The following is a 56,563-nucleotide window of genomic DNA, read 5'->3' as shown; positions in this document are numbered from 1 at the left end:
GTTCCGTGCGCACCCGGCGCGGGGCATAGCCCACGGGGAAGAGCTCAGGGGTGACCAGGACTGCCGCCCCACGGGCAGCCGCATCCCGGGCAGCAGCGGCGATAGTGCGGCAGTTGGCCTCAATGTCGAGGACCTTGGAGTTAGCCTGCAAAACTGCCAGCAGCACTGGCCCACCTTCCATATCCGGGGCCTCCGGTTGGGGCCCTCTGTCCAGAGTAGCGAGGCCCCAGCCGTGCCCCCAGGACTGTTTGCACCCTCCAGCACCCATCGGAGGGCGGATTGACTTACCCGTCCATAAAGGGATCAAATCCATCCGATGCGTTAACTTCTTGACTACAAGACTGGAGATAGGGCAATCTTCTTAGCATGTCCGCAATCCCGCGCTCAACGAGGAGCAAGCCCAAGAATCCCGGCTCCCAATCCGCCCTGCGGCAGCTGAACCAACAACGGATCATTGAAACCCTGATGGTCGGCCCCGCCACGCAGGCCGAACTTGCCCGGCAGACAGGCCTCTCCACGGCGACGGTTTCCAACATCGTCAAGATCATGCTGGATTCCGGCCTGGCATCGGCGGAACCTACCACCAGTTCCGGCCGCCGCGCACTGAACGTCCGGCTGAACAGCAACGGTGCCGTGGCCGTAGGCATCGACTTCGGGCGACGGCACCTCCGCGTGGTCCTGGCCTCGCTCAGTTACCACGTGATCGCGGAGGAATCCGTGATGCTTCCCCTTGGCCACCAGGCCGAAGAAGGGGTCCAGGCGGCAATGGCCCTGTTGGAGAAACTGCTGCGGGAAAGCGGTGTCGAACGCACCGCCGTGGTGGGTGCCGGCGTCGGAATTCCCGGTCCCATCGACCGGCGCACCGGGACGGTGGCGCAGGGGGCCATCTTGCCGGAATGGGTGGGCATCAACATCCTCCAATACCTTGAAGAAACGCTAAAAATCCCGGTTTTTGTTGACAACGACGCCAATCTGGGCGCCTGGTCAGAGGTGACCTGGGGGCACCATTCGGGGGTCAGTAACCTGCTCTTCCTCAAGATCGGATCCGGCATCGGTGCCGGACTTATCCTGAACGGCGCCCCCTACTACGGGAACGTGGGAATCACCGGCGAAATTGGCCACGCCACCATCCACGAACAGGGATTGGTGTGCCGCTGCGGCAACCGCGGATGCCTGGAGACCATCGCCTCCACCACCACCATGATCGAACTCCTCAGCCGCGGCGAAGACCGGCCGCTGACGCCCGCGGACATCGTTCGCAAGGCCCTGGCACGGGACTCCGCCACGCTCCGGGTGATCGACGATGCAGGCCTCGCCGTAGGCCGCGCCCTGGGCAACGTGGCCAACCTGATCAACCCGGAAGTGATAGTGGTGGGAGGCCCGCTGGCAGGCCTCGGCGACATTCTCCTGGACCCGATCAGGCGGGGTCTCATCAGGCACGCGGTGCCTGTCATCGGCGAGACCACAACCCTTGCCATGTCCTCCCTGGGGGACCGGGCGGAAGCGCTCGGGGCGGCCGCCCTGGTGTTCCAGCATGCCGGAATCCGCAAGACGTAGACCGTTTCGTTATGCCCGGTTTGCGTTAAAGACTTGACGACAACAGCAGTGATCCAGTTTACTTTTGGATCAGACGGCCCTGCGCTTTGCCGGCCGGACAAAGAAGTCATTGCATTGGAGGGTTAGGGTTCATGACGTCCCAGACCACGCAAACGGAACCGATCATCCTTGAGATGCGGTCCATCACCAAGGAATTCCCCGGCGTTAAAGCGTTGGACAACGTGAGCCTGCGCGTGAAGGCCGGGGAAATCCACGCCATCTGCGGCGAAAACGGCGCCGGCAAATCCACCCTGATGAAGGTCCTCTCCGGCGTCTACCCGTACGGCAGCTACGACGGCGACATCGTCTACCAGGGCCAGGTGCAGCAGTTCCGGGACATCCGGGCCAGCGAACATGCCGGCATCGTGATCATCCACCAGGAACTCGCGCTGATCCCGGAACTGTCCATCATGGAGAACATCTTCCTGGGCAACGAGCCCACCAAGCGCGGCGTCATCGACTGGGCAGAAGCGCGGCTGCGTTCCCTTGACCTGCTGGCCCGCGTGGGTCTGCGGGAGGACCCGGAAACGCCCATCAAGGAAATCGGCGTAGGCAAGCAGCAGCTGGTGGAAATCGCCAAGGCCCTGAACAAGTCCGTGAAGATCCTCATCCTGGACGAACCCACGGCCGCTTTGAACGAGTCTGATTCCCAGCACCTGCTGGACTTGATGCTTGGCCTGAAAGCCAAGGGCATCACCAGCATCATCATTTCCCACAAGCTCAACGAGATCGAGCAGATCGCCGATGAGATCACCATCATCCGTGACGGCAAGTCCATCGAAACGCTGAACGTGAAGGCCGACGGCGTGGACGAGGACCGCATCATCAAGGGCATGGTGGGCCGCGCGCTCGAATCCCGGTTCCCGGACCACACGCCCAAAATCGGCGACGTATTCTTCGAGGTCAAGGACTGGACCGTTGCACATCCCAATGTGCAGGACCGGCTGGTCTGCAAGAACTCAAGCTTCTTCGTCCGCCGCGGCGAGATCGTGGGGTTCGCGGGCCTGATGGGCGCGGGCCGCACCGAACTCGCCCGCTCCGTTTTCGGCCGTTCCTACGGCCGCTTCATCAGCGGCCACATCTACAAGGACGGAAAGGAAATCACCCTTAAGTCCGTCCGGCAGGCCATCGATGCCGGGCTGGGCTACGTCACCGAAGACCGCAAGTCGCTGGGGCTGAACCTGCTGGACGACATCAAGACCACCACCGTGTCGGCCAACCTTCGCAAGATCAGCCGTAATTTCGTAGTGGACCCGAACCAGGAATTCACCGTGGCGGAGCAGTACCGCAAGTCGCTGCGCACCAAGACTCCGTCGGTGGAGGAAGGAGTCGCGAAACTTTCCGGCGGCAACCAGCAGAAGGTGGTCCTGGCCAAGTGGATGTTCACCGACCCCGACCTCCTGATCCTGGACGAACCCACCCGCGGCATCGACGTTGGCGCCAAGTACGAGATCTACGGCATCATCCAGCAGCTGGCCAACCAGGGCAAGGGAGTCATCGTGATTTCCTCGGAACTCCCGGAACTCCTTGGCCTGTCAGACCGCATCTACACCATTTTCGAAGGCGCCATCACAGGTGTCCTGAACAAAGACGAGGCCAGCCAGGAAAGCCTGATGAAACTGATGACCTCCGCCCGTAAAGCCGCCTGATCCCCTGGATCATCCCAGAACCTTCCGGACACAAGGACTGACACCATGAACGCCCTCAAAAAGCTGTTTGGCGGAAACACCCGTCAATTCGGCATGATCTTCGCCCTGGTGGCACTGATCGTCTTCTTCCAAATCGCCACCGAAGGCCGGACCCTCACCCCCGGCAACGTCATCAACCTCTTCAACGGCAACTCCTACATCCTGATCCTGGCCATCGGCATGGTCCTGGTGATCATCGCCGGCCACATCGATCTTTCGGTGGGCTCCGTGGCTGCGTTTGTCGGCGTCACCGTAGCCCTGGCCATCCGCGACTGGGGCATCCCCTGGTACGCCGGCGTGCTGCTTGGCCTGGTACTGGGCGCGGTGATCGGCGCCTGGCAAGGCTGGTGGACCGCCTACGTGGGCATTCCGGCCTTCATCGTGACCCTGGCAGGCATGCTCCTGTTCCGCGGCTTCAACCAGTTTGTGGGCAAGTCCAACACCATTCCGGTCCCCGCCGATTTCCAGTACCTCGGCTCCGGCTACCTCCCCGAGGTGGGCCCCAACTTCGGCTACAACAACCTCACCCTGCTGCTGGGCATCGCCGCCGTCGCATTCGTGGTGTGGGGCGAGCTCCGCTCCCGGGCCCGGGCCAAGGCACTCGGCGCCGAAGTACCCGAAATGTGGGTCATGGCCCTCAAGCTGGTCCTGATCTGCGGCGCCATCCTCTACGCCACGTACCTGTTCGCCACGGGCCGTCCCGGCACTTCGTTCCCCATCCCGGGCCTGATCCTGGCCGTACTGGTACTGCTGTACGGCTTCATCTCCTCCCGCACCATCCTGGGCCGCCATGTCTATGCCGTGGGTGGCAACCGGCATGCTGCCGAGCTCTCAGGTGTCCAGTCCAAGAAGGTCAACTTCCTGGTCATGATGAACATGTCCATCCTCGCAGGACTGGCCGGCATGATCTTCGTGGGCCGCTCCACCGCTTCAGGACCGTTCGACGGCGTCGGCTGGGAACTTGACGCGATCGCCGCCGTTTTCATCGGCGGCGCCGCGGTGACGGGCGGCGTGGGCACCGTCGTCGGCTCCATCATTGGTGGCCTGGTCATGGCTGTACTGAACAACGGCCTCCAACTGCTCGGCGTCGGCGCGGACCTCACCCAGATCATCAAGGGGCTGGTGCTCCTGATCGCCGTCGCTTTCGACGTCTACAACAAGAGCCAGGGCAAGAAGTCCATCATTGGCCTGCTGATGAGGGGCGGCCGTCCCTCCGGCGGCGGCCCCAGCACCCCTCTCCAGCCCGACGAAACCACCTCCACCAAGGAAGCGATCGCCAGGGAAGCCTAGCAATTAAGCCTGAACAGCGTTACACCACTAAAAGAAAGAGAACCAACAATGCGAATGATTGGCAAAGCAGGGAAGGCAGCAGCAGTAGCTGCCATTGCAGCACTGGCGCTGACAGGCTGCGGACGGTCTGAAACCCCGACAGGCGGCGGCACCGCAGGCGCCGGCGGCTTCGAACAGAATTCCTCCATCGGTGTCGCGCTCCCGCAGAAAACCAGTGAAAACTGGGTCCTCGCCGAGAAGTTGTTCAATGACGGCCTTAACGGTGCCGGGTTCAAGGCTGACGTCCAGTTCGCCAACGGCGGCGTGTCCGAACAGCAGAACCAGATCAGCGCCATGGTCACCAAGGGCGCCAAGGTGATCATCGTGGGAGCCATCGACGGCTCGCAGCTGGGCACCCAGCTGAAGCAGGCCAAAGACGCCGGCGCCACGATCATCGCCTACGACCGCCTGTTGCTGAACACCGAGAACGTGGACTACTACGTGGCCTACGATAACTTCAAGGTTGGCGAGCTCCAGGGCCAGGCGCTGCTGGAAGGCCTCAAGGCGAAGAAGCCCTCGGGCCCGTACAACATCGAACTGTTCGCCGGCTCCCCTGACGATGCCAACGCGAAGGTCTTCTTCGACGGCGCCATGAGCGTCCTGAAGCCCAAGATCGACGACGGCACCCTCAAGGTGCTCTCCGGCCAGACCACCTTCGAGCAGGCAGTGACCCAGGGCTGGAAGGCTGAAAACGCCCAGCGCCGCGCTGACACGCTGCTTACCGGCAGCTACGGCAGCGCGTCCCTGGACGGCGTCCTCTCCCCGAATGACACCTTGGCCCGCGCAGTCCTGACTGCCGTCAAGGGCGCCGGCAAGCCGCTTCCGGTGGTGACCGGACAGGACTCCGAGGTTGAATCCGTCAAGTCCATCATGGCCGGCGAGCAGTACTCCACGATCAACAAGGACACCCGCAAGCTCGTTGAACACGCCATCACCATGGTGAAGGACCTCCAGGCAGGCAAGACGCCTGAGATCAACGACAAGGACTCCTACAAGAACGGCGTCAAGACCGTTCCCGCATACCTGCTGGAACCGGTCATCGTCACGGCCGCCAACGTGAAGAGCGCCTACGTCGGCGATCCGGTCCTGGAACCGATCACCAAGTAAGCAACCTTTTTGCGGGAAAGCCCGGCCTCCACACATTGGAGGCCGGGCTTTCCTGTGCCACAAGGGATACGGCTTTGTGGCACGCTCATAACAGCCGCTGACGGAGGAGCCAGTGCGCAGCCGGAGTGCCGTGCCCGCCACCCGCGAACCCCTTATCACTTTCCGCAGGTCATAGCGGATCCCTCCAGCACTGCAATGAGAGGATGGGCACCATGAGTGCGCCCATCGCGAAGCCGTGGTTGTTCAGCCAGCCAGACCAGGATCCCCGTTCCGCCACCGGAGCCCCCCTCAGCTGGGGAATCATCGCCACCGGCGGCATTGCCCGCTCCGTGTCCCAGGACCTGGCCTTGCTCGCAGATGCCGAACTGTATGCCGTCAGCTCGAGGGCCCAGGACACGGCCGACGCCTTTGCGGTTGCATATGACTTCGCGAAGGCCTACGGCGAGGACGGCGGTGTGCCCGGATACCAGCGGCTGCTCGCAGATGAGGAGGTGGACGTTGTCTACGTGGCGACGCCCCACGCGCAGCACTACGAAATGGTGCTTGCGGCGCTTAACGCCGGTAAGCACGTCCTGTGCGAAAAAGCCTTCACCATCAACGCCCGCGAGGCAGCCGAACTCATCGACCTCGCCCGAAGCCGCAAGCTTTTCCTCATGGAGGCTGTCTGGAGCCGCTTCCTGCCGAGCATGCAGCGGGCCTTTGAGATCGCAGCGTCCGGAGAGCTCGGCGAAGTCCACTGGGTAACCGCGGACCTTGGCTTTCCGGCCCCCTACTCCCCCACATCCAGGCTGTGGGCCAGGCAGGACGGAGGCGGAGCGCTGTTGGACATTACGGTTTATCCGCTGCTCTGGGCCCTGGGCACCCTCGGTTTTCCGCAGACGGTGAGCGCCACCGGCTTCATTAACGACGACGGCGTGGATGCCCAGAACGCCCTGACGCTGGGCTACAACCACGGAGCGCAGGTGCAGCTTACGTCCTCACTGTTGGCCCACGGTCCCCGGACCGCCACAGTTGCGGGCAGCCTCGGCTTCCTCCAGAGCGTGGGCTCCATCAATAATCCCGGGGAACTGACGGTGTCCACAGGTTGGGACGAGCGCCGGACCGAAGCTTTTGATGTGGTGGGCCGAGGGTACGCATACGAACTGCGTGAAGTAACCCGCTGCATCCAGCAGGGCCTGACCGAGAGCCCGGTCATGCCACTGGAGGACACGTTGAACACCATGCGGCTCTTTGACGGGGTCCGCGCGCAGCTCGGCGTCAGCTATCCAAATGACCGGCACTGACCAGCGCACACCGGGAACCCTTTGATCGCCGCGTCAACTCTGTGACCGGGCCGCGACCGTCTGTGATTCCTTCGACCTGAGGTTTTCGATTTTGTCGAGTTGTTTTAGCAGCCCCTAGACTTCCTGCAACATTCGGTCTTAGGCTATAGCCACTCGAATGCAATCAGTACTGGGGGTGGTACGCATGGCTGGTGATCGCTCGCCGTTGCGTGCCCTTCGGCCGGTGTTCCTTGCCGGTGCTGCCGCCCTCACGTGGCTGACGTTTTCGGCATCCACGGCTTCGGCCGATACCCTTTCGGACGCAACTACGCTGTTGGGGGGCGTCACCGGTTCAGTTTCGTCGGTGACGGAAAAGCTGCCTGTTGCTCCCGCACCCGCCACGCCCAAACCTGAGCCGGTTTCCTCACCGGGGCTGCTGACGCCCCTCGTGGGAGACGCCTCGGGCCTTGCAGACCAGCTGGTTTACTCGGTACCCGTTGTAAACCATGTGGTGCCGGCCGAGGCGGTATCGGTCATCTCCGTTCCTATTGCTCAGGCAGCCGACGCCGCGGCGGCGGAATTGACGGAGGCAGTAATTTCACCTGTCGCCGAGGCGCTGCCGGTGCTTGATCCTGTGCTGCAGCCTGTTTTGGACTTGGTAACAGGCTCGGCACCGCTGGCCGTTGAGCTTCCCGACGTGCCCCTCGTGAGCGGCGACGGGGAAAGTCCCGCCAGCGCCGGAACTGTCCCGGCAGGCGTCGAAGCTGCCTCCACGGCGCCTACGTCGGCCATTCCGTTTGTTGAGGCTGCTTCTGCTACTGGTGCAACGTCTGTTGGTGGGGTTGCCCTTGCTTCTTCAGCGTCGTGGACGTCTGTTGACCGCCCCGGTTCTGCCCAGGATCAGCCGACGGCGGACCCCTCGCCCGCCCCTTCCCAGGCTCCGGCCGTACCCGCTTCGGGCACGGGAAGCGGCGCGGCCTCCGCGGGAACGTACGGTGCGGCGGCCTGGTTAAGCGCCTTCAATTTTGACACTTCAGCGCCCGGCGCCATCCGCGCCGCGGATATTTCTGATCACGCTCCTGCACCGGTGTCCTTCGACCCCGGTTCCCGTCCTGACTAGTTGAGACCCGTCTGCCCTCTCGAGGCAGAACACGGACAACGCGGGTTGCTGTCCAAGCAGCCCGACACCTCAACTTCTTTCAGGAGACATCATCATGAGTGCGAACCTTCGCAGGGGGCTGCTTGGCACCCTCTTCGCCGGCGGGCTATTAGCCCTCGGCTGCACCGCGGCGAACGCCGCGGACACCACCAGCGGATCGGATCTCTCCGCATCCGCCCTTATCTCGGCGGCGGCCGCTGATTCGGCGTCGTTGGACCTGCTGGGTGGCCCAACGCCGTCCGATTCAACGGCCGTCGCCGCGGTCGTGGACGCGGCAGTCAACCTTGGAACGGTCACCGGAACCGACAACGGCACCACAACCGATCTCACTGCGGCAGCCGCCGTCGACCTTGGCACCGGCACCAACGGCACCGGCACAACCACCACCGATGTGGTTGTCGCCGCGGACGCAAGCCTGGGACTCGGAAACACCGCAACGGCCGGCTCAACCACCGCGGACGTGGCCCTCGCCGCAGACGCGGCCCTCGGCCTCGGAACAGTCACCGAAACCGGCAACGGCACCGCAGACCTCACCGCGGCAGCCGCCGTTAACCTCGGCACCGGCACAACCACTGCCGACGCGGCCCTCGCCGCGGACGCAAGCCTGGGACTCGGAAACACCGCAACGACCGGCTCAACCACCGCGGACGTGGCCCTCGCCGCCGACGCAGCCCTCGGCCTCGGAACAGTCACCGAAACCGGCAACGGCACCGCGGACCTAACCGCGGCAGCCGCCGTTAACCTCGGCACCGGTAGCACCGGCACGGATACGGCCGCAACCGATCTGGCCGTCGCTGCGGATGCCGTCGTCGTCCTCGGCACCGGCACAACCACTGCCGACGCGGCCCTCGCCGCAGAAGCAAGCCTGGGACTCGGAAACACCGCACCCGCCGACTCAACCACCGCGGACGTGGCCCTCGCCGCCGACGCAGTCCTGGGCCTTGGAACAGTCACCGAAACCGGCGATGGCACCGCGGACCTCACCGCGGCAGCCGCCGTCAGCCTCGGCACCACCGGCAGGGATACGGCCGCAGCCGATCTGGCCGTCGCTGCGGATGCCCTCGTCGACCTCGGCACCGGCACCAACGGCACCACCGGCGGGCTCGCCGCCGCCATTGACGCAGCCGTAGACCTCGGCCTTGGCGGCAACAGCACTGAAGGCGCCAGCGGTGGCCTCGACACCGTAGTGGATGCCGTCGTCGGCCTTGGCACCGGCACCAACGGCACCACCGGCGGAGCTGATGCCGTCATCGGCCTCGGCATCGACCTTGGACTGGGCGGTGGCAGCACCCCCGGAACTGACAACCCGGGCACCGTAGATCCCGGGACCGACGGCAACACCGGAGGCGCCGGCACCATAGACCCCGGCACCAGCACCCCCTCCACGGACACGGGCACGGGCACGGGCACGGGTACGGGTACGGACAACGGAACCGGTGCCGGCACCTCCAACACCGATGGTTTCCCGGCAGCCCCTGCTGCCGGCTCCACGGCAGTTGGCGGCGCCATCGCCGTCGACACCGCAGCGGGCAGCACCGGTCTCCGCAGCGTCCCGGCCCAGGGCAGCGCCGCCGCCCTGGCCAAGACGGGCGTGGACACCTCACTGGTCCCCCTCGCCCTGCTACTCCTCGTGGCAGGACTCCTGATGTTCCGTAAGCGGAAAGTGTCCTGACCTGAACGCTCTGACGGTGCCTGCGCCACGCGCCTGAAGCGGCAGCAGCGAGCAGGCTGAGGGAAAGGAGGTGCGACAGGAAAGAACGCAAGACCTTACACAACATGTCTTCAGCACACATGTCCTTGTGACCGATGGTCCGGCAGCGAAAGGCTCGTCTTTCGCTGCCGGGCCGTCGGTGTGCCCTGCCGTGAAGCACGGCATAATCCCCGGCTGAACCAGCGCGCCCGTATAATTTGACGTACGAGAGTGCCGCAGCGCACCGGGAGGAACGGGACATGGTGGCGGAATCGCCTAGCTCCATCAAGAATGAAGTGGTTGGCGGACGTTATCGGTTGGGTGAGGTTATTGGCCGCGGCGGTATGTCATCGGTTTACTGTGCCCGGGACGAAAATCTGGGCCGGGACGTAGCACTCAAGCTCTTCGCACCGCAGGCCCCCGACGCCGACGAACTGAAACGCCAGGAAGCAGAAATCCGGCTTCTTGCCACACTGAACCACCCGGGGCTGGTGACACTTTTCGACGCCGGGATCGATACTCGGATACCGGACGAACCGCGCCCGTTCCTGACCATGGAACTCGTGGAAGGCCAGGACCTCAGAAGCCGGATCCGGCACAGCACGGTTCCCCTTGATGAGTTGGCCGTCATCGGCGCGGGCATCGCCGACGCGCTGGCCTACGTCCACGGACTCGGCATCATCCACCGGGACATTAAGCCCGGCAACATCCTGCTGGTTCAGATACGTCCCGGCGAACCCCTGCGGCCAAAGCTGACCGACTTCGGCATCGCACGGATTGTTGATTCAACCCGGCTGACCGCCACGGGAACCATGGTGGGCACCGCTGCCTACCTCAGTCCCGAGCAGGCACTGGGCCAGCCCCTTGCGCCGTCGACGGACATCTATTCGCTGGGCCTGGTGCTGCTCGAATGCGTCAAGGGAACCGTGGAGTATCCTGGCAGCGCGGTGGAATCGGCCGTGGCGCGGCTTCACCGTGCACCGGAAATTCCCGAGGACCTGCCATCAGAATGGGCTGACCTCATCCGGTCCATGACCGCCATAGAACCGCTTGAACGGCCGCATGCCGCGGACATCGAAACTGCCCTGCGGCAGGCCTTGGTTTCGCCCGCGTCAACGCCCGGGGAAGTTGCGCCCGAAACCACGCGGGTACTGCCTGCCATGCCATTCCGCCCTCCCTCCATTACCGCCGAGGAATCGGTGGAGGAGATTCGGGAGGCCGCAGAGCCCGGTGCTGCCGGGGACCGGGAACCGGCCGGGACGACGGACGCCCTGAACCGGGACCGCGCGAGAGGCATAAAGCCCAGGACCAAGCGGTTCTGGCTGGCAGCCATCCTTGGCCTTGTGGTGATTGTGGCCGCTATAGCGGCAGTGATCTTGACCTTGTCCACTCAGTCCACGCCCGACGTCGTGCCCTATCCCACGGTGACCGGGGTCCTCGGCGAGCATCTGGAGCAACTCCAGAAGAGCGTGGAGCCGTGACGTTTCCTTCCGACCGCGGACGCCAGTCTGTGCTGGGATTTTCCGCGGTCCTGCTGGCTGCCGGACTGCTGAGCGGCTGCGGCACAGCGGATACGGGGCTTCAGCGTTCAGCCGCACGGCAGCTGCAGGCCCGGGTGCTTGAAGTGACGCAGGCTTCGTCGCAGGACAACCCGGCCGCGGCACTGAAGGCACTCGAAGGGCTCGAGGCTGAGCTGGAAGCGGCACAGGCCGGGGGCCGGATTTCGGAAGAACGGCGCCGGAGCATCACCACGATCGCCGCGGCCGTCCGGGCAGACCTTAATGATGCCGTTGCGGCGGCTGCAGCAGACAAGGCAGCGGCAGAGGAGCAGGCCGCCAAGGAACCACAGGCCGCCGAGACCCCAGCGCCCGCCGTCGAAACTCCTGCACCGGCTCCTGTACCCGAAACCAGCACCGGCAAGAAGGACAACGAGGGCAAGGGAAAGGGAAACGGCTGACGCGGAGGGTACCCTTGGCGCTGCCCGAGGACAACGGCTTAAGCCGCTCCGTGGGCGGCAGCGGCACCCGGCAGCGCCGCGGCCTTACCGGTGATCTGGTTCAGGACCGCGGCGAGCGCGGCCCAGGTACTGTTGCCGCGACGGGTACGGGCGTAGGCGCGCATGCGGACATCAGGTGAACTCAGCGGAACAAGGGCGACGCCGGCCCGCGGTTCCCGGTCGGCAGGCAGCAGCCCCACGCCCATCCCGGCCAGGATGAGGTCCTCAACCAGCTCGAGGCTGTCGGCCTGATGCCTCACCCGCGGCTCAAAGTCCCCCATCGATGCGAGCAGCCGGAGGACTTCCTCGTCCGCCCTGTTCCGTGAGTTGCCGATCCAGTCGCGGTCCCGGAACGCCGCAAGGACCTCCGGAGCGGTGCCGGCAACGGGTGCCGCTGCCCTGGGGACGCCGAGGCTCCAGGGTGTGCTCCACAAGTGGATGGAATCGAAGGCGGCGCCGGTGCTGTCCGGGGCAAGGTTGTAGTCGTACGTCAAAGCCAGATCCACTGAATCGGCAGCAAGCAGTGCCAGGGCTTCGGCAGGCTCGTGCTCCCGGACTTCGAGTTTGACGCCAGGGTGGGTGACGGCGAGCTCCCCGACGATGGGCATCAGGATCTTACGGACAGCCGTGACGAAGCCGGCAACCCGGACTGTTCCGGCTGGCTCGGCACCCGGGTCGAGCTCGGCAGTGGCCGCCTCCACCGCCGCCAGGATGGTCACCGCGTGATCGGCGAGCCGCCGCCCGGCAGGGGTGAGGCGCACGCGCCGGCCGGCGGGTTCGAGCAGCGCGGTGCCGGTTTCCCGCGCCAGCGCCGCGATCTGCTGGGAGACGGTCGACGTCGTCGTGCCCAGTGAGTCTGCCACGTTCCGCATGGAGCCCTGCCGGGCCAGTTCAAGCAGGACTTCCAAGCGACGCGTCTCCATACAGTTATTGTCCATATTTTACGGACAATATGTGAAGAATTATCACGTGGACGTAGACGTTTTACGTACGGTCTACTGGCTCCATGCCATTTTCACAACAACACTTCAACGGTGTGCGCTCCGGAACAGCAATGGCCGGCGCCGCCATGTGCTGCGTCCAGCTGGGCCTGGCCGCTTCAGTCGGCCTGTCCGACCGCCTCGGCTCCGACGGCGTGGCGTGGCTGCGCCTCATCTGGGCCGCTCTGATCCTGGTGGCCTTCACCCGACCGTGGCGCTCCCGGTTCAGCCGGCGGGGCCTGGTCACGTGCATCCTGCTCGGCCTGGTGACGGCGGGCATGACGCTGATGTACATGGCCGCCGCCGTCCGGATTCCGCTCGGCACCGCCACCGCCCTGGAGTTCCTGGGTCCCCTCTCCGTCGCAGTCATCCGCGGACGCAATGCGGGACGTTGGTGGGCGCTTGTTGCCGCTGCCGGCGTGGCCGCCCTGACCGAACCGTGGCACGGCGGGACAGACCCCGCCGGTGTCCTCTTTGCCTTGGGCGCCGCCGCATGCTGGGCCGGCTATATCCTCCTGACCCAGCGGGCCGGTGATGAAGTCAACGGACTCCAGGCACTGGCAGTTTCCATGCCGGTGGCCGCAGTGGCAACCACGCTGCTTGTCGGGCCGGCTCCACTCGCGCATCTTGACTGGCAGCTGCTCCTGGTGGGAGCAGGCCTGGCCCTGCTGATGCCGGTGATCCCCTTCAGCCTCGAACTGCTCGCCCTGCGCCGCCTGAAGGCCTCCGCATTCGGAACACTGATGAGCCTGGAGCCGGCCATCGCCGTGGTGATTGGATTTCTGGTCCTGGGCCAGCTGCCCGGGGTGGCCGCCTTCCTGGGCATCGGGCTGGTCGTCGCGGCAGGCATCGGGGTGACGCTTCAGGCCGGCAGGGAAAGGCCGGCGGACATTGGAGTGATGGACGACGGCGGGCCGGTAGCGGCGAAGGGGGCGGCGTCCCGCTCCTGACCAAGCGACGCAAAAGGGGCGGCGTCCCGGAAGTTGAACATTTCAACTCCGGGGCGCCGCCCCTTTCGTAGTGCTGGTTCCAGGTGGGCTAGCTCAGCGTGGCGAGAACCTTGTTGAGCGTGGCGGACGGACGCATCACGGCCGAAACCTTGGCCTCGTCCGGGTGGTAGTAGCCGCCGATGTCCACCGGCGAGCCCTGGACCTCGGCCAGTTCGCCAACAATCGTTTCCTCCTTCGAGGAAAGCTCTCCGGCGATGGAGCTGAAGGAGGCGGCCAGGTCGGCGTCGTCCGTCTGCTTGGCCAGTTCCTCGGCCCAGTAGCGGGCCAGGAAGTAGTGGCTGCCGCGGTTGTCCAGCTCACCCGCACGGCGGCTCGGGGACTTGTTCTCCAGCAGGAAGGTTCCGGTGGCGCGGTCCAGGGTGTCGGCCAGTACCTGGGCGCGCTTGTTGTCCGTGGTGGTGGCCAGGTGCTCGAAGCTGACGGCCAGGGCCAGGAACTCACCCAGGCTGTCCCACCGGAGGTGGTTTTCCTTAAGCAGCTGCTGGACGTGCTTCGGTGCGGAGCCGCCCGCGCCGGTTTCGAAGAGCCCGCCGCCGTTCATCAGCGGAACAACGGAGAGCATCTTGGCGCTGGTGCCCAGCTCCAGGATGGGGAACAGGTCCGTGAGGTAGTCGCGCAGGACGTTGCCGGACACCGAGATGGTGTCCTCGCCCTTGCGGATGCGCTCCAGGGTGAAGGCGATGGCCTTGACCGGGGACATGATCTGGATGTCCAGGCCCTCGGTGTCGTGCTCCTTCAGGTACTCGTTGACCTTGGCGATGAGGTTGGCGTCGTGGGCACGCTCTTCGTCCAGCCAGAACACGGCGGGGGTCTGGGAGGCGCGGGCGCGGGTGACGGCCAGCTTGACCCAGTCGCGGATGGGCAGGTCCTTCGTCTGGCAGGCGCGCCAGATGTCGCCTTCGGAAACCTGGTGCTCAATCAGGACGTTCCCGGAACCGTCAACGATCTGGACCGTGCCGGCTTCCTGGATTTCGAAGGTCTTGTCGTGGCTGCCGTATTCCTCGGCGGCCTGTGCCATGAGGCCCACGTTCGGGACGGTGCCCATGGTGGTGGGGTCATAGGCGCCGTTGGCGCGGCAGTCATCGATGACCACCTGGTAGATGCCGGCGTAGGAGCTGTCCGGCAGCACGGCCAGGGTGTCAGCTTCCTTGCCGTCCGGGCCCCACATGTGGCCGGAGCTGCGGATCATGGCGGGCATGGAGGCGTCCACGATGACGTCGCTGGGGACGTTCAGGGTGGTGATTCCCTTGTCCGAGTCCACCATGGCCAGGGCGGGGCCCTCTTCGAGGCCCTTCTTGATAAGGTTCTGCACGCCTTCGCGGACGTCCTCGGGCAGGTCCTCGAGGCTGCTCAGGATGGCGGCCAGGCCGTTGTTGGGGCTGATGCCGGCGGCGGAGAGCTGCTTGCCGTAGGTCTCGAAGAGTTCGGAGAAGTAGGCCTTGACCACGTGGCCGAAGATGATGGGGTCCGAGACCTTCATCATGGTGGCCTTGAGGTGGGCGGAGAACAGCACGCCCTCTTCCTTGGCGCGGGCAACCTGCGCCTTCAGGAACTCGTCCAGGGCGGCGGCGCGCATCACGGTGCCGTCGATGACCTCTCCGGCCAGGACCGGGAATGCCTTCTTCAGGACCTTCACGGAGCCGTCTTCCCGCACGAGCTGGATGGCGATGGTGCCCTCGGACCCGATGACAACCGACTTCTCGTTGGAACGGAAGTCGTCCTGGCCCATGGTGGCCACGTTGGTCTTGGAATCCGGGGTCCAGGCGCCCATGGAGTGCGGGTTCTGGCGGGCGTAGTTCTTGACGGACAGCGGTGCGCGGCGGTCCGAGTTACCTTCGCGCAGGACCGGGTTCACGGCGGAGCCCTTGATCTTGTCGTAGCGCGAGCGGATGGCCGTTTCCTCGTCCGAGGACGGGTTGTCCGGGTAGTCCGGAAGGGCGTAGCCCTGCCCCTGCAGTTCGGCGATGGCTGCCTTCAGCTGCGGGATGGAGGCGCTGATGTTGGGCAGCTTGATGATGTTGGCTTCCGGCGTCTTCGCCAGCTCGCCGAGTTCAGCAAGGGCGTCACCGATCTGCTGCTCGGGGGTCAGGTAGTCACCGAAGACGGCGATGATGCGGCCGGCGAGCGAAATGTCGCGGGTCTCCACCTCCACACCTGCTGTCGAGGCGAACGCCTCGATGATGGGCAGGAACGAATAGGTAGCCAGCATCGGCGCTTCGTCGGTGTGGGTGTAGATAATCTTGGACATGCGCGGGCGTCTCCCTGTGGGTCGGCTTGGTTGTGAAAAATTCGGTCTATTTCACCATGTACAACTTACCCGAGCGCGCGAATTTCAACCCTACCGGAGCCCCTGCGTTACCCTCACGGTGAGCAGGATTACAGCGATGGAGAACCTACGACGCCGGGACGCACCAAGGGACCGGCCGCCGTCGCGCATTTCATGCCGCACCTGTCCGCCGCTGCGGGCGGCGGCCATACGTGATACGTCACTACTATTTACAAACTTGTCATGTAGCGATAAATTCGCAGGGTCACTCTGGGGCCTTCGGGGCCTTTCCACGTTCAGACAGGACAACAATGACACGCACCAGGTCCCTTGCTTCCGGCCTCCTGAGCCTCTCTGCTGCCGCCGTTCTGGCACTTACCTCTGCTGGCGGGGCCACCGCTGCACCGACCGCAACCGAGGATAACAAGAATCCCTCCGTGACCAGTGCGATCCTTGATACCAGCGGCGTGGCAGATTACTGGACGGCTGACCGGATGCGCAGCGCGGTCCCCGGAGATGTCCTGGCCGGCAAGGCCCTGGAACGGGGCAACCGGTCAAGCACCGACGTTGTGGAGAAGGGCAAGGACACCACGGTCAAGGCCACCAAGGGCAAACCCACCATCGCCCAGAGTGAGGCGCCGGTAAAACACATCGGCAAGGTCTTCTTCAGCATGGGCGGCTCCAACTACGTCTGCTCGGGCAATGCCGTTTCGTCGGGGAACAACAGCACCGTGGCCACCGCCGGCCACTGCGTGAATGAGGGGCCGGGCGCGAACGCCACCAACTTCATCTTTGTTCCTGCGTATGAGAACGGCGCGGCACCCTACGGCAAATGGACTGCCAAGGCCCTCTACTCCCCCACTGCGTGGAGCCGGGACGGGAACATGGCCTACGACACGGGCTTCGCCGTCATGAGCCCCTTGAACGGCAAGACCCTTACTGCCGTGGTGGGCGGGTCCGGCGTTGCCTTCAACCAGGCGTACGGCCTCACTTATAAGTCCTTCGGCTACCCGGCGGCAGCCCCCTTCAACGGCGAGACCCTCAAGAGCTGCACCGGCACGGCAACACGAGATACCATCAACCCCCAGTTTGGAACCCAGGGAATCCGCTGCGACATGACCGGCGGTTCCTCCGGCGGGCCCTGGTTCATCGGCACTAGCTCCGATGGCATACAGAACTCCATCAACAGCTACGGCTACAACCGCTCCGCCGTCATGTACGGCCCGTACTGGGGCTCCGTCATCCAGGCCACCTATAACAGTGCAGCGAAATCCTAAGGACATTCCCGGCCGCGATTCCGTCAGCCACGTCGAGCTGAACCAGACTCACGAGGAGGTCCTCGAGTACTGGACAGAGGAACGGATGGCGGAAGCCAATCCCCGGGAGCTGCGGCTTCCGGGAGAGGGTCCGCGTCTCAAGCAGGGGGACGCGGACACCGGTAAACCGGAGTCCGGGCCTTCTGACTGACAAAGCAAGAAGCTAACGACGGCGCCCGTCCCCTTCGCGGGGCGGGCGCCGTCGTCGTTAACTCATCGACTGCTCCGTAGGTGTCGTATTCACCCGGCAAAACGACACCTACGGAGCACTCGATTGGGGATCAGTGGAAGAAGTGCCGGGCGCCGGTGAAGTACATGGTGATCCCTGCGGCGTTGGCCGCCGCGATGACTTCCTCGTCCCGGACGGAACCGCCGGGCTGGACCACGGCGCGGACGCCGGCGTCGATCAGGATCTGCAGGCCATCAGCGAACGGGAAGAACGCGTCGGAAGCTGCAACGGCGCCGCGGGCACGCTGGGGTGCGCCGGCACCGCCGGTGTTGGAGGCACCCCCGGGTGCGTCGCTCCCACCGGCACTGCCGGACTGCACCTCCACGCCCAGCGTGTTGGCCCGCTCCACGGCCAGGCGGCAGGAGTCCAGGCGGTTGACCTGGCCCATGCCGATACCGACGGCGGCGCCGTTCGAGGCGAGCAGGATGGCGTTGGACTTGGCGGCGCGGCAGGCCGTCCAGGCGAACGCAAGGTCCGCAAGGGTTTTCTCATCGGCGGCGTCACCGGCGGCGAGGGTCCAGTTGGCCGGGTTGTCGCCCTCGGCGTCCACCTTGTCGCTGACCTGGACCAGCATGCCGCCGGAGACCTGGCGGAACTCCGTGGGGTAGCGGCCGTAGCCTTCCGGCAGGGTAAGCAGCCGGATGTTCTTCTTCTTGGACAAAATTTCCACAGCTTCGGGTTCGAAGCCCGGAGCGATGACGACCTCGGTGAAGATGTCCTTGACGGTGTTGGCCATTCCAGCGGTGATGGTGCGGTTGGCCGCGATCACGCCGCCGAACGCGGAAACCGGATCACAGGCGTGGGCCTTGGCATGGGCGTCGGCGATGGGGTCGGCGGCATCTGCGGAACCGACGGCCACGCCGCACGGGTTGGCGTGCTTGATGATGGCTACGGCCGGTTCGCTGAAGTCGTAGGCGGCGCGGAGGGCGGCGTCGGCGTCAACGAAGTTGTTGTAGCTCATGGCCTTGCCGTGCAGCTGGTCGGCCTGGGCGATGCCCACGGGCGCGGCCTTGTCCACGTACAGGGCAGCCTGCTGGTGCGGGTTCTCGCCGTAGCGCAGCACCTCGGAGCGCTCCAGCGAAAGGCCGGCGTAGGCGGGCCAGTCGATGACGCCGTCGCCGTCCTCGTCCAGGAACTGGCTCGCCGTCCAGGTGGCCACGGCGTTGTCGTAGGACGCGGTGTGGGCGAACGCCTTGGCGGCCAGCCGCCGTCGTGTCTTCAGGTCAAAGCCGCCTTCAGCGGCCGCTGTGACCACCTGGCCGTAGAAGGACGGGTCCACCACAATGGCGACGGCGGCATGGTTCTTCGCAGCAGAGCGCACCATGGCGGGGCCGCCGATGTCGATCTGTTCGACGACGTCGTCCTGGGCCGCGCCGGACTTCACGGTCTCCACGAACGGGTAGAGGTTCACCACCACCAGGTCGAAGGGCTCGATCTCCATCCGGGTGAGCGTGTCCATGTGGGCTGCCACGCGGCGGTCAGCCAGGATGCCGCCGTGGACGCGCGGATGCAGCGTCTTGACCCGGCCGTCCAGCATCTCCGGGGAGCCGGTGACCTCCTCGACCTCCTGGACGGGAATGCCCGCCGCGGCGATCTTCTTGGCAGTGGACCCGGTGGATACAAGCTTGACTCCCGCTGCGTGCAGGCCCTGGGCGAGCTCCTCCAGACCGGTCTTGTCGTAAACCGAGATCAGCGCCCGGCGGATGGGAACACGGTCGATGGATACGCGCTCATGCTGCGTGAAGCTCACAAATGTCTCCGTCTTATCTCGCGGAACAACGCCGCGGTTGGTGGGGATAGGGCCCAGTTTATCCCGAAGCGGAGGTTGCCCCGCGAGTCGGGCTGAGTGTGAACGCCGGTGCGCCCGGCTAGAGTTTTCCCAGGAGGCTGCGATGAATACTTACACCACTGTGCCGAGCGGCGAACAGGTGGTCCAGGAACTGCCCTGGCGATGGAAAGTCCAGGGCAGGATCTTTCTGATCGGCGGCCTCGGCTTCATGTTCGATGCGTGGGACGTGACGCTGAACGGCATCCTGATCCCGTTGCTCTCAACGCACTGGGCCCTCACCCCGGGTGAAGTGGCATGGGTGGGCACATCGAACCTGATTGGCATGGCCCTGGGCGCGTTCGTGTGGGGCACCATCGCTGACACGATCGGGCGCAAGAAAGCCTTCACGGCCACGCTGCTGATCTTTTCGCTCTTTACCGTGCTTGGCGCGTTCTCCCCCGACTTCATCTGGTTCTGCGTGTTCCGGTTCATGGCCGGTTTCGGCCTGGGCGGCTGCATCCCCGTGGACTATGCCCTGGTGGGTGAGTTCACTCCCCGCAAGCAACGCGGGCGCGTCCTGACGGCCATGGACGGCTGGTGGCCGGTGGGCGCAGCCTTGGCGGGCTTCGTCTCCGCCGCGCTGGTAGCCGCTTTCGGCGACTGGCGGCTGACCATGCTGGTGATGGTCCTGCCTGCCCTCTTGGTGTTCTGGGTCCGGCGCAGCGTGCCGGAGTCCCCGCTGTTCCTGATCCGAAAGGGCAGACGGGAAGAAGCAGCCAACGTCATCGACGGCCTGGTGGCCGCGACCGGAGCGGAGGCCCGCGCCTACAGCCTGCCCGATGCCCAGGAGGTGCCACGGTTGTCGGCCGGCAGCGCCTGGCACCAGCTGCGCCTCGTGTGGCAGTACAACTGGAAGATCACGGCCGCGGCCTGGTCCCTGTTCTTCAGCATCCTGCTGGTGTACTACCTGTCCCTGACGTGGATGCCGCGGATCCTCATCGGCGCCGGCTTTGCCGAGTACAAGGCGTTTGTCACCACGGCGTCCATGGCGGCGGTGGGGCTTTTGGGCGTGATCGTGGCGGCCCTGCTGGTGGAGCGGGTTGGCCGCAAGTGGATCCTGGCAATCACCGGTCCGCTGTCCGCACTGACCCTGGTGATCGTGGCGATCGTGGTGGACATCCCCACGGCGGCCGTGTTCTGGCTGCTGGTGTTCGGGTTCGTGGTTCAGGTGGCCATTCCGGTGCTCTACGCCTACGTTTCCGAGCTCTACCCCACGGAACTGCGCGGCACCGGCTTCGGCTGGGCATCCACATTTTCACGGCTGGGCGCCGGGTTCGGGCCGTTGATCTTCGCCAACTACTTCTGGCCCGAACTGGGCCTGGCCACGAGCTTCGCTTTGGCCGGCGGGCTGGTGCTGCTGGCCGTGCTCTGGATGGCGTTCTTCTCCCCCGAGACCAAACAGCGCCGCCTCGAATAACGCCCCCGCCTCGCCCAACTAGGTAGCGCCAAGTGTCGTTTTGAGCCCTCGTAACGACACTTGGCGCTACCTAGTTTTCATTCTTGGGGTACCAGCCCCGGCTCAGGAGTGCTGAACGGATTTTGGCCACCGCCGGCCGGGCATCCCTCTCCATGTGCCGCTTCGAAATCCTCACCAGAATCCAGCCTGCCCGGACGAAGTCCTCCTCGCGGGTGATGTCCCTGATGATTTGGCCGGCCTCGGAGTGCCCGTCGCCGTCGTATTCCACCGCCACCTTCTGTTCCGGATAACCCAGGTCAGGTTGGCGAACGACGCCGGCTCCCAGTTCCGTGGGCAGGTTCAGCAGAGGCTCGGGCAGGCCTGCGTCCTCGAGCGCCAGCCGCAGCCTGGTCTCAGGGGCCGAGTCAGATCCCACCCGTGCACGCTCAAGGGCAACCCGCGCCTTCCTTATGCCCGGTGTTCCCTTGTGCCGGTCAAGCATGTCCTCGAGGGCCTCCCGGGTTGCATAGGGCTCGGACCTGCCCTCGAAGCCGGTCCGCGGAATGCGAAGCAAGTGGTCTGCAACCACGGTCAGCTCCTCGATGCTCATCTTGCGGGCGCAATCCAACCATGTCCTCACCCGGGAAGTGACCAGCAGTCCGGCAAGATTTTCGATCTCGTCCGCAAAGAACTGCCCGCGGTGTCCCTTCACACCGGGCCGACGCATGATGGCAACGGTGTCAGGTCGCGAGATGTGCAGCAGTGGCTCATCACTGCCCGGGAGGAAGCCTGGAAATTCCCAAAGGAGAAAGGCCGAGGCGTGGGAAGCGGCGGCAAACTCAGTGACCAAAGTATAGGGACGGATGCGGGGGGCGAGGCGTGATGCATCGTGCCCGTCCGGCACCCGGACTCCCCGGCTTGGCCAGAGCAAACCAGGGTGGCGTAGGCGTCGGCGGCTGATTCCGGCGTCGACCGCTTCTTGGAAAGTAAAAGGGAGGGACGCCAACTGGTCGGGTAATTGACTCGGTACCTTCATCCGCCCATCGTGGCAGGCGGGGCGGGATGCCGCAGAGGTTATCCACAGGCCCGCCTGCCCATGCCCAACTAGGTAGCGCTAAGTGTCGTTATGAGCCCTCATAACGACACTTAGCGCTACCTAGTTGGGTGGGGAGGAGGGGTCAGGGGCGGCCGCGGCCAAGGCGGCCAGGGTAGACACCAGGAGCCGGCGTTCCACCACCTTGATGCGTTCGTGCAGGGTCTCCTCCGTGTCCGATTCCTCGATGGCCACGGCTTCCTGCGCAATGATGGGGCCGGTGTCCACGCCGGCGTCGGCCCAGTGCACCGTGCAGCCGGTGACCTTCACGCCGTAGGCCAGCGCGTCCCGCACGCCATGGGCACCCGGGAAGGCGGGGAGCAACGCGGGGTGCGTGTTGAGGTACCTGCCGTTAAAAGCCTCGATGAACTCCGGGCTGACGATCCGCATGAACCCCGAGGAGACCACCACGTCCGGCTCAAACCCTGCCACGGCCTCCGTCAACGCCGCGTTCCAGTGCGCCCGGTCCGGGTACGCCTTGAAGTCCACCACAAACGTGGGAATGCCGGCGGCGGCGGACCGTTCCACCCCGTACGTGCCCGGGCGGTCGGCCCCCACGGCAGCGATTTCCACGTCCAGATCCCCTGCCTTGACTGCGTCGATGACGGCCTGGAGGTTGGACCCGGTACCGGAGACGAGGACTACGATGCGCATGGCTCTAGCTTATGGGCAGGCTCGCGTAGGCTGGAAAACATGAACACCACACCGGGACCGGCTGGGCAGCAGCGGGCCAAACCGCCGCTCAGCGAGGCGGCCAAAGCCTCGCTCGCCAAGACCCACACCCTGTTCCGGATGTTCGTCGTCTCGGTGCTGGGCTCCTTCTTCGTCTACCAGCTGGACGTCACTTACCTGTGGCTGACGGGCGTCCTGACGGCCGCCAGCATCACGTTGGGAATCGTCCTGCTGGTGCGGGCGGCGCGCTTGAAGGAATCCAAACTGGTCCTGGTGGGCACCATCTCCGGCCTGGTGGTGTCCGCAATCATGGTGCTGCTGATCCTTGTCACGGCGGTGTTCTTCGACGAAGTCCGCGAATACCAGGCGTGTGTTGGCCGTGCGCTCACGGACAAGGCCCAGTCCGCATGCCGGATCCAGCTGCAGGATTCGCTGCCCCGGCAGCTTCCCTAGCCGGGCCACAAGCGGCGGCAGCCTAGGAAACCAGCTCCTCTTCCCGTTCCTTTGCGGCGCGCTCACGTTCCAGCCACGGTCCGGCGGCGTAACCGATGACGACGCCGGCCCCCACCTCCGCGGCCAGCCAGACTCCCGTCCAGAACGGGTCCGGCCCGATGTCCGTCAGGCGTCCAATTCCGGCTGACCCGCGGGCCAGCCAGGCCAGCCCAAAAGCCAGCAGCCCGGCGGCCACCCCGGTCAGCACCCCGAGCACCAGGGTGGAAAGGCTGGCCGTGAACCAGCGCGCGCGGATCTTGATGGCCAGCCACTCGTCAAAATGGTTTTCACCCTCCCGCAGGAACCACCAGCCGGCCAGGACCCCGGCCAGCACCGGGACGATCAGGGCAACGAAGGCGTAGTCCAGGGGCCCGGAGGGAATGGCGGCCAGCACCGGGATGGAAGGCAGCGGTCCGACGGCAGTCCCCAGCGGGCCCACCTGGGAACCGGCGCCCACAGCAAAGCCTGCCCCGGATGTCCAGGCCAGGGCAAAGACCGCGAGGTTGGGCAGGAACCCAAGCTGCGCGATGGTCAGGGCGGCACCGCCGACTGCACCGGCGTCGAGCGCTTCATAGACGGCGACCACCAGGTTCCAGTGAATAAACAGGTCAACGGCCAGCAGCACCGCCGCCAGGGCAAGCGCCGAAACAGCTGCGACGAACCCTGCCTTCGCGGCGGAACCGAGGTAGGAGCCGGCCCACCGCGAATGCTGGCTGGTGCGGGAGATCCAGTCCACTGCGTCGACGCCGATCAGCCGGCTCCAGGAACCGGCCTCGCGCCGCGCGCCGACCACCATGCCGAGCGCATAGGGAACAAGGGGTATGAACATGGCATGCCAGGGATTGATGGCGACGTCGGGCGTGCGGCAGACGAAGCCGGTGGCTGTGCCGAAGGCGGCGTAGACAACCCATGAACCGAGCAGGGCCTGCCAAAGCTGGTCCGTGTAGGAGGCGCGGGCCAGGCGCCGGCCGGCCCGCCAGGCAAGCAGGAACGGCAGCAGGGTCAGGCCCAACGGGATGAGCGAAAGGACCCCGGAGTTCCCGTTGGCCGCGGCGTTCGGACCCGCGGCAGTGAGTCCCAGCGGCACACCGTGGACCAGCAGCCAGGACTGCCCGGCCAGTCGGGCCAGGACATCGAAGGCACTGTCATGGAAACCGGCGGTTGCCCAGACGGCGATGATCGGGGCGATCACAACCAGTGCCGAAATGACGGCTGCCTGTGCCGTTTCAAGGGCACCCTGCAGCCACAAGGGCATGGGAAGGCCACGGTCTCCGGTCTGGTCAGCACGCAGTTTCATCGTGCCCCATGGTGTCACGGCCAGCCCGCCCGGGCCGGGAACGACAGGCTCAACCGCCTGATCATGAGGAAACTTCAGGTGCGCCCGCACCGGCGCTTTTCAGAGGCGTCCGCCGTAAGATTTAACTGTCCACAACGAGTGGATTGGAGGAGAAAATGACTACCGCATCCCCACATGCACACGGCGTTCACTTTGGCCGGGCAGACGTCCAAAACGCGGGCATGGGAGTGGGAATTGTTTTGATGCTGGTGGGTATCCTGGGGTTCATCCCCGGCGTCACCACCCAATACAGCGAACTGTTGTTCCTCGGACCGGCGTCACACGCCATGTTCCTTGGACTGTTCCAAGTATCCATGCTGCTTAACATCGTGCAGCTGGCCATCGGCGCTACCGGCTGGGCAATGTCCCGCACCGAACATGGGGCACGGAACTTCCTCCTGGGAGCGGGCGCACTGTACATGGTCCTTGCCGTCTACGGCCTGATTGTCGGAGTGGATTCAGCGGCGAACTTCCTCTCGCTGAACATGCTGGACAACTGGACCCACCTGGCACTGGGCGCAGTGATGATTGTTGCCGGCTGGCTGTTCTCGAGGAACCGGGCCAGCAGGACATAACCCGGAATCCGTAAGCCGGGAAACAGGAGCCGCGAATGAAAGAAGAACCTAAGTTCTGACGATATTCGTCCTACTGGCTGGTGCAGTCGCCGCCCTGAGCGGGGGCTGCACCAGCGTTTCAACCAGGTCGGCATGCAGAAACGACGCCGGGAGTCCCCAAGGGGGACTCCCGGCGTCGTTCGCTGTGCTGTTGCCTCGGCGCCGGTCCGTTCAGCGGCGCTTCAGCCTCCGCACTGCCTCGCTAGCGGCGCCCGTCCCGGTCGACGCCGTCAGCGTCGATGTGCTCCTTGCGGACCTCCTCATTGACCGTCACGTCGTCGTGGACAACGTCCTTGTCGAGGCGGACCCGCTCGACGGGAACGGCTTCCTTCTGCACCACGGGGCGTTCCTCATGCAGGACCACCTCATGCTCTTCCTCGCTGATGTCCGGTCCGCTGAGGGCCGAACCCCTGTTGTCATCTGTGATGGGCTCGCGTTCAAGCCGGACTTCTTCACGCTGCACGGGAACGGTCTTGGTGACGTTTTCCGTGGTGACGTATTTCCGCAGCCGTGCCCGGCCCGTGGTTTCCCGCTCGGTCCCGACGTGGAGCCGCTCCTCGGAGCGCGTCATGGCGTCATCCGTGGTGGGGCCTGAGGTGTCGTGGCCCACGGTGCCCCGGTCAGCGCGGCGGTCCGAATCGATACCTGCCGTGGGAGTGCCTGCGTTCAGGTCGGCGTCGCCCTGCAGGTCCACATCGTCTTGGGACTCGGAGTAGGTCCGGGCGCCGCGCTCATAGTATGTGTAGAGCCGGTCCTCTTCCTCGGGGGTGAGGTGGCCGTCCACGTCCACCCGCGGGGCGTCCTTGACGTGCTCCTTGCTGTAGGGCACCACCAGGTCGTCGCCCTGGCTGTGCGCACCCTCGACGGGCACGAAGGACTGGGAGGTGCCAAAAAGGCCGGTCTTGGCGGTGACCCAGGTGGGCTCGCCGGTGTCGTCGTCCGCATAAAGCTGGCCGATGGAGCCGATCTTCTCGCCATCGGAGCCGATAACGTTGCCGCCCTTGGTGAGCAGGTTCTCAATGTTTTCCCGGTTGAGCATGACGTCTCCTTGGATGTGTCGTTGCGCTGGGCTTAGCTAACCAATGGATGCACCGGCACGGCGTTCCCGTGGCGCGGCCTCCGCCCCGACTGCTTGAGGCTTCGCGTTAGCTGCACCCATACCGTAAGCATGCTTAGCATCAAAAGGGAAGCCTACTTAGTAATTTTTTCGAAACACGGCGGTTCCTGTTCACCCAGCCTTTTCCTGCGGGTAACGCTTTCTCCCCCGCCATTTCAAGCCCCCAGCCCATCGTGGAGGGGTGAGGATCGCAATTGTTGCTGAATCATTCCTGCCGCTGATGAACGGGGTCACCCATTCCATCCTGAGGGTGCTGGACCATCTCCAGGACCGGGGCGACGACGTCCTGGTCATCGCACCCTCCGCGCAGGACGCCCAAGCGCCGGACCACGTCAAGGGCGCAGAGATCCACCGGCTGCCGGCAGTTCCGCTGGCCGGCTACACAAACGTCCGGGTGGCGATGGGCGGTGTGTACCGGGTCAAGCGAATCCTTGCCGATTACGCACCGGACGTCGTCCACCTGGCTTCGCCGTTCATCCTGGGCTGGCGTGCAGTCCAGGCCGCCCACCAGCTGGGCATCCCCACCGTGGCGATCTACCAGACCGAGGTTCCCAGCTACGCAGGAAGGTACGGGGTCCCGTTCCTGGAAAACTGGGCGTGGAACCGGGTGGAGAACATCCATTTGCTCGCCTCCCGCACCCTGGTGCCGTCAACGTTCGCGCTGAACCAGTTGCGCGGCCGCGGCATTCCACGGGTGCGGATGTGGCGGCGCGGGGTGGACACCGCCAGGTTTTCACCGGAAAAGCGCGACGACGGGTGGCGGGCCGGGGTGGCTCCCGGCGGCAGGCGGATCATCGGCTACGTGGGCAGGCTCGCGATGGAGAAGCAGGTGGAGGACCTCGCTGCCCTGGCCGGCGTCCCCAACACCAGGCTGGTCATCGTGGGCGACGGACCGCAGCGTGCGGCGCTGGAGGAGGCCTTACCGGACGCGGTCTTCACCGGGTTCCTGGGCGGCGAAGAATTGGCACGCGCCGTGGCGTCCTTCGACCTCTTCGTCCACCCGGGTGAGTTCGAGACCTTCTGCCAGACCATCCAGGAGGCGATGGCATCGGGCGTGCCGGTGGTGGCCACCGGCCGCGGGGGCCCGCTGGACCTGGTGGAGAACTCGCGGACGGGCTGGCTCTACGAGCCCGGCGACCTGTCCGCCATGCGGAGCCAAGTTCTCGACCTGATGGGCGACGACGCCAAGCGCCGCGCGTTCGCCGCCGCGGCGCATGCCTCCGTGCAGGACAGGACCTGGCCTGCCCTCTGCGCCGAACTGGTGCGCCACTACGAAGACGCCATTGCCGGAGTCCCGGTTTCCCTGGGCTCTGGCAGCACCGAAGGAGCAGCATTGTGAAAATTTCCGTGATTGGCTGCGGTTACCTGGGCGCCGTGCATGCCGCCACCCTCGCTTCCATGGGCCACACCGTGGTGGGGATCGACGTCGATCCCGGCAAAGTGGAGCAGCTGGCGCGCGGTGCCGCCCCCTTCCACGAACCGGGCCTGGACGAACTGCTGCGGGACGGCCGGCAAACCGGCAGGCTCACCTTTTCCACCAGCGCCGCCGCTGCGAAGGACGCGCAAGTGCACTTCCTGTGCGTGGGCACCCCGCAGGACAAAACGTCCGACGCCGCCGACCTCACCTTCCTGGTCTCCGCCACCGAAGCCCTGCTGCCGCACCTGGCGGCGGGCGCCGTCGTCGTCGGCAAATCCACCGTCCCCGTGGGCACGGTGCAGATGCTCCGCGGGGTGCTGGCCCCCCGGCCGGACGTGCTGCTCGCCTGGAACCCGGAATTCCTCCGGCAGGGAACCGCGGTGAAGGACTCGCTGGTGCCGGACCGGCTGGTCTACGGGGTCGACGGCGGGCGCGCAGCCGCCTTCCACAGCGGCACCGGCGCGCCGCTCGGGGAGACAGCGGCCCTGGACACCGTCTACGAACCGCTCCTCCGGGCAGGCATTCCCCGCCTGGTCTGCAACTTTGCCACTGCAGAGCTCATCAAGTCGGCCGCCAACGCCTACCTGGCCACCAAAATCAGCTTCATCAATGCCGTGTCCGAACTGTGCGACGCCTCGGGCGCGGACGTGGCGGAACTCAGCGAAGCGATGGGGATGGACCCTCGCATCGGCGGACGGTACCTGCATGCCGGACTCGGGTTTGGGGGCGGCTGCCTGCCCAAAGACATCCGCAGCTTCCGGGCGCAGGCCGCGGACCTGGGTGTCACGGCCGTGGACGACTGGATGCGCCTCGTTGATTCGGTCAACCTGGGCCAGCGCGAACGGACGGTCGGCCTGGCCGACGAACTCTGCGGCGGCAGCGTTGCCGGCCGCTCCATCACCGTGCTGGGCGCTTCCTTCAAACCGGACACCGACGACATCCGGGACTCCCCCGCCCTGGACGTGGCCGACCGGCTGGCCGCGGCCGGGGCGCACGTCACGGTCACGGATCCTAAGGCGGTGAACCACGCCTGGCGGCGCTACCCGCGCCTGCGGTTCGAGGCCGCCGCCGGGCGGGCGCTCGAAGGCGCCGAGCTGGTCCTGCTGCTCACGGAGTGGGATGAATACCGGCGGCTGTCCCCTGAGGCTGCGGGTGCGGCCGTACGACGGCGGGTGGTGCTGGACGCGCGCAACGTGCTGGACGCGGCGGAATGGCAGGCCTACGGCTGGGTGGTGCGCGGCCTGGGCACCAGGGGCGCCGACGTGCCGGCTGTGGAGAGGGCCCTGCCCCGGGTTTAGTCCAGCAGGCCCAGCTCGGCGAAGGCGAGGGCCACGCCGTTGCCGGCCGGGCCGGCCGTAAACCGGTCGGCAACGGCCAGCACGGCAGGGTGCCCGCCTTCCACGGCGATCCCCACCCCGGCGTATTCAAGCATTTCAATGTCGTTGGCGCTGTCGCCGATAGCCACGATGTCCGCCCGGTCAAGGCCCAGATGCTCCTCCACCACCTGGATGCCCACCGCCTTGTGGGTCCCGGCCATGAAGATCTCCCCGGCACGGTCCCCCAGGGCGGAGAGGGAGCTGGGGATGAGCCCCACCTGCGGACCGAGCAGGTCCACCAGCTGCTTCAGGGGCACGTCAGAATCGAAACAGGAGATCTTGGCGTAGGAGACGGCGCGGAGGTCGTCGCTGTACTGCATGGGTCCCAGGATGTCCTCAAGGGGATCCACATCGGTCCCGAGGACGCCGTCATGCTGCGGGCGGTCGGCAAAAATGGGCCCAAGCACCTCCCTCAGCCGCCGGTCCACGCCCGTGCGGCCGTGAAGGGATTCCGGAGCTTCGAGGATGTAGGCCACGTCATGGGCATCCAGGGCGTCAACGATGCGGCCGGCCAGGTCCTGGTCGAAGCGCGTGTCCTTGAGGACCTGGCCGTCCAGCTCCACCCTGGCGCCGGCGCCGGTGATGGTCCCGTCAAAACCAGCTTCAAGGATGTGGGCGGGGACCATGGCCAGCGGCCGGCCGGTGCACACAAAGACGAGGTGTCCCAGCCGGCGTGCGGTGCGGACTGCCTCCACATGGGCGTCCGGAGCGAGCCCATGGTCTGCGTAAGTGCCGTCGATATCGAGGAACACGGCACGCGGCCGGACGGTCTGCTGGCTGCACATGCGGGAGCTCCTTGGTAGATGGCGGGGTCACCCAATCCTATCGATACGGGAAAACTGACAGTCATCCCGTGACAATCAAACCCTTGCAGAGCAGTAAGCACACTGATTGAATTATGGAACCGGAAATGGGGGCCCGGCACAACTTACCGATTAAGGAGTGGCAACATGGGTATTCTCGGATTTCTCATTTTGGGCCTGATCGCCGGCGCCATCGCAAAGGCCATCTTGCCTGGCCGCCAAGGCGGAGGCTGGGTGGTCACCCTGGTCCTCGGCGTTGTCGGCGCCCTTTTGGGCGGCTGGATCGGCTCGCTGATTTTCGGCGGCGGACTGGCTGAATTCTTCGACCTCCGCACTTGGCTGCTGGCAATTCTTGGTTCAGTCATCGTGCTCCTGGTTTACGGTGCGGTTGCCAACCGCAGCGGCCGCCGGGTGTAGCAACCCCACATATTCCTCAACAAGAAAATAGCGCCGCCCCTCCGAGGGAGCGGCGCTATTTGCGTTCCCGGGGAACCCGGCAACCGGGCCGCACACAGGGCGCCGGCCGGCCTGTAACCGATTCCTGCTGTTCCGCCACCAATTCAGCATTCGCGCTTTATGATGTGCGAGGGGGGTGGCGCAATGACTGATGACTGGAGCCACAGAAAAAATCCGGCAGGACTGATGTTCGGCACGGTCCTGGACGCCAGCCCGGACGCTCTCCTGGCCATTGCGGCCGACGGGAGCATCACTATGGCCAACGCCGCCGCCGGGAGGATGTTCGGGTACGCCAGCGGGGACTTGGCCGGGCGGGACCACCGGACGCTCCTGGCCGAGGGCTTCCGCGGCGAGGTGGCGCAGCTTCTCGCCAGGCTCCTTGCCGGGCCCCGGGAGCACCTCCCGCCGCGCGAAATCTACGGCGTGCGCAGGGATGGAACGGAGTTCCCCGCTGAAGCAGCGGGTTCCCTGGTGCCGGGATCCGACGACGTCGTTCCCGCCGTGCCGCTACTGCTGCTGTCCGTCCGGGGTACTTCCCACCGCCAGGACGCGGATGCGGACCTGCGGGAGGCGATGTCCCTGCTGACCGCCACGCTGGAGTCAACCGCGGACGGCATCCTGGTGATGAGCTCCGCCGGCCACGTGGCCGGTTTCAACGACCAGTTCCTCTCCATGTGGGGTATCCCGCCGGAGCTTATGGCGGGCGACAGCGAGGAACCGGTGATGGAGCTGGTCATGGCCCAGATCGCGGATCCGGTTGCCTTCACTGCCCGGCTCGCAGAGCTGGCGGACAGCCCCTCGGCGGAGAGCCATGATGTGGTGGACCTGACGGACGGCCGGACCTTCGAACGGTATTCGCGGCCCCAGCGGGTGGGCAATGACGTGGTCGGCCGGGTGTGGAGCTTCCGGGATGTGACGCCGCGGCGGAAGGCCCAGGAGCAGGCTCATCAGGCCATGGTGGATCTGGCGGCCCAGGCCGAGAAACTGCGCACGATGGCGTTCCAGGACCCCCTCACGGGACTGGCCAACAGGGCGGTGTTCAATGATGCACTGGCCGGTTCCGTGGAGGAGCCCCGGCTGAAGACAGTGGACGTCCTGCTCCTGGACCTGGACGACTTCAAGGAAGTCAATGACATCCTGGGGCATCAGGCCGGCGACGAGATGCTCATCGAGGTGTCCCGCAGGCTCCGCGGCTGCGCCCCGACTGCCGACGTCGTAGCCCGGCTGGGCGGTGACGAATTCGTGGTCCTCCTGACAGCCTGCCCGGACGCCGATGCCATTGCCGAATGCATTGTCCGGTGCCTGAACGTCCCGGTCACCATCCAGGGCACGGTCCTGCGGCCCAGTCTCAGCCTGGGGCTCGCCTCAATGGCCCGGGACAATGTGGGCGCCTCCGAGCTCCTGCGCCAGGCCGACATCGCCATGTACGCGGCGAAAGCCGCAGGCAAGAACCGATTCCTGCGCTTCCACCCGGACATGATGACGGCCCTGGTGCAAAGGACCTACATGGAGGGCGGGCTGCAGCTCGCCGTAGCCCGGAGCGAGATCTCGGTGGATTTCCAGCCCATCGTTTCCCACCGCATGGACCAGGTGGTCACGTTTGAGGCGCTGGCGAGGTGGGACTGCGACGGCACCCGCGTCCCGCCGTCGGTCTTCATCCCGCTGGCGGAACGCACGGGACTGATTAACGAGATCGGTGCCGAAGTGATGGCACGGGGCATGGCGGAGCTGGCACCCTGGCTGAGCCGGGACCCGTCCCGGTCGCTCGCCGTGAACGTCTCCGGCGTCCAGCTCCAGGACCCGGATTTCGCGCAGACGGTCCTGGGGCTCGCGGAGGCCAAGGGCGTTGCCGCCTACCAGCTCGTCCTGGAGGTCACCGAGAGCGTGTTCTTCGACGCTGACTGCACCCTGATCAAACAGCTCAGCACCCTGCGGGACGCGGGCGCAAGGGTTGCCCTGGACGACTTCGGCACCGGCTATTCCTCGCTGGGCAGGCTTCAGGACCTGCCGGTGGACACTGTGAAGATCGACAGGACGTTCGTGTCCATGGTGCATACCGGCAATGAGCGGCTTCCCATCCTCAGCTCAATGATCAACATGGCCCACAGCCTTGGCCTGACTGTCACCGCGGAAGGTGTGGAAACGGCAGCGCAGGCGGACTACCTCACGGCACTGGAATGCGACACGCTCCAGGGGTACCTGTTCTCGCTGCCGCAGCCCGGCCCGCGGCTGGAGCAGGCACTGCAGCACGCGGAGGAAGCCCTCAATGCCCTCAAGGGGCGGTAGCGCCGCCCCGGACAGGAGCGCCTTCCGCCCTGAGGGGATAGCATGGGAGGGCGTCTCCCACCCAGGTCTCGGGCGGGCTCCGGTCAGGGTTTTTTCAGGGGTAAAGGCCTTCGGAGTACGGGCGCACACAGGGGGAGGTTCCGCGTGTCTCAGACTGGTCTCCCGCAGCGGCGGTCCGCCGGCGGCAGCAGCATGGCGCCGCTAAAATGGCCGGCGCTGTGCACGGCCGCAGCCTTGGCTGCGCTCGGGCTGTTCCTTGCCGTGAACAGCGGATCTCCGGCCGCCCTCGTGACCGGTGACTTCCTGATCCTCGCAGCTTCCCTGCTTGCCGGAGCAAGCTGCACCCGCGCCGCGCTGCGCGGGGGCGTCAATGCCAGGGCCTGGACCTTCATGGCTGTCGCGGCCTTTTTGTGGGCCGCCGGGATGGCCCTCTACGCCTTCTACGGCCTCGCGAACAACCACGTATATCCGTTCCCCTCCCTGGCGGATGCCCTGTTCATCGGTTACTCGGTGCCCGCAGTCGCGGCCCTTTTTGCCTTCAGGAGGCGCAGCGGCAACCACGCGGTGGCGCTGTACCGGGCGGTCATGGACGCTGCGGTCATTGCCGGTTCCGTCCTGGTGGTCAGCTGGTACATGGTGCTGGGGCAGGCCTTCGAGGCCGAGGGCGATCCGCTGGCGCGGCTCACCGGGATGGCCTACCCCGTGGCGGACCTGGTGATTACGTCCCTGGTGCTGGTCCTTGCCATGCGGCGCCAGCCGGGCGAGCGGCGGCCGTGGCTGTTCCTGGGGAGCGGCCTGCTGGTACTGGCCGTGACGGACAGCATCTACGTGCGGATGACGTTCGACGGCGTTACCGGCACCACCGGGTCGCCCCTCGCCCTGGGATGGATCATCGCCTTCCTCCTGGTTGCCCTTGCCCCGCTGGCACCGTACGAGGAAAGCGCGGGGACGGACCGGACTGGCTACACCCTCGCCCTGGAGTTGCTGCCGTACGTCCCGCTCCTCATGGCGGTGGTGCTGTTCGCGGAGCCCCACATTGACGAACTCGAGCCGTTCCTGCTGGTGGTGGGCGCTGCCGTGCTGGTGTTTGTCCTGGTCCGGCAGGTGCTGATCATTTTTGAGAACATCACCCTCACCACGCGGCTGGAGGACGAGGTGGCCGTCCGCACAAAGGAGCTCGAAGCGGCCCGGGAGGCAGCGATGGAGTCCAGCCGCCTGAAGTCGGAGTTCCTGGCCACCATGAGCCATGAAATCCGTACCCCCATGAACGGCGTGGTGGGCCTGACAGCCCTGTTGCTGGAGACCCGGCTGGACCAGACCCAGAAGCAGTACGCGGAAGGCGTCAAGAGCGCGGGTGAGGCATTGCTGGCCCTGATCAACGACATCCTCGATTTCTCCAAGCTGGAGGCCGGCAAGGTTGACCTGGAGTCGCGTCCCTTTGATCCGCGCACGTTGGTGGAGGAGGTGGCCGGGCTCCTGGCGGAACCGGCACAGGCCAAGAGCCTGGAGCTGATCGCCTACTGCGAGCCGGACGTCCCGGTACGGCTGGTGGGTGACTCCGGCCGGATCCGGCAGGTCCTCCTTAATCTTGCCTCCAACGCGGTGAAATTCACGGCGTCGGGCGAGGTGTCCATCAGAGTCACAACGGAGAACCCCGGAGCGGCACCCGGAAGCACCGCCATGGCGTGCTTCGAAGTGCGTGACACCGGCATCGGGATCCACCCTTCCCAGCACCGCAGGCTTTTCCAGTCGTTCTCCCAGGCCGATGCCTCCACCACCCGGAGATACGGCGGTACCGGGCTGGGCCTTGCCATCTGCCGCCGCCTGGCCGATGCGATGGATGGCGAGATTGCCGTGGAGAGCGCTCCGGGGAAGGGCAGCACCTTCCGGTTCCGGCTGCCCTTGCCAGTGGCGCCGCCGTCCACGGACCCGGTTCCGGCGGCCGGCTTCCTGAGCGGCCTTCGGGTTTTGGTGGTGGATGACAACGCCACCAACAGGCTGGTCCTCGAATCCCAGTTGCGCGGCTGGCTGCTGCAACCGGAAGTATTCCCCGATGCGGCCTCAGCCTTGGCGCGTGCCCGCGAGGCGCACACCGCCGGGAACCCGTTCCATCTGGCGGTCCTGGACTTGTGCATGCCGGGCATGGACGGGCTGGCGCTGGCGCGGCGCCTGAAGGCCGAATCCGGACTGGCGGACATCGAGTTGATTGTGCTCACGTCCACCATGCAGGTCAACGCGGCCGAGATCACGGATGCCGGGGTGCGCGAATGGCTCATGAAGCCGGTCCGGAGCTCCGAGTTCTACAACCGGCTGGTCCGGCTGATGTCCACGCACGAGCCTTCCGTTCCGGCCGCCGGTTCAGCACAGCCGGCGCCGGTGGCGGACGGGCCGTCGAAGGGACGCATCCTGGTGGTGGAGGACAACGAGGTGAACCAGCTCGTCGCCCGCGCAACGGTCAGCGGGCTCGGCTATGCCGTGGACGTGGTGTCCAACGGCGCCGAGGCCCTCAGCGCCACGGCGGATTCCAGGTACTCAGCCGTGCTGATGGACTGCCACATGCCGGTGATGGACGGTTTCGAGGCAACGCGGCAGATCCGCGGCAGGGCAGGCACCCATACCCGCCTGCCGATCATTGCCATGACGGCGGGGGCGCTGGACGGCGACCGGGAACGCTGCCTGGCAGCCGGCATGGACGACTACCTCGCCAAGCCCGTTGATGCCGCCGCGCTGGAAGCCACGCTGGCACGCTGGGTTCCGGAACCCGAGCCCCGGCCGGTCCCCAAACCTGCCCCGCACCCGCTTGCCGTCACCGGGGTCCGGGCTCCTGCCGCCCCCGAAGCCACTCCGGTCCTGGACCAGGACAGGCTTGCCATCCTGCGGGACCTGGGGCCCGGCGACGGCCTGGGCCTGCTGCCCGAGGCGGCGGCCGCGTTCAGGCGGGCGGTCCCCGGACGCCTCGCGGCTCTGAACGCAGCAGTAACCGACGGCGACGGGCCCGCACTTGCCAGTGCGGCTCACGCGCTGAAGGGGGCGGCTGCCAATATCGGGGCGGCACAAGTAGCAGGGACCTGTGCAGAACTCGAACGGATAGGTCGCAGCGGAAGGGACGGAGACGGCCCGGTACTGATCCGCCGTCTCGAGGCGGAACTGCGGCTGCTGGACGCAGGACTGGACGCGGCGTTGAAGGCGGCAACGTGAAGGTGCTGGTGGCTGACGACGATCCGGGATCGCTGATGGTGGCAAGGGCCGCCGTCGAGCGTTCCGGGCATGACTGCCTGGCAGCCGCCGACGGCGACCAGGCCTGGGCCCTGTACCTGGAGCACCAACCCGATGTGGTGGTAACGGACAGGGTGATGCCTGGAATGGACGGGTTGGCCTTGTGCCGGGCCATCCGGGAGCGCGAGGAGGACCTTTACACCTACGTCGTCCTGCTAACGTCGCAGGGGTCCCGCGAGGACATCCTGGCCGGGCTCAAGGCCGGGGCAGACGATTACGTCACCAAGCCGTTGGACCCTTTTGTGCTGCAGGCCCGGCTGCTGGTGGCGCTGCGCGTCACCACCCTCCATGCGGACCTGGCGCATTACCGCAGGGTCCTTGCCCGGCAGGCGCGCACAGATCCGCTGACAGGCCTGCACAACCGGCTGAAGCTCTCGGAGGATCTGGAACAGCTCCACCAGTGGAGCGTTCGGTACGGGGAAAGGTACAGCCTGGCCATGTGCGATGTGGACAACTTCAAGACCTATAACGACCTGTACGGCCACCCTGCAGGAGACCAGGCCCTGCGGGCGGTGGCGGACGCGCTGCTCGGCTCCGTTCGCAAGAGCGACGGCGTGTACCGCTTCGGCGGGGAGGAGTTCCTGCTGGTCCTGCCCAAGCAGTCGGTATCCGGCGCGAAGGCACTCACGGAGCGGGCACTGGATGCTGTTCGGAACCTGGCGATCGACCACGCCGGCGATCCGTCCGGCCAACTGCGGCTCAGTGCGGGGATCTCCGCGTTCACGGCAGAGCACCGGGTGGATGCGGTTACCCTCCTGGGCGAGGCCGATGCGGCCCTGTATGCGGCCAAAGCCCGGGGGCGTAACCGCGTGGAACTGGCCCGGCAGTCCGGCTAGGCAGCTTTCTTGGAGCCAGGCTTCTGCTGGACCGGCGTCTGCTGTATTGGGCGCTGCTGTCCCGGCTGGTCCTGAACCGGCTGGTCCTGAACCGGCACGGGCTGGGCGGCAGATCCTTCTTCGGCTGGAACATCCGGCTCCGATGCCGGCGCAGCTTCAATGGCGCCCGATGCTTCAGCTGCGCCCGATGCTTCAGTTGTGCGGTTGCGCCGCCAGCGCCGGACCAGGTCGACGGCGGCCGCTGCGCCGGCGAGAGGGGTGAGCACAGCAGCCATGTAGACAAACAGCATCCAGGTGAGCGTTGTCAGCGGCGGCTGGTTGTTGTTCAGGAGGGACAGCCCGCCCAAGAGTCCCACGGCCCAGAAGAGCAGGACGGCAGTAAGGACTGCACCGGCCGGGAAATACTGGTTGGTCACGATTTTTTTCAGGGTTTCCATGCACTTCCTCCTGCCTGGCCGGGGGCGCGGCAACGGCCGCTCACCACAAGTATGGGGCCCGGAATCGGCGAAACCGCGCAAGACGCCGCGGCGAGTGACGAACGTAACTGGAGCGGCCGGCGTCGTGCATTCCAGCAGGGATCTTCCGCGTGGCGGGAGGGCGCACTAGCGTGGTGCCTGTCCACTCGAAAGCCACTCTGGAGGTCCCCATGCGCAAAGTCACTGCCGGCTTGTTCCACTCAGTGGACGGGGTGGTCTCCGATCCGTACAAGTTCCAGTTCGACAGCTTCGACGACGAGCTGGGAGCCGGCCTGACCACCATGATGGAAACAGTGGACACGGTGGTGCTGGGCCGGGTCAGCTACCAGGAGTGGGCCGCCTACTGGCCAAACGCGTCCGTGGACGAGGACTTCGCCGCGTTCATCAACCCGGTGGAGAAGTTCGTGGCGTCCCGGACGCTGGCGGCGCCGCTGGAATGGCAGAACTCGCAGCTGATGGACGCGCCGCTGGAGGAGTTCGTGGCGGGGTTGAAGGAGCGCGACGGCGGCGAGATAGCCGTGTGCGGCAGCATTTCGGTGACCCGTCAGCTGCTGTTCGCCGGGCTGCTGGACTCGCTGACCCTCATGACCCACCCGGTGATCGCGGGAACCGGCCGGCGCCTGTTCCAGGACGGCGACCCCGCCACCCGGCTGGTACTGCAGGACGCGTCCCGGACCAGCAAGGGCAACGTGATCAGCACCTACGGGCGGCTCGGGGCGTAGGCCCTACTATCCGCACCGGGACTGTGAAAGGGTTTGAATATGGATGAAGAAGCCAACAATCCTGATGACGAGGTAGTCCCCGGTACCGGCGTCAACGACCACGCCTGGGAACGGGAGCACCGGCATCCCACCCCTGAACAGGCCCGGTCCATCGGCTACCGGCGCAGGGATGCCGAAGCGAAACTTGAGCAGCACCAGCAGGAGGCCCGGGAGAAGGCGGCACACGCGGAGGAAGAGGGCACCGAGGACACGAAGGACTGACCCGACTGGTTACGACACCGGCGCCAGGACCATGAGTCAGGACCACGGGGCCGGGTCCACGACGCTCTCCGGGGTTGACGGATACCGGTCTGCTGGGTGGCCAGCGCCCGGTGGGACTCCGGTGTGGTGTGCGCCCTGCAGCACCTCGTTGACCGCCTGCCTTAGCGTGAGGTTTCTTCCGCCTTCCCATGCCAGGCCGAAACGGATCGGGCCGGCTTCTTCGCGCGCCCTGGTGACGACCGATGCGATGTGTTGCTGTTCAGCAGAGTAGAGCGGAAGTCCACGGTCAGTGCGATAGGTGTCAGTCGCCGCGAGCAGGCGGATAGCCCGCTCAACGCGGTGCCGGCTGACGTAGACGTCGGCAAGTTGTTCAAGGAAAGCTGCAACGTGGCCCTGCGCATCGAGTTCTAGTGCCGCGGTGACTGCCTCGACGAGCAAGCGCTCCGCGGCGCCATAGTCGCCGGCCTGCTGTGTGCTTTCGGCCAGGTTGGTCAGGGCTATCCCCAGGAACCATCGATCGCCCATCGGGCGCGTAAGCTCGACGCTCGCGTGGCGCAACTCCAAGGCCCGGGCATGGTCGCCAGCGTAGAAGGCCAGTATGCCCAGGACAATCAAAGCGCCAACCCTTGTGCGCGGGGTGGCAAGTGGCATCGACAATACGCCTGCAGCGAGTCGCCCGGCGTTGTCGGCATCGTCACGCTGCAGCGCCTGCACCGCCAGGCACATCGTGGCCCACGCAACGCCTTGGTCGTTGCCGGCGTCATGGAAGGCCTGAAGCGCTCGGTGATGGAGCCCGGATGCCTGGTCGTCACGGCCGAGCATCCAGCACAGCGTGGCGGTTCCACTGAGGGCGGGGGCCTGCAGCGCCGCTGGAGCGTTAGTCGCGCCGTCGAGCAGCTTCAGTGCGATGTCGCACTGTTCCGCCACGTCGCCGGTCAGCTCCCAGTAATGCCAGAGTTGCCCCACCAGGCCCAGCGCCATGTCCTTGGAGCCGTAGGGTCCCGCTGCCCATAGCAGTGCGGCGTGCAAATCCGGCCCATCAGCCTGCAGCGTCCGGAAAGCGTCCACCTGGTCCCGGCCCCACAACCGCGGGCATACGGCCTCGGCCAAGGCAACGTAGTGCTCGGCGTGCCGGCGCCGCACTTCAGGCTCTGCGGGAAGCAGCGCCAGCCGGTCGCGGGCAAACTCGCGGATGGACTGCAGCAGGGACACACGCCGCCGTCCTGACTGGTCCGTGTAGCGCCGCAGCAGGCTTTGGTCCGCGAGCGCGGACAGCAGTTCCTGCGTGGATGGCGCATCGGAGGGGACGGGGCCGCGCACAGCGTCGATCGCGGCCAGGGTTGGATCGCTGGCGAAAACACCAAGTTGGCACAAAAGCACGCGTTCCGCATCCGCCAGTAGTTGATAACTCCACTCCATTGTGGCTGTGAGGGTCCGCTGCCGGTCCGGAAGATCCTGGAAACTGGCCGGCAACGCAGCCAGGCTGACCTCCAGGTCGGCGAGGAGATCGTGTTCGCTGAGCTGCCGCAGCTGGGCCGCCGCCAGTTCGATGGCCAAGGGCAGGCCGTCCAGCCGGTGGCACAGGCGTGTTAACACAAGTGCGTTTCCGGGATCCACGGTGAAATGCGGGCGGACGGCCCTGCCCCGGCTCAGGAGCAGCTTTATTGCAGGCACCTCCCGCAGCTGCGCCGGCGGCAGGGGCGGGTCGAGGGGCGGCAGTTCAAGCGGCTCAAGCTCAAACTCGTACTCGGGACGCAACCCCAGCCGCCTCCGGCTGGTGGTAAGGATCCGGAGTTCGGGAGCTGCGGTGAGCAGGTCCAGCACCACCGGCCATGCGCCTTCCAGATGCTCGAAGTTGTCCAGGACCAGGAGCAGGGTTCGGGCTTGGAGAAACCGGGATGCGATTTTCAACGGGTCTTCGCCGGCTGGAGCCTCCAGTCCGAGTGCCGCCGTGATGGCACCCGGAACCTGCTCAGCCTGGGTGAGCGGGGACAGGTTGACCCAGCCCGCGCCGTCAGCCATGTGCTCGCCCAGGCGGCTGGCAGCCGCCATGGCGAGGCGGGTCTTCCCTGCCCCGCCCGCCCCCGTGACGGTGACAAGCCGGCACCCCTCGGAGCGGTAGAGCGAGCAAACCTCCCCCAGTTCAGCATCCCGGCCCACCATGGGGGTGAGTGCGGCAGGCAGGTTGTCGAGGCGCTGCCTGGTGCGGCGGTTTTCGTTGGCGGTGGGCGGCGCAAGGGAGGCATCCTGCCGCAGCACCTGGGATTCGAGCTCCTGCAGGCGCACGCCGGGATCAATGCCCAGCTCCGCCGCAAAGGTTTTCCGCGCCGTCCGGCATGCGGCCAGGGCGTCTGCCTGCCGGTCGGAGCGGTACAAGGCGAGCACCAGCGACGCCCACAGGCGTTCCCGGAACGGATGCTGCGATACCAGCCGCTGGAGCTCCCCCACCACGTTGGCATGGCGGCCCAGGGCCAGTTCCACGTCGAAGAGGTCCTGGCACGCGTCCAGCCGGGCCTCCTCCACCTCTTCCAGGTCCGGGACCAGCAGCTCAATGTCGGCCAGGTCAGGAAACGCAGGGCACTCGAACAGGTCCAGGGCCTGGCGCAGGCGGACCGCGCCGCCGGCAAGTTGTCCCGCTCCCACCTCATGCTCGCCGGCGGCAAGGTGCGCGCGGAACTGCAGCAGGTCGAGTTCGTCGTCGGCAACAGCCAGGAGGTAGCCGCCGGGCCTGCTGGCCAGGCGGCGCGAGGCAACCCCCTTGGGGCGGTTAGGCTCCAGCAAGTTCCTCAGGTTCGCCACGTAGACCTGGAGTTGCGGTCCGGGATGCGCCGGCGGATGGCCTTCCCACACAGCTTCAGCCAAAAAGTCAGCTGCTACTACCGAGTTTGCGCGCAGTGCCAGGCATTCGAGGACAATCCGCAGGTTGCGGCTGCTGACGGGAACCTGGACGCCGTCGGCAATCACCTGCAACGGACCCAGGGCCCTGATCCACAAAGCGCTCATCGGCAAGCCCCCTACTGACCGGCCACGGAAGCGGGACACTCCCGATCCTGTGGACTCCTCGACCAGCGGCCCCTAGCGCCCGCCATGCCACATGATGAGCCCCCTGGGGAACTGCATCAACCCCATCATGCTCCCGGGCACGCGGAGGGTCCATAGCTTGCGCCGTGATTAAGGCTCCCTTAAGCGCCCGGAGTCAGCCTGTACTTGCACGATCCGGTACACCTGAAAGGAAAATACAATGAAAACCAGCAGCATCACTCGAGGCCTCGCCCCAGCCGCATTGGCCGCAGCTGCCCTTGTTGCACCGGCCCAGCCGGCGTTGGCAGCCGAACCCGACATCCTCCCGGCGGGTGTGGGCTGTGCGGACTTCAACCTCGGAATATCATCGACGGGAGGCAAGCTTCAAACGCGGGAGTTTGTTGACCGGAACGGCAATGTCGTCCGGATTATCACCGCAGGCAAGGGCGTCCTGCTCACCTACACCAACTACGGAAGTGACCCGGACAATCCAGAGGCGGGCGAGTCCATCACCTTCAGAACAGATGGATCCGTGTCACATACTGTGGTCAACCCCGACGGTTCCCGAACCGTCACAGCCACTGGGCATAACGGCATCGTCATGTTCCCCACGGACATCCCAGCCGGCCCCTCCACCACCCAATACCTCGGAAGGGTCGTTTACACCATCAGCACCGAGGGTGTTTGGACCCTGGTCAGTTCATCCGGGACTGCCACTGACGTCTGCGCGGCACTGGCCGGCTGACTGCTAGGCCAGGTTCAGCTCCAGCATCCGGCCAATGATCCGGGCGCCTTCCGGGAAGGCGCCCGGATTCGTGCCGGAGTAGTTGAGCCGGACGAAAGGACCCGCAGGCTCAGCCGGGAACCACTCGTCGCCAGGGGCAATGATGACCCCTGCGGCTTCGCAGTCCCGGGTCAGGCGCGCCAGGTCCGTCCCGTCCGGAAGCCGCAACCACAGGTGAAGCCCGCCTCTCGGCATCTGCTCAAGGTGCGCCTGGGGGATGTGCTCCCGCACGCTGGTGACCAGCAGGTCCCTGCGGGATTCAAGCTGGTGGCGCAGGCTGCGCAGGTGCGTCTGCCACCCTGGCTGCGTGACGACGTCGAGCGCTGCGGCCTGCAGCAGTCCGCTGACGTACATCGATTCGGCGGCACGGTCCGCAAGGATGCGCTCCCGCGCCGGCCCGCGGGCAATAAGGGCCGCCACCCGGATGGAAGTGGACACGCTCTTGGTCAGCGAGCGCAGGTAGACGACGTGCCCGGAATCGTCGCGGGAAGCCACAGGCGCGGGGCTGGAGGTGATGCCGAAGTCGTGTGCCCAGTCGTCCTCCACCAGGAACGCGCCCTTCGCGCGGACCACGTCCAGGACCTCGTCGCGCCGTTCCGGAGTCCACTGCGCGCCGGTGGGGTTTGCATAGTTGGGCTGTGCGTAGAAAACCCGGGCGCCAGACTCGTCAAAGGCGCGGGCAAGCTCCCCGGCGTCCGGCCCTTCCGGGCCGCTGGGCACCGGGACGACGCGGACGCCCGCCTGCGCGGCCGCGAGGATGGCGCCCCAGTAGGACGGCGACTCCATCAGCAACGGCTGCCCCCTGCCCACCAGCGCGCTGAAGACGGAGCTCAGCCCGCTCTGGCTCCCGGGGAGTACGACGACGTCGCTTGGGTTCGGCGGCGAAATTCCGGCCGGCGTCGACGCGCCGAGCTCGTGGGCGAACCACGACTGCAGCTCCGGCAGGCCGGCCGCGGGCGGCCTGGACAATGCCGCGTCACCGCGGGAGGCACGCGTAAGGGCTGCCCGCACCAGCCGCTCGGGGAGGAGCTCGCGGGCAGGATAGCCGGAGTGGAAGGCGATGGCCCCGAGCGGCACGTCCCGCATGGTGGAGGAGGCCGGCGGCAGCGCCACCAGCGGCGAGCGGAGCGCCGCCGTCTGCCAGCCGTAGTCGGACGGGCGCGCCATCCGGGCAGCCCGCACGAACGTCCCCACACCGGGGCGGCTCTCAATGAGGCCCTGCGCCGCGAGGGTCTGCAGGGCCTTCTGAACGGTGACCGGGCTGGCCTGGTACTCGGCCACCAGGGAACGGGTGGACGGCAGTTTCGCTCCCGGCGCGGCTGCGGACAGCCAGGATTTCAGGTGCGCCGCTATCCGCGAACTGCTATCGTTGTTCATGAAAGACAATAGTAGCGCTACTCATTCTTCCGGCACAGCGATACTGAGCCCGCAGCCATCCGGACTGCTGCTCGGCCTGGTTGGCGTGGCAGCCTTTTCGTTCACCGTACCGTTCACGAAGGTTGCCGTTGCCGGCCTGTCCCCGCTGTTCATAGGCTCCGGCCGGGCCGTGGTGGCGGGAGTCCTGGCGGCGTCCGCCCTGGCACTTAGCCGGCAACTGCTCCCCCGCGGGACGCAGTGGGTGCGCCTGGCGGTGGTTGCGGCCGGCGTCGTGATCGGCTTCCCGCTACTGACCTCCTTTGCCCTGACCAGCACCCCGGCAGGCCACGGCGCCGTGGTCATCGCCCTCCTCCCTGCGGCAACGGCCACGGCCGCCGTTATCCGCGGGCGGGAACGCCCGCCGCTTGCTTTCTGGCTGGTCAGCGGCCTCGGCGCCTTCGCGGTCATCGCCTTCGCGTCCCTGCAGTCCGCCGGCCTGGGTGTCCTGCACTGGACGGACCTGTTGCTCCTCGGCTCGGTGGTGGCTGCGGCTGTGGGCTACGCAGAGGGCGGCCTGCTGGCCCGCGAACTGGGATCCTGGCAGACCATTTCCTGGGCGCTGGTCCTCGCTTTGCCGCTGATGCTGGCCCTGGCCGCCGTCTCCGCCATCCAGCAGCCGCCGTCCGCAACCCCGGCGCAGTGGGCCGCCTTCGCGTACCTCGCCGTGGTGAGCATGTTCCTGGGCTTCTTCGCCTGGTACCGGGGCCTGGCCATCGGCCCCATCGCCCGCGTCAGCCAGATCCAGCTCATCCAGCCCGTGCTCACCATCTGCTGGGCGGCGCTCCTGCTGGGCGAAGCCCTGACATGGTCCACGGTCCTCGGCGGGCTGGCGGTCATCCTGTGCGCCGGGGCCGCCGTCCGGGTGCGGCTCAGGCCCGCGGCGGCCCACTTTGACGCCCTCCCCGGCCCCGTCCTCCAGCCAGCAAAGGATTAGCCATGTACGTTCCAGCCCACTTTGCCGCGGTCCCCGACACCGTCCAGGACCTCCTCACCCGCCCGGGAGCAGCGAACCTCATCACCATGACCCCGCACGGCCTCATCGCCACGCTCCTGCCCTTCGTTTACGATCCCGATGCCGGCGAGCAAGGCGCGCTGCAGGGGCACGTTGCGCGGAACAACACGCAGTGGTCCCAACCCGCCGTCGGGGACGCGCTGGCCATCATCCAGGGTGCGGACGCCTACGTTTCCCCGTCCTGGTACGCGTCCAAGGCCGAGCACGGACGCGTTGTGCCCACCTGGAACTACACCACGGCGCACGTGTACGGACGGCTGGTGATCCACGACGACCCTGCATGGCTGGACCGGCAGGTCCGGCGCCTCACCGGTGTGCACGAGGCCGGCTTTGACCACCCGTGGAGCGTGGATGACGCGCCTGGCCGGTACATCGCCGGGCAACTGCGGGCCATCGTGGGCGTCGAACTGGTCATCACCCGGATCGAGGCCAAGGCCAAGCTGAGCCAGAACCGGCCCGAAGCGGACGTGGACGGCGTAGTGGCGGGGCTTACTGCCCGAGGCCAGTCAGAGGCCGCGGCGGATGTAGAGCGCGCCCGCTGACGCAAATGCGTGACTTTTGGGCGCTGCAAGGAGCCAAGGCCCCGAAAGCACGCGGGCTCCGCCTACGGGAAACCCAAAAGTCACGCATTTCCGGCCCAGCCGGGCAGCCGTGGGCCTCTCAGGCAGCCACGAGCGCTTCGCTGGCATCCCACAGGCCGCGCGCCAGCTCGGCGTCGTAGGCCTGGGGGTTGGCCTTGGCCAGGGCGCGCTTGTAGTAGTACGCACCGGAGATCCAGTCCTTGCCTGCGGTGCCGTTGACCAGCCAGAGCAGGGTGTCTGCGCCCTGGTCCGGCGTGAGCATGAAGCGGTTCAGCAGCGTCTTGTAGGCGTGCCGGAACGGGCTGCTGGACTCGGCCGCGAAGTTGGTGCGGACCACGCCCGGGTGGAATGCCGCCGTCGTGATTCCCTGCTCGCCGAAGCGGCGGTGCAGCTCGGAGGTGAAGAGGATGTTGGCGAGCTTGCCGGTGCCGTAGGCGCGGTTGGTGGAGTAGCCGTGCTCGGCCGTGAGGTCGAACAGGTCCAGCTTGCCGAAGTTGTTGGCGCCGCTGGAGGTGTTGATGACTTTGGCGTTGCTGGCAACCAGGGTGTCCATCAGCAGCGTGGTGAGCAGGAACGGCGCCAGGTGGTTGACCTGGAACGTGGATTCGTTGCCGTCCACGGTGAGGGTGCGCTTGCCCATGATGCCGCCGGCGTTGTTGGCCAGGACATCGATGCGCGGGTAGTCGGACTTCAGCTGGGCGGCGAGGGTGCGGACCTGAGCGAGCTCCGCGAAGTCGCTGACAAAGTAGTCGGCGTCCAGTTCCTTGGCCATGGCGCGGGTCTTCTCCGCGGAACGGCCGACGACGACCACCTGCTCCCCTGCCTTGGCCAGCGTCCGGGCGGCTGCTGCGCCGATGCCGTCGCTGGCGCCGGTGATCACGATGGTGCGAGGAGTCAAGGGGTGTCCTTTGGTTGGGGAAGTCGCGGCGCCCTGGCTGGGCGTATTGCCTACCGGCACAACGACGGCGGCACAGCAGGTGTTCCCCGGCGCGGACAAGAGGGCATATCCTGCACAGACCAGCCAGCTGAACCCGGGGGGAAAGCCATGGAGATGCCCAAAGCGTCAGACGCGGACAAGGAGCGTTTCCGGTCCCTGGTGCCGGACGGCCCCGGCGTGGTGGTGAAGCCGATGTTCGGCAACCTCGGTGCGTTCGTCAACGGCAACATGTTCGCCGGCCTGTTTGGCTCCACCGTCGGGATCAAGCTCTCGCCGGAGGACAGGCAGCAGCTCGAAGGCGGGGAGCGGACCGTCCCCTTCGGCCCGGCGGAGCGGCCCATGGGCGGCTACACGGGATTGCCGGAAGTCTGGAACGAGGAAGGCGACGGCGACGACGCCCGTGCCAGGGCGTGGATCCACAAGGCCTTCGAGTACGTGGCGGGGCTGCCGCCGAAGGAGCCGAAGGCCGCGAAGTCCCGGGCGGCAGGTACGTAGCTAGTGGGCGGGTTCGAGGGGCCCGCACCAGGCAAGACAGTTTTTGTCACGCAGTTAACCAGTCATTCATGCCGCCCTCAGCATCCGTCCAACCGGCCTCCCTACGGTCGGACCCATGGACAACATCTCACGCAGATCCCTCATTTCCGCCGGCCTCGGGGCCGGCCTCGTCGCCGCCCTGCCGGGTGCCGCAGTCGCCGTTTCAACAGCAGACGACGCCGGCCTCCGCACCGATCCGTTCATGCTGGGCATTGCCTCCGGCGAGCCGTGGCCGGACGGCTTCGTGATCTGGACCCGCCTGGCATTGGCCCCCCTGGCCGAGGACGGCCTGGGCGGCATGCCCTCCCGCCAGGTCCCGGTGGCCTGGGAGGTGGCCGAGGACGAGGGCATGCGCACTGTAGTAGCCCGCGGCGTCGAACAGGCCGGAATCGAAACCGCCCACTCGGTGCACGTGGAACTGAAGGGCCTCAAGCCGGGCCGTGAATACTTCTACCGGTTCCGCAGCGGCCGCCACATCAGCGCAACCGGCCGAACCCTGACCGCCCCGGCGCTGCACGAGACGCCTGCCGCCCTGGCCATGGCGTTTGCCAGCTGCTCCCAGTACGAGCACGGCTACTTCACCGCCTACACGCGCCTCGCCGAGGACCACCCGGACCTGGTGCTGCACCTGGGCGACTACCTGTACGAGTACAAGAAGGGCAGCTACGTGATCGGCGGCGGCAATCCGCGCGACCACCAGGGCCCCGAGACTGTGAGCCTCGCCGGCTACCGCCAGCGGCACGCCCAGTACAAGTCCGACGCCGACCTGCAGGCAGCGCACGCGATCGCGCCGTGGCTTGTGGTGTGGGATGACCACGAGGTGGACAACAACTGGGCGGACGAGGTCCCCGAGAACCGCGACCCCAACCAGATGAACGACACCACGGAGCGTTTCCGGCAGCGGCGGGCCGCCGCGTTCCAGGCGTATTACGAGAACATGCCGCTGCGGGCCTCGTCCGTGCCGGCCGGGTTCGACATGAAGATCTACCGCACCATCCAGTGGGGCCAGCTCGCCAATTTCCACATGATGGACACCCGGCAGTACCGCGACGACCAGCTCGCCGGCGACGGCTGGAAGAAGAACGTGGCCGAGCGCCTGGCCGAGAACCGCACCATCACCGGTGCCGAGCAGGAGACATGGCTGCTGGACGGCTTCCGGAACTCCACCCAGCGCTGGGACATCCTGGGCCAGCAGGTCTTCTTCGCCGAGCGTGACCGCGCCCAGGCGCCGGAGATCGACGACGTCTCGATGGACGGCTGGGACGGGTACGCCGCATCCCGCCGCCGCATCACCCAAGGCTGGGTGGACGCCAACGTGCGCAACGCCGTCGTACTCACCGGCGACGTGCACCGCAACTGGGCCAACGACCTCAAGGTGGACTACAAGGACCCGGCTTCGCCCGTGGTGGGCTCGGAACTGGTGTGCACATCCATCACCTCCACCGGCAATGGCACCGGCTCCACCACGGAACCCACCATGGCGTGGAACCCGCACCTGAAGTTCTTCAACGACAACCGCGGCTACGTGAACACCAGGATCACCAAGGACGCCATGACGGCGGACTTCCGGACGCTGGACTATGTCACGACGCCGGGCGCCCCCGTTTCGACGAAGGCCTCGTTCGCGATCCAGGACGGCGTGCCCGGGCTGCAGGCGCACGGTTAGGCTCGAAAACCGGTTCCAGCGGAAGGTCCGGCCGGCACACCGGCCGGACCTTCCGGTGCCGGGTGTTCCGCTGCCGGAGGCTACGGGGCGACGACTTTCACGAGTTCTGACCGGCTTCCAGACTGCAGGTCCTCGGTGAGGACCAGCGCAGCGACCTCCGGGCAGTAGTACTTGTGCTCCCGGGCATTCTTTTCAAGGGGCGACCAGTCGTAAACCTTGACGCAGCCGGTGTAGGTCCGGGCCTTCGTGGAGACGGTCTCGCCGGTGGCCGCCGTGTCCCGCATATCTTCGGCATAGCCCGCGTAGAATTCCTGCCGGTAGGAATCCCCCACGCGCTGCTCGGCTTTCATCCAGATCCCCGCTTGTGCCCCATCTTTCCCGTGGAGAAAGCTGCCGGAGTGGTTGATCAGAATCCCGTTCCAGAAGTTGTTCACGTCCTCGCCGAAATACCACACGTCGCCGTTTTTGTGCTGCGCCAGATAATCCCGGGTTTCCTCCACGAGCTGCCCGTTCTTGAATTCCTTGTCCAGGTAAATGACGGTCTCAACGCCCTCGATAGTCTTGGTCTCCTGCAGGATTTCGATTTCGATCGTCTCGGTGACCTTCCCCTGCTCAACGGTTTCATAGGTCAACTTCTTGCCCACCGGAAGGGCAAAGTATTTGTTCGTGATCTTGGTGCTGAAATCTGCGGGGTTGACCTGGGGGGTGTACTCGGCGGCCCTGCTCTTCCTGGTGCTTTCAGTGACGAAAAGTGCCACTCCTGCCGCTACGAGCAGCACGACGAGGACGGCCAGGAAAATCTTGGTTGGTTGATTCATGACCTTTCCCACTCCTTCTGAGTAGAAATTCCTATTGGGGTCAGAGCACCTTTGCTTGCCCATGGCCATAGGAGAAAGTTAGTGCAGTCCGTCGCCAACCTGAACCCCTTCGGCTACCCCTTACCAAGCAGGGTGAATCATCGAAAGCTGGGTATCTCCGGCACGCACTTAAAAAGCAAGTAGCGCCAAGTGTCGTTTTGGGGTTTCAAAACGACACCTGGCGCTACTTAGTTGGGGAGGGGCGCCATAGTTCGGCAGGCTAACCCGCCAGGCCTGCCACCAGGAAGATCACGGCGGCGATGGCGAAGCCCATTACGCCGATGAGGGTTTCCATGACGGTCCAGGTCTTCAGGGTGGTCTTGACGTCCATGCCGAAGAAGCGGCCCACCAGCCAGAACCCGGAGTCGTTGACGTGGGAGACCACCACGGAACCGGCGGCCACGGCAATCACCAGGGCGGCAACCTGCATCCCGTTCAGCCCCGCCAGGGCAACAGCGGGGGCGATCAGGCCGGCGGTGGTGGTCAGCGCCACGGTGGCCGAACCCTGGGCGATGCGCAGGATGGCGGAGATCAGGAAGCCTGCGAGGATGAGCGGGATGCCCAGGTCGCCCAGGACGTCGGCCAGTGCCTGGCCAATGCCGGAGGTGCGCAGGACGCCGCCGAACATGCCGCCGGCGCCGGTGATCAGGATGACGGAGCAGACCGGGCCCAGGGATGATTCGAGCAGCTTCTCGAGCGCGCCCGCGTCCTTGCCCCGCCTGGCGCCGAGCACGAACATGGCCACCAGCACGGCGATCAGCAGTGCCACCGGAGTTTCGCCGAGGGTGCGCAGGACCTGGTACCACTGCTCCTTCTTGACGCCTTCGGCGAGTACACCGGAGGTAGCCAGGGTGTTCAGCCCGGTGTTCATGAAGATCAGGAGCAGCGGCAGGAGCAGCAGGCCCACGATGGTGCGGAAGCGCGGCGGGTGCGACTCGGCTTCGGCGGTGGCGTGGCCCAGGATTTCCGGCACGGGCAGGACCAGCTTCTTGCCGGTGTAGAGGCCGTACAGGTAGGCGGTGACGTACCAGGTGGGGATGGCGACGATAAGGCCGGCGATGGTCACCAGGCCGATGTTGGCGTCGAAGAATGCGGCGGCGGACACCGGGCCCGGGTGCGGCGGCAGGAAGATGTGCATCACGGAAAATGCGCCGGCGGCGGGCAGGCCGTAGCGGAGCACTCCCCCGCCCAGGCGGTGGGCCACCGCGAAGACCACGGGCAGCATGACAACCAGGCCGGCGTCGAAGAAGATGGGGAAGCCGAAGATCAGCGAGGCCAGGCCCAGGGCGAACGGGGCGCGCTTTTCGCCGAAGACGCCGATGAGGTAGTCGGCCAGCACCTTGGCGCCGCCGCTGGTTTCGACGATGCGGCCGAGCATCGCGCCCAGGCCCACCAGGAGTGCCACCGTGCCGAGCGTGGTGCCGAAGCCGTTGATCAGCACCGGGACCACCTGGCTGGCGGGGATGCCGGTGGCGAAGGCAGTGGCGAGGCTGATCAGGATCAGCGCGACCAGGGCGTGCATGCGCAGCCTGATGATCAGGAACAGCAGGACGAGGATCGCTGCGGCGGCGATGAGCAGCAGCGGCCCTGCGCCCAGTGTTTGGGTCCATCCTTCGATGGTCATGGTTCTCCTTTGAAGCAGGATTTGTTGGGGGTCAGGGGTGGTCAGGACGCGCTGGGCGCCTGGCCGGAGGAAAGGTGAAGGGCCTGCACGACGGCGGCGACCAGCTGCCCGGGTGACTGCGCGATGTCCAGGCGGAGGCTGCCGGCGTCGAGCTCTTCCTGGCTGAGCGCCTCGAGGGTGGCCAGCTGGCTCGGCAGCAGGGCGGGCGGCATGAAGTGGCCCTCCCGGCCCTGCATGCGCCGGCTGATCAGGTCCGCGCCGCCGTCGAGGTGGAGGAAGATGACGCGTCCCTCCGCTTCGGACAGGAGCTGACGGTAGCTTTTCTTCAGGGCGGAGCAGGTGATGACCGTGCTGCAGCCGGCCTGGGCCTGGGCGCTCATCCAGGCCTGGATTTCCCGGAGCCACGGCCAGCGGTCCTCGTCCTGCAGCGGGATGCCCTGGGTCATCTTGGCGATGTTCGCGGCCGGGTGGAACTCGTCCGCTTCAGCGCAGGCCCACCCCAGCTGTCCGGACAGGGCCGCCGCCAGGGTGGTTTTGCCGGACCCGGCGACGCCCATCACCACAAGATGCGTGGGGGGATTCTGCATGTTCATACCTCCGGAGAAGACGTCTTTGGCTTTCGAAGAAGCTCGCTGCGTGCCCGTCGTTACGTGGGCTACGCCATAAGGTATCACCTTTGAGGCTAATAAATACTATCTTTGCGTGTCACAGGTCATACCTTACTGTTTTTGTTCGCTATTCTGGAGGTGCGCTCCGGCGCGGAGAGAGGCGGAAAATATGTCGACGGCGACAGGTGCGGGCGCGGATGATGCGCACGACGGCGGGGCCTCCCCCGCAATGCACGAGCGCGTTTTGGAGGCGGTCGGCGTCGCCATCGCCTCCGCAAAGCTGGCCCCGGGCAGCAGGCTCACCCTGGAAGGCCTGCAGCAGGAGTACGGAATTTCCCGCACCGTTGCGCGGGACACCATGAAGGTGTTGGAGTCGATGAACCTGGTCTATTCGCGGCGGCGGGTTGGCATCGTGGTGCAGGAGCGCCGGTGCTGGAACGTCTTCGACCCCAAGCTGGTGCGCTGGCGGCTTGCCTCGGACCGGCGCGACGTCCAGTACAGCAGCCTCACGGAGCTGCGCATCGCCGTCGAGCCCATTGCCGCCGCAGGCGCCGCCCGCCGTGCCAGCGCCGCGGAACGGGCACAGCTTGTTGCCCTTGCGGCGGAGCTGCGGCGGCTGGGTGAGGCCGGCGACCTCCAGGGGTTCCTGGCGGCCGATATCGAGTTCCACCAGCTGCTGCTGCGAAGCTGCGGAAACGAGATGTTCCAGGCACTCGAGGGCATGGTGGCGGAAGTGCTCACCAGCCGGACACAGCAGGGGCTGATGCCGTTCAAGCCCCGGAACGAGGCGCTGCAGGCGCATGAGGACGTGGCTGCAGCCGTGGCGGCCGGGGACACGGCGGTGGCGGAATCAGCAATGCACCACATCCTGGACGAGGTCCGGAACGCGATGGGGCTGCACTAGCGCCCCGGCGCCTCATCAAAGCCCTTCCCGGACACCGCGATCCTGAGTAGCCTTCAAAGTAGGGCTTACGCAAGGGGCCTTCAGCGCCATCCAGGAGATCTGCGAGGTGGAACGATGACCACTACCGGACGTTCAGGTGAAGGACTCGCCGCTACCGCTGCGCCGGCCGTGGTACCCCGGCGCAAGGGCAGCATCGTGGTCAACTGGCTCACCACCACGGACCACAAGACCATCGGGTACATGTACCTGATCACGTCCTTTGCGTTCTTCTGCATGGGCGGCGTGATGGCGCTGCTCATCCGGGCGGAACTGTTCGAGCCGGGCATGCAGGTGCTGCAGACGAAGGAGCAGTACAACCAGCTGTTCACCATGCACGGCATCATCATGCTGCTGATGTTTGCCACCCCGCTCTTCGCGGGCTTCGCGAACGTGATCATGCCGCTGCAGATCGGCGCGCCGGACGTCGCGTTCCCGCGGCTGAACGCGCTGGCATTCTGGTTCTTCCTCTTCGGTTCCACCATTGCGGTGTCCGGCTTCATCACCCCGCAGGGTGCGGCATCGTTTGGCTGGTTCGCTTACGCGCCGCTGTCCGATACCACCTTCAGTCCCGGCATCGGCGGGGACCTGTGGGTGTTCGGCCTGGCGCTGTCCGGTTTCGGCACCATCCTGGGTGCGGTCAACTTCATCACCACCATCATCTGCATGCGCGCCCCCGGCCTGACCATGTGGCGGATGCCGATCTTCACCTGGAACACCCTGGTGACGGCCATCCTGGTCATCATGGCCTTCCCGCCGCTGGCAGCAGCACTGTTCGCCCTCGGCGCGGACCGCCGCTTCGGAGCCCACATCTACGATCCGGAAAACGGCGGCGCCGTCCTCTGGCAGCACCTGTTCTGGTTCTTCGGCCACCCCGAGGTGTACATCATCGCGCTGCCGTTCTTCGGCATCGTTTCGGAGATCTTCCCGGTCTTCAGCCGCAAACCGATCTTCGGCTACAAGGGCCTGGTCTACGCCACCATCTCCATCGCCGCGCTGTCCATGACGGTGTGGGCACACCACATGTACGTCACCGGATCCGTGCTGCTGCCGTTCTTCGCGTTCATGACCATGCTGATCGCAGTCCCCACCGGCGTGAAGTTCTTCAACTGGATCGGCACCATGTGGGGCGGTTCGCTGACGTTCGAGACCCCGATGCTCTGGAGCATCGGCTTCCTGATCACCTTCCTGTTCGGCGGCCTGACCGGCATCATCCTGGCGTCCCCGCCGCTGGACTTCCACGTCTCGGACTCCTACTTCGTGGTGGCGCACTTCCACTACGTGGTGTTCGGCACCGTGGTGTTCGCGATGTTCGCCGGCTTCTACTTCTGGTGGCCCAAATTCACCGGCACCATGCTCAATGAACGCCTGGGCAAGATCCACTTCTGGATGCTGCTCGTTGGCTTCCACGGGACGTTCCTCATCCAGCACTGGCTGGGCGTCATGGGAATGCCCCGCCGGTATGCGGACTACCTGGTGGAGGACAACTTCACCTTGATGAACCAGTTCTCCACCTTCAGTTCCTTCCTGCTGGGCGCCTCCCTGATCCCGTTCTTCTGGAACGTCTACATCACCTGGCGGGCGGGCAAGAAGGTCACCGTGGACGATCCCTGGGGCTTCGGCGCCTCGCTGGAATGGGCCACGTCCTGCCCGCCGCCGCGGCACAACTTCACGTCCCTGCCCCGGATCCGTTCCGAGCGGCCGGCCCTGGACCTGCACCACCCCGAGATCCGGGTCCGCGAACATGAACCGGTCCACAGCGCGGCGGCGGCAGCCCTGGGCGCGGCGGACATCGGTGAAAAGGACGTTCGGGAGCCGAACCCGGACAAGTAGCGGGCGGGCCGGTCCGCTGCTAGATGCAGCTGGGCTGGTAGGCCGGATCCGCCGGCCCTGACGCCCTGCCCAGGGCATGGGCGACGATCTGGTGCACCACGGGGTCGTTCGGCGTCTGGTCGTGCTCAAACACATCCGCCGGGCACTTGTCCTGGATGGTGATGTTGGTGACCTGCCGCGCAGGGCCGGAGAGGAACTGGCTGTTGTAGGGAATCACCACTTCGTCGTAGACGGTGGAGATCACGGTGTAGGACGGTCCGGCCACGGTGTCACCGATGGAGTTCAGTTCCTGCATGAACGGCGAACCTGCCTGCTGGTCGGCGCAGGCAGCGCAGCCGAGAGCCGTGTAGTTCGGGTCGGCCACGACGTCCGGCGGAGGAAGGATCACGCCTTCCGTGCCGTGGTTCGAGGGGGCGATTCCGACGAGCTGGTTGACGTTCTTGGCGCCGCCGAGGAAGCCCATGTAGTAGCGGGGCATCATGCCGCCCTGGCTGTGGCCCACGAGGTCCACCTTCTTTGCGCCGGTGGCTGCGCGGACAGCGTCGACAAACGGGGCGAGTTCTTTCGCCGAATCGGCTACCGGCGCGGTGGCGTAGACGCCGTTCGTCTCCCCGTAGTTGAGCGCAAAGACGCAGTACCCGGCGCTCTTGAGGTACGGCGAGAGGGTGGACCAGTTCTTTGCCATGCTTTCAAAGGTCCCGGGGACCAGGATGACAGGGTAGGGGTGCTCGGCGGACGGCTTGCAGGACCAGTCGTTGGCGCCGGGCGGGGATATTTCGACGACGTCCGCGTGGGCGGGTGCCGCGGCGAGGGAACCGGCGAGGACGGCGGTCGCGGCCAGGGACAGTGCCTTTTTGAGCAGTGACATAGAAACCTCTTCGTTTGCGTGTCAGCGGATGGGCCGGGCAGGAACCGGAGCCCGTGCTGCGGGCCAGGTTCCTTCCGGGGCTCTTCAAATGCTAGGCAGGACCGGGCGGCGGCGGCGGATTCTGCACAAACGTGCGGCCAGGACCGCCCGCCGTTTGCGCCGGGTGCGGCGGCGGATTTGAAGGGCACTCCACATCGTTGTTACTGGTCAGTAGCCAGATTGTGGCCCCGGACCGGCGGCGCATCACCGTTCACTGCCGCTGCACATCCGTGCACGGATAGCCGTGGCTGTCAGCTCGCAGGACCGCCCGGAGAATGCCGGTCAGCGTCCCTGACCGCCATGAAGAACTTCACGCCGCCGTCGGTCAGCATTTGCCGGTGGAAAAGGTGGTCGCCGCCATCGAACACGCGCAGGCACATGAGGCTCCACAGCACACGCCGGTAGATGTCGGTGACCCACTCCCCGGGGATGCCGTGGCCGGACGGGGTAACGAATCCGGCGTCATCCAGGGCCAGGCTGATCACATCCCTTTCAAGGAGCCGCGGCGGCGCAATGCCACTGAGGTACCAGTGTGTGTAGAGGCGCATGGCCAGCCGTACGGCGTCGTGCTTCGGATTGGCGATCACGTCCACCATGTAGTCCCACAAGTCGCCCGGCCGTTCGAGCGCCCTCCGGCCGCGGGGTGTGAGCACCAGCCTGCCTTTGAGCTTCCGTACCAGCTTCCACGCCAGGACATGCTCCCGGAGTTCACGGACCGGCAAGACATTCGCTTCACGGTTTCCCTTGCCCAGGACGGCTCCGTCCCAGCCGATTTCCTCCACGGCGCGCGCCACCAGGAAGGGTTTCAGGTACCCGTCCTTCGTCAGTTCCAGGCCATCACCCTCGGCATTCTCCAGGAACCAGCGCACGGGCTTCAGCACCGCATCGCGCTCGCCGTCAGTGAGCGGCTGCGGCCACCACTGGAGGCTGAGGACCCGCAGCCGGCGGTTGGCAGCGTCCACGTCGAAGCGGGTGGCGTCGAACCTCTGGCCAAACTCCCCGGTGGTCTCGAAGACCCATCTCCCGGCATCGCCATGCTCCGGATGGTGCCGGTCCGCGAGGATGCGGACCAGGTTGGCATATCCCTCCGGCCCGCCGGAATCCTCCACGGGACCACGGTTGGCGCCCCCCAGGCACTGGAGCTCGCCGTAAGCCAGTTCGGCCGGCCCGAGCAACTCCACCTGGTGAGTCCAGCCGTCGCCGAAGTCGTACTCGTACTCGCAGGCCGTGCCCGGCTTCCGGGGATCCAACAGGTCCGAAAGGACGACGGCGGAGGCCGCCTCTGCGCCCGAGTCCTCCGTTGCGCCGCGGGGCCCTGCAACCACGCGCTGGTTCCCTCGGGGATCTACGCACCTGACGGCGTAAACGTGGCGGTCCTCCCAGCCGAAGGCCGCCTGCACGGCAAGATGGAATTCTTCGACTGTCAGGGCGGCGGGAACCCGCAGTCGGCGCCAGATCACTGGCTCGGTGTCCTCAATGCTGATGCGGAGTTCAAAGGCGGGGACGCGTGCGGCGGACTGCATAGGGTCATCTTTCCAGAGCCGCAGGAGGTCCTGCATCGCTGATCTGGCAGCACAGCCGGGTTAAGCAAAAGCAGGGCCGGTCAGCGACCGGCCCTGCTTTTTCAAAATTCGAAACCCGAAGGCCCCAGATTCCCTAATGGATTAGAGTGCCTGGATGTTGGTGGCCTGGGGACCCTTGGGGCCCTGCTCGGTGTCGAAGGAAACCTTCTGGTTCTCTTCGAGGGAGCGGAAGCCG

49 protein-coding genes (2 of these 49 only partly in view) are annotated in these 56,563 nt (G+C 66.1%); 30 read left to right on the top strand and 19 right to left on the bottom strand.

Annotated elements, in window-relative coordinates:
- On the bottom strand, positions 1-166 hold the beginning of the coding sequence (locus tag ACQ3DC_RS07210) for a carbon-nitrogen hydrolase family protein (RefSeq protein ID WP_430751924.1). The gene continues 629 nt to the left of window position 1, outside the view; only the first 166 of its 795 coding nucleotides appear in the window; its start codon is at positions 164-166; its stop codon lies beyond the left edge, outside the window.
- 200 nt (positions 167-366) lie between these two features.
- On the opposite strand from ACQ3DC_RS07210, the gene ACQ3DC_RS07205 reads away from it, so the two are divergent.
- From ACQ3DC_RS07205 to ACQ3DC_RS07165, 9 genes are all read left to right on the top strand, one after another.
- Positions 367-1,557 (top strand): ROK family transcriptional regulator, encoded by a 1,191-nt coding sequence (locus tag ACQ3DC_RS07205; RefSeq protein ID WP_157238769.1) that lies wholly within the window; start codon positions 367-369, stop codon positions 1,555-1,557.
- 131 nt (positions 1,558-1,688) lie between these two features.
- Positions 1,689-3,245: a multiple monosaccharide ABC transporter ATP-binding protein gene (gene mmsA / locus ACQ3DC_RS07200; protein ID WP_157238770.1), complete on the top strand. Its 1,557-nt coding sequence runs from the start codon at positions 1,689-1,691 to the stop codon at positions 3,243-3,245.
- A 45-nt stretch (positions 3,246-3,290) separates the two neighbouring features.
- Positions 3,291-4,574, top strand: a complete 1,284-nt coding sequence (gene mmsB / locus ACQ3DC_RS07195; RefSeq protein ID WP_157238771.1) for a multiple monosaccharide ABC transporter permease — start codon at positions 3,291-3,293, stop codon at positions 4,572-4,574.
- Positions 4,575-4,622: 48 nt separating this feature from the next.
- Positions 4,623-5,720, top strand: coding sequence for a substrate-binding domain-containing protein (locus ACQ3DC_RS07190; RefSeq protein WP_157238772.1), 1,098 nt, complete (start codon positions 4,623-4,625; stop codon positions 5,718-5,720).
- Positions 5,721-5,932: 212 nt separating this feature from the next.
- A complete protein-coding gene (locus ACQ3DC_RS07185; protein ID WP_430751923.1) occupies positions 5,933-7,003 on the top strand; it encodes a Gfo/Idh/MocA family protein in 1,071 nt (356 codons plus the stop codon).
- 184 nt (positions 7,004-7,187) lie between these two features.
- On the top strand, positions 7,188-8,102 hold the full coding sequence (locus ACQ3DC_RS07180; RefSeq protein ID WP_430751922.1) for a hypothetical protein: 915 nt from the start codon (positions 7,188-7,190) through the stop codon (positions 8,100-8,102).
- A gap of 94 nt (positions 8,103-8,196) precedes the next feature.
- Positions 8,197-9,813, top strand: coding sequence for a hypothetical protein (locus ACQ3DC_RS07175; protein WP_430751921.1), 1,617 nt, complete (start codon positions 8,197-8,199; stop codon positions 9,811-9,813).
- A gap of 278 nt (positions 9,814-10,091) precedes the next feature.
- Positions 10,092-11,312 (top strand): serine/threonine-protein kinase, encoded by a 1,221-nt coding sequence (locus ACQ3DC_RS07170; RefSeq protein WP_430751920.1) that lies wholly within the window; start codon positions 10,092-10,094, stop codon positions 11,310-11,312.
- A complete protein-coding gene (locus ACQ3DC_RS07165) occupies positions 11,309-11,788 on the top strand; it encodes an FIMAH domain-containing protein (protein ID WP_430751919.1) in 480 nt (159 codons plus the stop codon). The genes ACQ3DC_RS07170 and ACQ3DC_RS07165 overlap by 4 nt, the downstream gene beginning before the upstream one ends.
- Before the next feature lie 38 nt (positions 11,789-11,826).
- On the opposite strand, the gene ACQ3DC_RS07160 is transcribed toward ACQ3DC_RS07165, so the two are convergent.
- Positions 11,827-12,750 (bottom strand): LysR family transcriptional regulator, encoded by a 924-nt coding sequence (locus tag ACQ3DC_RS07160; RefSeq protein ID WP_430751918.1) that lies wholly within the window; start codon positions 12,748-12,750, stop codon positions 11,827-11,829.
- An 83-nt stretch (positions 12,751-12,833) separates the two neighbouring features.
- On the opposite strand from ACQ3DC_RS07160, the gene ACQ3DC_RS07155 reads away from it, so the two are divergent.
- Positions 12,834-13,757: an EamA family transporter gene (locus ACQ3DC_RS07155; RefSeq protein WP_430751917.1), complete on the top strand. Its 924-nt coding sequence runs from the start codon at positions 12,834-12,836 to the stop codon at positions 13,755-13,757.
- 88 nt (positions 13,758-13,845) lie between these two features.
- Here the strand turns inward: ACQ3DC_RS07155 and ACQ3DC_RS07150 are convergent, their stop codons facing one another.
- Positions 13,846-16,065 (bottom strand): NADP-dependent isocitrate dehydrogenase, encoded by a 2,220-nt coding sequence (locus ACQ3DC_RS07150; protein ID WP_430751916.1) that lies wholly within the window; start codon positions 16,063-16,065, stop codon positions 13,846-13,848.
- Between the two features lie 329 nt (positions 16,066-16,394).
- Between ACQ3DC_RS07150 and ACQ3DC_RS07145 the strand changes: the two genes are divergently transcribed.
- Both ACQ3DC_RS07145 and ACQ3DC_RS07140 read left to right on the top strand, forming a co-directional pair.
- The gene (locus ACQ3DC_RS07145) at positions 16,395-17,360 is read left to right on the top strand and encodes a trypsin-like serine peptidase (protein WP_421091986.1); all 966 of its coding nucleotides are present in this window, start codon (positions 16,395-16,397) and stop codon (positions 17,358-17,360) included.
- On the top strand, positions 17,344-17,550 hold the full coding sequence (locus ACQ3DC_RS07140) for a hypothetical protein (protein WP_321215682.1): 207 nt from the start codon (positions 17,344-17,346) through the stop codon (positions 17,548-17,550). Before ACQ3DC_RS07145 ends, ACQ3DC_RS07140 begins: the two co-directional genes overlap by 17 nt.
- Before the next feature lie 130 nt (positions 17,551-17,680).
- Here the strand turns inward: ACQ3DC_RS07140 and purH are convergent, their stop codons facing one another.
- Entirely contained in the window at positions 17,681-19,378 is a 1,698-nt protein-coding gene (purH, locus tag ACQ3DC_RS07135) for a bifunctional phosphoribosylaminoimidazolecarboxamide formyltransferase/IMP cyclohydrolase (RefSeq protein WP_430751915.1), read from the bottom strand.
- Positions 19,379-19,520: 142 nt separating this feature from the next.
- Between purH and ACQ3DC_RS07130 the strand changes: the two genes are divergently transcribed.
- Entirely contained in the window at positions 19,521-20,873 is a 1,353-nt protein-coding gene (locus ACQ3DC_RS07130) for an MFS transporter (RefSeq protein ID WP_157238782.1), read from the top strand.
- A 70-nt stretch (positions 20,874-20,943) separates the two neighbouring features.
- On the opposite strand, the gene ACQ3DC_RS07125 is transcribed toward ACQ3DC_RS07130, so the two are convergent.
- Both ACQ3DC_RS07125 and purN read right to left on the bottom strand, forming a co-directional pair.
- Positions 20,944-21,579, bottom strand: coding sequence for an endonuclease domain-containing protein (locus tag ACQ3DC_RS07125; protein WP_231754795.1), 636 nt, complete (start codon positions 21,577-21,579; stop codon positions 20,944-20,946).
- Between the two features lie 429 nt (positions 21,580-22,008).
- A complete protein-coding gene (gene purN / locus ACQ3DC_RS07120; protein ID WP_157238784.1) occupies positions 22,009-22,599 on the bottom strand; it encodes a phosphoribosylglycinamide formyltransferase in 591 nt (196 codons plus the stop codon).
- Between the two features lie 39 nt (positions 22,600-22,638).
- Here purN and ACQ3DC_RS07115 point away from each other — a divergent pair, with 39 nt between their 5' ends.
- Entirely contained in the window at positions 22,639-23,070 is a 432-nt protein-coding gene (locus ACQ3DC_RS07115; protein WP_430751914.1) for a hypothetical protein, read from the top strand.
- Between the two features lie 22 nt (positions 23,071-23,092).
- On the opposite strand, the gene ACQ3DC_RS07110 is transcribed toward ACQ3DC_RS07115, so the two are convergent.
- Positions 23,093-24,406 (bottom strand): cell division protein PerM, encoded by a 1,314-nt coding sequence (locus ACQ3DC_RS07110; RefSeq protein ID WP_430751913.1) that lies wholly within the window; start codon positions 24,404-24,406, stop codon positions 23,093-23,095.
- Positions 24,407-24,561: 155 nt separating this feature from the next.
- On the opposite strand from ACQ3DC_RS07110, the gene ACQ3DC_RS07105 reads away from it, so the two are divergent.
- On the top strand, positions 24,562-25,020 hold the full coding sequence (locus ACQ3DC_RS07105; RefSeq protein WP_157238787.1) for a DUF4383 domain-containing protein: 459 nt from the start codon (positions 24,562-24,564) through the stop codon (positions 25,018-25,020).
- A gap of 241 nt (positions 25,021-25,261) precedes the next feature.
- Here ACQ3DC_RS07105 and ACQ3DC_RS07100 read toward each other — a convergent pair whose 3' ends face one another.
- Entirely contained in the window at positions 25,262-26,098 is an 837-nt protein-coding gene (locus tag ACQ3DC_RS07100) for a DUF2382 domain-containing protein (RefSeq protein ID WP_421091988.1), read from the bottom strand.
- A 259-nt stretch (positions 26,099-26,357) separates the two neighbouring features.
- Here ACQ3DC_RS07100 and ACQ3DC_RS07095 point away from each other — a divergent pair, with 259 nt between their 5' ends.
- Positions 26,358-27,515: a glycosyltransferase family 4 protein gene (locus ACQ3DC_RS07095; protein ID WP_321215674.1), complete on the top strand. Its 1,158-nt coding sequence runs from the start codon at positions 26,358-26,360 to the stop codon at positions 27,513-27,515.
- Positions 27,512-28,891 (top strand): UDP-glucose dehydrogenase family protein, encoded by a 1,380-nt coding sequence (locus tag ACQ3DC_RS07090; RefSeq protein ID WP_430751912.1) that lies wholly within the window; start codon positions 27,512-27,514, stop codon positions 28,889-28,891. Before ACQ3DC_RS07095 ends, ACQ3DC_RS07090 begins: the two co-directional genes overlap by 4 nt.
- On the opposite strand, the gene ACQ3DC_RS07085 is transcribed toward ACQ3DC_RS07090, so the two are convergent.
- Positions 28,888-29,754: an HAD family hydrolase gene (locus ACQ3DC_RS07085; RefSeq protein WP_321215672.1), complete on the bottom strand. Its 867-nt coding sequence runs from the start codon at positions 29,752-29,754 to the stop codon at positions 28,888-28,890. The two genes, ACQ3DC_RS07090 and ACQ3DC_RS07085, sit on opposite strands and share 4 nt — an antisense overlap.
- Before the next feature lie 165 nt (positions 29,755-29,919).
- Here ACQ3DC_RS07085 and ACQ3DC_RS07080 point away from each other — a divergent pair, with 165 nt between their 5' ends.
- From ACQ3DC_RS07080 to ACQ3DC_RS07065, 4 genes are all read left to right on the top strand, one after another.
- Complete coding sequence (locus ACQ3DC_RS07080; RefSeq protein WP_104997136.1) at positions 29,920-30,189, top strand: GlsB/YeaQ/YmgE family stress response membrane protein; 270 nt, start codon at positions 29,920-29,922, stop codon at positions 30,187-30,189.
- A 183-nt stretch (positions 30,190-30,372) separates the two neighbouring features.
- Entirely contained in the window at positions 30,373-32,514 is a 2,142-nt protein-coding gene (locus tag ACQ3DC_RS07075; RefSeq protein WP_321215671.1) for a putative bifunctional diguanylate cyclase/phosphodiesterase, read from the top strand.
- A 144-nt stretch (positions 32,515-32,658) separates the two neighbouring features.
- Positions 32,659-35,712: a response regulator gene (locus ACQ3DC_RS07070; protein ID WP_430751911.1), complete on the top strand. Its 3,054-nt coding sequence runs from the start codon at positions 32,659-32,661 to the stop codon at positions 35,710-35,712.
- Positions 35,709-36,626: a GGDEF domain-containing response regulator gene (locus ACQ3DC_RS07065; protein WP_430751910.1), complete on the top strand. Its 918-nt coding sequence runs from the start codon at positions 35,709-35,711 to the stop codon at positions 36,624-36,626. The genes ACQ3DC_RS07070 and ACQ3DC_RS07065 overlap by 4 nt, the downstream gene beginning before the upstream one ends.
- On the opposite strand, the gene ACQ3DC_RS07060 is transcribed toward ACQ3DC_RS07065, so the two are convergent.
- Positions 36,623-37,063 (bottom strand): hypothetical protein, encoded by a 441-nt coding sequence (locus ACQ3DC_RS07060; RefSeq protein ID WP_430751909.1) that lies wholly within the window; start codon positions 37,061-37,063, stop codon positions 36,623-36,625. The genes ACQ3DC_RS07065 and ACQ3DC_RS07060 overlap by 4 nt on opposite strands.
- A 209-nt stretch (positions 37,064-37,272) precedes the next feature.
- Between ACQ3DC_RS07060 and ACQ3DC_RS07055 the strand changes: the two genes are divergently transcribed.
- Both ACQ3DC_RS07055 and ACQ3DC_RS07050 read left to right on the top strand, forming a co-directional pair.
- Positions 37,273-37,824, top strand: coding sequence for a dihydrofolate reductase family protein (locus ACQ3DC_RS07055; RefSeq protein WP_157238792.1), 552 nt, complete (start codon positions 37,273-37,275; stop codon positions 37,822-37,824).
- A 39-nt stretch (positions 37,825-37,863) separates the two neighbouring features.
- The gene (locus ACQ3DC_RS07050; protein WP_157238793.1) at positions 37,864-38,085 is read left to right on the top strand and encodes a hypothetical protein; all 222 of its coding nucleotides are present in this window, start codon (positions 37,864-37,866) and stop codon (positions 38,083-38,085) included.
- A 36-nt stretch (positions 38,086-38,121) separates the two neighbouring features.
- On the opposite strand, the gene ACQ3DC_RS07045 is transcribed toward ACQ3DC_RS07050, so the two are convergent.
- Positions 38,122-41,088, bottom strand: a complete 2,967-nt coding sequence (locus tag ACQ3DC_RS07045) for a BTAD domain-containing putative transcriptional regulator (protein ID WP_430751908.1) — start codon at positions 41,086-41,088, stop codon at positions 38,122-38,124.
- A 238-nt stretch (positions 41,089-41,326) separates the two neighbouring features.
- Here ACQ3DC_RS07045 and ACQ3DC_RS07040 point away from each other — a divergent pair, with 238 nt between their 5' ends.
- The gene (locus ACQ3DC_RS07040; protein ID WP_430751907.1) at positions 41,327-41,851 is read left to right on the top strand and encodes a hypothetical protein; all 525 of its coding nucleotides are present in this window, start codon (positions 41,327-41,329) and stop codon (positions 41,849-41,851) included.
- Positions 41,852-41,854: 3 nt separating this feature from the next.
- Here ACQ3DC_RS07040 and ACQ3DC_RS07035 read toward each other — a convergent pair whose 3' ends face one another.
- Positions 41,855-43,267: a PLP-dependent aminotransferase family protein gene (locus tag ACQ3DC_RS07035; protein ID WP_430751906.1), complete on the bottom strand. Its 1,413-nt coding sequence runs from the start codon at positions 43,265-43,267 to the stop codon at positions 41,855-41,857.
- Between ACQ3DC_RS07035 and ACQ3DC_RS07030 the strand changes: the two genes are divergently transcribed.
- A complete protein-coding gene (locus tag ACQ3DC_RS07030) occupies positions 43,266-44,240 on the top strand; it encodes a DMT family transporter (RefSeq protein WP_430751905.1) in 975 nt (324 codons plus the stop codon). The two genes, ACQ3DC_RS07035 and ACQ3DC_RS07030, sit on opposite strands and share 2 nt — an antisense overlap.
- A 2-nt stretch (positions 44,241-44,242) precedes the next feature.
- The gene (locus tag ACQ3DC_RS07025) at positions 44,243-44,860 is read left to right on the top strand and encodes an FMN-binding negative transcriptional regulator (RefSeq protein WP_430751904.1); all 618 of its coding nucleotides are present in this window, start codon (positions 44,243-44,245) and stop codon (positions 44,858-44,860) included.
- 118 nt (positions 44,861-44,978) lie between these two features.
- Here the strand turns inward: ACQ3DC_RS07025 and ACQ3DC_RS07020 are convergent, their stop codons facing one another.
- Positions 44,979-45,797: an SDR family NAD(P)-dependent oxidoreductase gene (locus ACQ3DC_RS07020; protein WP_430751903.1), complete on the bottom strand. Its 819-nt coding sequence runs from the start codon at positions 45,795-45,797 to the stop codon at positions 44,979-44,981.
- A gap of 147 nt (positions 45,798-45,944) precedes the next feature.
- Between ACQ3DC_RS07020 and ACQ3DC_RS07015 the strand changes: the two genes are divergently transcribed.
- Together ACQ3DC_RS07015 and ACQ3DC_RS07010 are read left to right on the top strand one after the other, a co-directional pair.
- Complete coding sequence (locus ACQ3DC_RS07015; protein ID WP_157238800.1) at positions 45,945-46,331, top strand: TfoX/Sxy family protein; 387 nt, start codon at positions 45,945-45,947, stop codon at positions 46,329-46,331.
- A 115-nt stretch (positions 46,332-46,446) separates the two neighbouring features.
- Positions 46,447-48,036 carry an alkaline phosphatase D family protein gene (locus ACQ3DC_RS07010; protein WP_430751902.1) on the top strand — a complete coding sequence of 530 codons (1,590 nt, stop codon included), beginning with the start codon at positions 46,447-46,449 and terminating at the stop codon, positions 48,034-48,036.
- An 80-nt stretch (positions 48,037-48,116) separates the two neighbouring features.
- On the opposite strand, the gene ACQ3DC_RS07005 is transcribed toward ACQ3DC_RS07010, so the two are convergent.
- The 3 genes from ACQ3DC_RS07005 to ACQ3DC_RS06995 all read right to left on the bottom strand — a co-directional run bounded on the left by ACQ3DC_RS07005 (position 48,117) and on the right by ACQ3DC_RS06995 (position 51,104).
- Positions 48,117-48,854, bottom strand: coding sequence for a hypothetical protein (locus ACQ3DC_RS07005; protein ID WP_421091996.1), 738 nt, complete (start codon positions 48,852-48,854; stop codon positions 48,117-48,119).
- 259 nt (positions 48,855-49,113) lie between these two features.
- On the bottom strand, positions 49,114-50,517 hold the full coding sequence (locus tag ACQ3DC_RS07000) for a GntP family permease (protein WP_421091997.1): 1,404 nt from the start codon (positions 50,515-50,517) through the stop codon (positions 49,114-49,116).
- Between the two features lie 41 nt (positions 50,518-50,558).
- Positions 50,559-51,104, bottom strand: a complete 546-nt coding sequence (locus tag ACQ3DC_RS06995; protein WP_430751901.1) for a gluconokinase — start codon at positions 51,102-51,104, stop codon at positions 50,559-50,561.
- 190 nt (positions 51,105-51,294) lie between these two features.
- Between ACQ3DC_RS06995 and ACQ3DC_RS06990 the strand changes: the two genes are divergently transcribed.
- Both ACQ3DC_RS06990 and ctaD read left to right on the top strand, forming a co-directional pair.
- A complete protein-coding gene (locus tag ACQ3DC_RS06990) occupies positions 51,295-52,029 on the top strand; it encodes a FadR/GntR family transcriptional regulator (RefSeq protein WP_157238805.1) in 735 nt (244 codons plus the stop codon).
- 114 nt (positions 52,030-52,143) lie between these two features.
- Entirely contained in the window at positions 52,144-53,898 is a 1,755-nt protein-coding gene (ctaD, locus tag ACQ3DC_RS06985) for an aa3-type cytochrome oxidase subunit I (protein ID WP_157238806.1), read from the top strand.
- Positions 53,899-53,917: 19 nt separating this feature from the next.
- Here the strand turns inward: ctaD and ACQ3DC_RS06980 are convergent, their stop codons facing one another.
- From ACQ3DC_RS06980 to ACQ3DC_RS06970, 3 genes are all read right to left on the bottom strand, one after another.
- The gene (locus ACQ3DC_RS06980) at positions 53,918-54,766 is read right to left on the bottom strand and encodes an esterase/lipase family protein (protein ID WP_157238807.1); all 849 of its coding nucleotides are present in this window, start codon (positions 54,764-54,766) and stop codon (positions 53,918-53,920) included.
- Positions 54,767-55,056: 290 nt separating this feature from the next.
- Positions 55,057-56,328 (bottom strand): plasmid pRiA4b ORF-3 family protein, encoded by a 1,272-nt coding sequence (locus ACQ3DC_RS06975; RefSeq protein ID WP_430751900.1) that lies wholly within the window; start codon positions 56,326-56,328, stop codon positions 55,057-55,059.
- A 141-nt stretch (positions 56,329-56,469) separates the two neighbouring features.
- A protein-coding gene (locus ACQ3DC_RS06970; RefSeq protein ID WP_009372930.1) for a cold-shock protein crosses the window boundary here: on the bottom strand, positions 56,470-56,563 show its end. Its footprint extends 110 nt past the window's final position; 94 of the gene's 204 nt are visible here — the last part of the coding sequence; its start codon lies beyond the right edge, outside the window — the gene reads right to left on this strand; its stop codon occupies positions 56,470-56,472.

It is taken from the genome of Paenarthrobacter sp. NEAU-H11 (assembly GCF_050573415.1).
Lineage (GTDB): Bacteria > Actinomycetota > Actinomycetes > Actinomycetales > Micrococcaceae > Arthrobacter.
The sequence above is the reverse complement of the archived record's forward strand: the minus strand, read 5'-3'. Positions and strand labels throughout refer to the sequence as shown.

Excerpts from the sequence above, each read along its gene's own strand:
- ACQ3DC_RS07190 (WP_157238772.1), top strand. The coding sequence starts at position 4,623 with ATGCGAATGATTGGCAAAGCAGGGAAGGCAGCAGCAGTAGCTGCCATT.
- ACQ3DC_RS07025 (WP_430751904.1), top strand. The coding sequence starts at position 44,243 with ATGTACGTTCCAGCCCACTTTGCCGCGGTCCCCGACACCGTCCAGGAC.
- ACQ3DC_RS07185 (WP_430751923.1), top strand. The coding sequence starts at position 5,933 with ATGAGTGCGCCCATCGCGAAGCCGTGGTTGTTCAGCCAGCCAGACCAG.
- ACQ3DC_RS07105 (WP_157238787.1), top strand. The coding sequence starts at position 24,562 with ATGACTACCGCATCCCCACATGCACACGGCGTTCACTTTGGCCGGGCA.
- ACQ3DC_RS06990 (WP_157238805.1), top strand. The coding sequence starts at position 51,295 with ATGTCGACGGCGACAGGTGCGGGCGCGGATGATGCGCACGACGGCGGG.
- mmsB (WP_157238771.1), top strand. The coding sequence starts at position 3,291 with ATGAACGCCCTCAAAAAGCTGTTTGGCGGAAACACCCGTCAATTCGGC.
- ACQ3DC_RS07075 (WP_321215671.1), top strand. The coding sequence starts at position 30,373 with ATGACTGATGACTGGAGCCACAGAAAAAATCCGGCAGGACTGATGTTC.
- ACQ3DC_RS07155 (WP_430751917.1), top strand. The coding sequence starts at position 12,834 with ATGCCATTTTCACAACAACACTTCAACGGTGTGCGCTCCGGAACAGCA.
- ACQ3DC_RS07130 (WP_157238782.1), top strand. The coding sequence starts at position 19,521 with ATGAATACTTACACCACTGTGCCGAGCGGCGAACAGGTGGTCCAGGAA.
- ACQ3DC_RS07110 (WP_430751913.1), bottom strand. The coding sequence starts at position 24,406 with ATGAAACTGCGTGCTGACCAGACCGGAGACCGTGGCCTTCCCATGCCC.
- ACQ3DC_RS07010 (WP_430751902.1), top strand. The coding sequence starts at position 46,447 with ATGGACAACATCTCACGCAGATCCCTCATTTCCGCCGGCCTCGGGGCC.
- ACQ3DC_RS07050 (WP_157238793.1), top strand. The coding sequence starts at position 37,864 with ATGGATGAAGAAGCCAACAATCCTGATGACGAGGTAGTCCCCGGTACC.
- ACQ3DC_RS07085 (WP_321215672.1), bottom strand. The coding sequence starts at position 29,754 with ATGTGCAGCCAGCAGACCGTCCGGCCGCGTGCCGTGTTCCTCGATATC.
- ctaD (WP_157238806.1), top strand. The coding sequence starts at position 52,144 with ATGACCACTACCGGACGTTCAGGTGAAGGACTCGCCGCTACCGCTGCG.
- ACQ3DC_RS07145 (WP_421091986.1), top strand. The coding sequence starts at position 16,395 with ATGACACGCACCAGGTCCCTTGCTTCCGGCCTCCTGAGCCTCTCTGCT.
- ACQ3DC_RS07175 (WP_430751921.1), top strand. The coding sequence starts at position 8,197 with ATGAGTGCGAACCTTCGCAGGGGGCTGCTTGGCACCCTCTTCGCCGGC.
- ACQ3DC_RS07170 (WP_430751920.1), top strand. The coding sequence starts at position 10,092 with ATGGTGGCGGAATCGCCTAGCTCCATCAAGAATGAAGTGGTTGGCGGA.
- ACQ3DC_RS07115 (WP_430751914.1), top strand. The coding sequence starts at position 22,639 with ATGAACACCACACCGGGACCGGCTGGGCAGCAGCGGGCCAAACCGCCG.
- ACQ3DC_RS07125 (WP_231754795.1), bottom strand. The coding sequence starts at position 21,579 with ATGCGTCGGCCCGGTGTGAAGGGACACCGCGGGCAGTTCTTTGCGGAC.
- ACQ3DC_RS06980 (WP_157238807.1), bottom strand. The coding sequence starts at position 54,766 with ATGTCACTGCTCAAAAAGGCACTGTCCCTGGCCGCGACCGCCGTCCTC.
- ACQ3DC_RS07080 (WP_104997136.1), top strand. The coding sequence starts at position 29,920 with ATGGGTATTCTCGGATTTCTCATTTTGGGCCTGATCGCCGGCGCCATC.
- ACQ3DC_RS07030 (WP_430751905.1), top strand. The coding sequence starts at position 43,266 with ATGAAAGACAATAGTAGCGCTACTCATTCTTCCGGCACAGCGATACTG.
- ACQ3DC_RS06975 (WP_430751900.1), bottom strand. The coding sequence starts at position 56,328 with ATGCAGTCCGCCGCACGCGTCCCCGCCTTTGAACTCCGCATCAGCATT.
- ACQ3DC_RS07150 (WP_430751916.1), bottom strand. The coding sequence starts at position 16,065 with ATGTCCAAGATTATCTACACCCACACCGACGAAGCGCCGATGCTGGCT.
- purN (WP_157238784.1), bottom strand. The coding sequence starts at position 22,599 with ATGCGCATCGTAGTCCTCGTCTCCGGTACCGGGTCCAACCTCCAGGCC.
- ACQ3DC_RS06995 (WP_430751901.1), bottom strand. The coding sequence starts at position 51,104 with ATGCAGAATCCCCCCACGCATCTTGTGGTGATGGGCGTCGCCGGGTCC.
- mmsA (WP_157238770.1), top strand. The coding sequence starts at position 1,689 with ATGACGTCCCAGACCACGCAAACGGAACCGATCATCCTTGAGATGCGG.
- ACQ3DC_RS07005 (WP_421091996.1), bottom strand. The coding sequence starts at position 48,854 with ATGAATCAACCAACCAAGATTTTCCTGGCCGTCCTCGTCGTGCTGCTC.
- ACQ3DC_RS07180 (WP_430751922.1), top strand. The coding sequence starts at position 7,188 with ATGGCTGGTGATCGCTCGCCGTTGCGTGCCCTTCGGCCGGTGTTCCTT.
- ACQ3DC_RS07045 (WP_430751908.1), bottom strand. The coding sequence starts at position 41,088 with ATGAGCGCTTTGTGGATCAGGGCCCTGGGTCCGTTGCAGGTGATTGCC.
- ACQ3DC_RS07040 (WP_430751907.1), top strand. The coding sequence starts at position 41,327 with ATGAAAACCAGCAGCATCACTCGAGGCCTCGCCCCAGCCGCATTGGCC.
- ACQ3DC_RS07015 (WP_157238800.1), top strand. The coding sequence starts at position 45,945 with ATGGAGATGCCCAAAGCGTCAGACGCGGACAAGGAGCGTTTCCGGTCC.
- ACQ3DC_RS07055 (WP_157238792.1), top strand. The coding sequence starts at position 37,273 with ATGCGCAAAGTCACTGCCGGCTTGTTCCACTCAGTGGACGGGGTGGTC.
- ACQ3DC_RS07100 (WP_421091988.1), bottom strand. The coding sequence starts at position 26,098 with ATGCTCAACCGGGAAAACATTGAGAACCTGCTCACCAAGGGCGGCAAC.
- ACQ3DC_RS07160 (WP_430751918.1), bottom strand. The coding sequence starts at position 12,750 with ATGGAGACGCGTCGCTTGGAAGTCCTGCTTGAACTGGCCCGGCAGGGC.
- ACQ3DC_RS07060 (WP_430751909.1), bottom strand. The coding sequence starts at position 37,063 with ATGGAAACCCTGAAAAAAATCGTGACCAACCAGTATTTCCCGGCCGGT.
- ACQ3DC_RS07035 (WP_430751906.1), bottom strand. The coding sequence starts at position 43,267 with ATGAACAACGATAGCAGTTCGCGGATAGCGGCGCACCTGAAATCCTGG.
- ACQ3DC_RS07205 (WP_157238769.1), top strand. The coding sequence starts at position 367 with ATGTCCGCAATCCCGCGCTCAACGAGGAGCAAGCCCAAGAATCCCGGC.
- ACQ3DC_RS07000 (WP_421091997.1), bottom strand. The coding sequence starts at position 50,517 with ATGACCATCGAAGGATGGACCCAAACACTGGGCGCAGGGCCGCTGCTG.